The 57,671-nt window shown below is 43.1% G+C and carries 48 protein-coding genes (1 of these 48 running past the window's edge); 41 read left to right on the forward strand and 7 right to left on the reverse strand.

What is annotated here, in order from left to right; all coding sequences use genetic code 11:
- Positions 1-692 (reverse strand): glycosyl hydrolase family 8 (locus C161_RS14955; protein WP_036671525.1); only part of this gene is annotated, 692 nt, incomplete at its 3' end.
- Between the two features lie 288 nt (positions 693-980).
- Between C161_RS14955 and C161_RS14960 the strand changes: the two genes are divergently transcribed.
- The 14 genes from C161_RS14960 to C161_RS15030 all read left to right on the forward strand — a co-directional run bounded on the left by C161_RS14960 (position 981) and on the right by C161_RS15030 (position 17,165).
- Positions 981-2,315 carry an SGNH/GDSL hydrolase family protein gene (locus C161_RS14960; protein ID WP_051449759.1) on the forward strand — a complete coding sequence of 445 codons (1,335 nt, stop codon included), beginning with the start codon at positions 981-983 and terminating at the stop codon, positions 2,313-2,315.
- Positions 2,306-3,079 carry an alpha/beta hydrolase gene (locus C161_RS14965; RefSeq protein ID WP_036671123.1) on the forward strand — a complete coding sequence of 258 codons (774 nt, stop codon included), beginning with the start codon at positions 2,306-2,308 and terminating at the stop codon, positions 3,077-3,079. Before C161_RS14960 ends, C161_RS14965 begins: the two co-directional genes overlap by 10 nt.
- 71 nt (positions 3,080-3,150) lie before the next feature.
- The gene (locus C161_RS14970) at positions 3,151-3,786 is read left to right on the forward strand and encodes a glycoside hydrolase family 11 protein (RefSeq protein WP_036615877.1); all 636 of its coding nucleotides are present in this window, start codon (positions 3,151-3,153) and stop codon (positions 3,784-3,786) included.
- 133 nt (positions 3,787-3,919) lie between these two features.
- Positions 3,920-4,759, forward strand: coding sequence for a formylglycine-generating enzyme family protein (locus C161_RS14975; protein ID WP_036671125.1), 840 nt, complete (start codon positions 3,920-3,922; stop codon positions 4,757-4,759).
- A gap of 348 nt (positions 4,760-5,107) precedes the next feature.
- Positions 5,108-6,223 carry a response regulator transcription factor gene (locus tag C161_RS14980; RefSeq protein WP_036671127.1) on the forward strand — a complete coding sequence of 372 codons (1,116 nt, stop codon included), beginning with the start codon at positions 5,108-5,110 and terminating at the stop codon, positions 6,221-6,223.
- A 4-nt stretch (positions 6,224-6,227) separates the two neighbouring features.
- Positions 6,228-8,009, forward strand: coding sequence for a sensor histidine kinase (locus C161_RS14985; RefSeq protein ID WP_036671130.1), 1,782 nt, complete (start codon positions 6,228-6,230; stop codon positions 8,007-8,009).
- Between the two features lie 13 nt (positions 8,010-8,022).
- Complete coding sequence (locus C161_RS14990; RefSeq protein WP_047842970.1) at positions 8,023-9,564, forward strand: response regulator; 1,542 nt, start codon at positions 8,023-8,025, stop codon at positions 9,562-9,564.
- A 139-nt stretch (positions 9,565-9,703) separates the two neighbouring features.
- A complete protein-coding gene (locus C161_RS14995) occupies positions 9,704-11,359 on the forward strand; it encodes an extracellular solute-binding protein (protein WP_036671131.1) in 1,656 nt (551 codons plus the stop codon).
- A gap of 112 nt (positions 11,360-11,471) precedes the next feature.
- The gene (locus C161_RS15000) at positions 11,472-12,437 is read left to right on the forward strand and encodes an ABC transporter permease (RefSeq protein ID WP_017688458.1); all 966 of its coding nucleotides are present in this window, start codon (positions 11,472-11,474) and stop codon (positions 12,435-12,437) included.
- A gap of 12 nt (positions 12,438-12,449) precedes the next feature.
- The gene (locus C161_RS15005) at positions 12,450-13,352 is read left to right on the forward strand and encodes a carbohydrate ABC transporter permease (RefSeq protein WP_017688457.1); all 903 of its coding nucleotides are present in this window, start codon (positions 12,450-12,452) and stop codon (positions 13,350-13,352) included.
- A 283-nt stretch (positions 13,353-13,635) separates the two neighbouring features.
- Positions 13,636-14,010, forward strand: a complete 375-nt coding sequence (locus tag C161_RS15010; RefSeq protein WP_036615858.1) for a response regulator transcription factor — start codon at positions 13,636-13,638, stop codon at positions 14,008-14,010.
- Positions 14,000-14,635, forward strand: coding sequence for a hypothetical protein (locus tag C161_RS15015; RefSeq protein WP_017688455.1), 636 nt, complete (start codon positions 14,000-14,002; stop codon positions 14,633-14,635). The genes C161_RS15010 and C161_RS15015 overlap by 11 nt, the downstream gene beginning before the upstream one ends.
- Positions 14,628-15,590, forward strand: a complete 963-nt coding sequence (locus tag C161_RS15020) for a sensor domain-containing diguanylate cyclase (protein WP_036671133.1) — start codon at positions 14,628-14,630, stop codon at positions 15,588-15,590. The genes C161_RS15015 and C161_RS15020 overlap by 8 nt, the downstream gene beginning before the upstream one ends.
- Positions 15,591-16,367: 777 nt before the next feature.
- Positions 16,368-17,165: a hypothetical protein gene (locus C161_RS15030; RefSeq protein ID WP_036615847.1), complete on the forward strand. Its 798-nt coding sequence runs from the start codon at positions 16,368-16,370 to the stop codon at positions 17,163-17,165.
- A 73-nt stretch (positions 17,166-17,238) separates the two neighbouring features.
- On the opposite strand, the gene C161_RS15035 is transcribed toward C161_RS15030, so the two are convergent.
- Complete coding sequence (locus C161_RS15035) at positions 17,239-17,583, reverse strand: winged helix-turn-helix transcriptional regulator (protein ID WP_036671137.1); 345 nt, start codon at positions 17,581-17,583, stop codon at positions 17,239-17,241.
- A gap of 266 nt (positions 17,584-17,849) precedes the next feature.
- On the opposite strand from C161_RS15035, the gene C161_RS15040 reads away from it, so the two are divergent.
- The 5 genes from C161_RS15040 (at position 17,850) to C161_RS15060 (ending at position 24,339) form a co-directional block, all read left to right on the forward strand.
- Entirely contained in the window at positions 17,850-18,953 is a 1,104-nt protein-coding gene (locus C161_RS15040; RefSeq protein ID WP_036671139.1) for a Gfo/Idh/MocA family protein, read from the forward strand.
- Positions 18,954-19,069: 116 nt separating this feature from the next.
- Positions 19,070-20,416, forward strand: a complete 1,347-nt coding sequence (locus C161_RS15045) for an NtaA/DmoA family FMN-dependent monooxygenase (RefSeq protein ID WP_036671141.1) — start codon at positions 19,070-19,072, stop codon at positions 20,414-20,416.
- A 14-nt stretch (positions 20,417-20,430) separates the two neighbouring features.
- Entirely contained in the window at positions 20,431-21,171 is a 741-nt protein-coding gene (gene nfsA / locus C161_RS15050; protein ID WP_036671143.1) for an oxygen-insensitive NADPH nitroreductase, read from the forward strand.
- A 138-nt stretch (positions 21,172-21,309) separates the two neighbouring features.
- Positions 21,310-21,735, forward strand: a complete 426-nt coding sequence (locus C161_RS15055) for a MarR family winged helix-turn-helix transcriptional regulator (RefSeq protein WP_036671145.1) — start codon at positions 21,310-21,312, stop codon at positions 21,733-21,735.
- 285 nt (positions 21,736-22,020) lie between these two features.
- A complete protein-coding gene (locus tag C161_RS15060) occupies positions 22,021-24,339 on the forward strand; it encodes a glycoside hydrolase family 95 protein (RefSeq protein WP_036671146.1) in 2,319 nt (772 codons plus the stop codon).
- A 119-nt stretch (positions 24,340-24,458) separates the two neighbouring features.
- On the opposite strand, the gene C161_RS15065 is transcribed toward C161_RS15060, so the two are convergent.
- Positions 24,459-25,310, reverse strand: a complete 852-nt coding sequence (locus C161_RS15065) for an AraC family transcriptional regulator (protein ID WP_036671148.1) — start codon at positions 25,308-25,310, stop codon at positions 24,459-24,461.
- A gap of 159 nt (positions 25,311-25,469) precedes the next feature.
- Between C161_RS15065 and C161_RS15070 the strand changes: the two genes are divergently transcribed.
- From C161_RS15070 to C161_RS15110, 9 genes are all read left to right on the forward strand, one after another.
- The gene (locus C161_RS15070) at positions 25,470-27,452 is read left to right on the forward strand and encodes a hypothetical protein (RefSeq protein WP_036671150.1); all 1,983 of its coding nucleotides are present in this window, start codon (positions 25,470-25,472) and stop codon (positions 27,450-27,452) included.
- Between the two features lie 105 nt (positions 27,453-27,557).
- Positions 27,558-29,144, forward strand: a complete 1,587-nt coding sequence (locus C161_RS15075; protein WP_036671151.1) for a response regulator transcription factor — start codon at positions 27,558-27,560, stop codon at positions 29,142-29,144.
- Positions 29,126-30,862, forward strand: a complete 1,737-nt coding sequence (locus C161_RS15080; protein ID WP_036671153.1) for a sensor histidine kinase — start codon at positions 29,126-29,128, stop codon at positions 30,860-30,862. Before C161_RS15075 ends, C161_RS15080 begins: the two co-directional genes overlap by 19 nt.
- A gap of 121 nt (positions 30,863-30,983) precedes the next feature.
- On the forward strand, positions 30,984-32,645 hold the full coding sequence (locus C161_RS15085; RefSeq protein WP_036671154.1) for an ABC transporter substrate-binding protein: 1,662 nt from the start codon (positions 30,984-30,986) through the stop codon (positions 32,643-32,645).
- A 42-nt stretch (positions 32,646-32,687) separates the two neighbouring features.
- Complete coding sequence (locus tag C161_RS15090) at positions 32,688-34,364, forward strand: ABC transporter substrate-binding protein (protein WP_036671156.1); 1,677 nt, start codon at positions 32,688-32,690, stop codon at positions 34,362-34,364.
- 176 nt (positions 34,365-34,540) lie between these two features.
- Positions 34,541-35,482: an ABC transporter permease gene (locus C161_RS15095; protein ID WP_047844314.1), complete on the forward strand. Its 942-nt coding sequence runs from the start codon at positions 34,541-34,543 to the stop codon at positions 35,480-35,482.
- 15 nt (positions 35,483-35,497) lie between these two features.
- Complete coding sequence (locus tag C161_RS15100) at positions 35,498-36,418, forward strand: carbohydrate ABC transporter permease (protein ID WP_036615816.1); 921 nt, start codon at positions 35,498-35,500, stop codon at positions 36,416-36,418.
- 98 nt (positions 36,419-36,516) lie between these two features.
- Entirely contained in the window at positions 36,517-37,686 is a 1,170-nt protein-coding gene (locus C161_RS15105) for a glycoside hydrolase family 3 N-terminal domain-containing protein (RefSeq protein ID WP_036671160.1), read from the forward strand.
- Positions 37,683-38,300 (forward strand): hypothetical protein, encoded by a 618-nt coding sequence (locus C161_RS15110; protein ID WP_036671162.1) that lies wholly within the window; start codon positions 37,683-37,685, stop codon positions 38,298-38,300. The genes C161_RS15105 and C161_RS15110 overlap by 4 nt, the downstream gene beginning before the upstream one ends.
- A 91-nt stretch (positions 38,301-38,391) precedes the next feature.
- Here the strand turns inward: C161_RS15110 and C161_RS15115 are convergent, their stop codons facing one another.
- Both C161_RS15115 and C161_RS15120 read right to left on the reverse strand, forming a co-directional pair.
- Positions 38,392-39,036, reverse strand: a complete 645-nt coding sequence (locus C161_RS15115) for a TetR/AcrR family transcriptional regulator (protein ID WP_036615814.1) — start codon at positions 39,034-39,036, stop codon at positions 38,392-38,394.
- The gene (locus C161_RS15120) at positions 39,029-40,231 is read right to left on the reverse strand and encodes an MFS transporter (protein WP_036671164.1); all 1,203 of its coding nucleotides are present in this window, start codon (positions 40,229-40,231) and stop codon (positions 39,029-39,031) included. Before C161_RS15120 ends, C161_RS15115 begins: the two co-directional genes overlap by 8 nt.
- Before the next feature lie 150 nt (positions 40,232-40,381).
- On the opposite strand from C161_RS15120, the gene C161_RS15125 reads away from it, so the two are divergent.
- The 9 genes from C161_RS15125 to C161_RS15165 all read left to right on the forward strand — a co-directional run bounded on the left by C161_RS15125 (position 40,382) and on the right by C161_RS15165 (position 51,081).
- Entirely contained in the window at positions 40,382-40,804 is a 423-nt protein-coding gene (locus C161_RS15125) for a DUF3237 domain-containing protein (protein ID WP_036671166.1), read from the forward strand.
- 239 nt (positions 40,805-41,043) lie between these two features.
- Positions 41,044-42,624: a histidine-type phosphatase gene (locus C161_RS15130; protein ID WP_036671168.1), complete on the forward strand. Its 1,581-nt coding sequence runs from the start codon at positions 41,044-41,046 to the stop codon at positions 42,622-42,624.
- 184 nt (positions 42,625-42,808) lie between these two features.
- Complete coding sequence (locus C161_RS15135; protein ID WP_036615805.1) at positions 42,809-43,300, forward strand: RNA polymerase sigma factor; 492 nt, start codon at positions 42,809-42,811, stop codon at positions 43,298-43,300.
- Positions 43,300-44,274: a hypothetical protein gene (locus tag C161_RS15140; protein WP_036671171.1), complete on the forward strand. Its 975-nt coding sequence runs from the start codon at positions 43,300-43,302 to the stop codon at positions 44,272-44,274. The genes C161_RS15135 and C161_RS15140 overlap by 1 nt, the downstream gene beginning before the upstream one ends.
- A 198-nt stretch (positions 44,275-44,472) precedes the next feature.
- Entirely contained in the window at positions 44,473-45,228 is a 756-nt protein-coding gene (locus tag C161_RS15145; protein ID WP_036671173.1) for a carboxymuconolactone decarboxylase family protein, read from the forward strand.
- Between the two features lie 128 nt (positions 45,229-45,356).
- Positions 45,357-46,238, forward strand: a complete 882-nt coding sequence (locus tag C161_RS15150) for a LysR family transcriptional regulator (RefSeq protein ID WP_036671175.1) — start codon at positions 45,357-45,359, stop codon at positions 46,236-46,238.
- A 178-nt stretch (positions 46,239-46,416) separates the two neighbouring features.
- The gene (locus C161_RS15155; protein ID WP_036671177.1) at positions 46,417-48,306 is read left to right on the forward strand and encodes a beta-glucoside-specific PTS transporter subunit IIABC; all 1,890 of its coding nucleotides are present in this window, start codon (positions 46,417-46,419) and stop codon (positions 48,304-48,306) included.
- Between the two features lie 28 nt (positions 48,307-48,334).
- Positions 48,335-49,759: a 6-phospho-beta-glucosidase gene (locus C161_RS15160; RefSeq protein ID WP_036671179.1), complete on the forward strand. Its 1,425-nt coding sequence runs from the start codon at positions 48,335-48,337 to the stop codon at positions 49,757-49,759.
- A gap of 131 nt (positions 49,760-49,890) precedes the next feature.
- Positions 49,891-51,081, forward strand: a complete 1,191-nt coding sequence (locus C161_RS15165) for an MFS transporter (RefSeq protein WP_036671180.1) — start codon at positions 49,891-49,893, stop codon at positions 51,079-51,081.
- Positions 51,082-51,140: 59 nt separating this feature from the next.
- On the opposite strand, the gene C161_RS15170 is transcribed toward C161_RS15165, so the two are convergent.
- Together C161_RS15170 and C161_RS15175 are read right to left on the reverse strand one after the other, a co-directional pair.
- The gene (locus C161_RS15170; protein ID WP_036671181.1) at positions 51,141-51,707 is read right to left on the reverse strand and encodes a GNAT family N-acetyltransferase; all 567 of its coding nucleotides are present in this window, start codon (positions 51,705-51,707) and stop codon (positions 51,141-51,143) included.
- A gap of 30 nt (positions 51,708-51,737) precedes the next feature.
- Positions 51,738-52,613, reverse strand: a complete 876-nt coding sequence (locus C161_RS15175; RefSeq protein ID WP_036671528.1) for a LysR family transcriptional regulator — start codon at positions 52,611-52,613, stop codon at positions 51,738-51,740.
- A gap of 109 nt (positions 52,614-52,722) precedes the next feature.
- Between C161_RS15175 and C161_RS15180 the strand changes: the two genes are divergently transcribed.
- From C161_RS15180 to cydD, 4 genes are all read left to right on the forward strand, one after another.
- Entirely contained in the window at positions 52,723-54,117 is a 1,395-nt protein-coding gene (locus C161_RS15180; protein ID WP_036671183.1) for an MFS transporter, read from the forward strand.
- 399 nt (positions 54,118-54,516) lie between these two features.
- Complete coding sequence (locus C161_RS15185) at positions 54,517-55,881, forward strand: cytochrome ubiquinol oxidase subunit I (RefSeq protein ID WP_036615789.1); 1,365 nt, start codon at positions 54,517-54,519, stop codon at positions 55,879-55,881.
- Positions 55,881-56,894: a cytochrome d ubiquinol oxidase subunit II gene (locus C161_RS15190; RefSeq protein WP_174806461.1), complete on the forward strand. Its 1,014-nt coding sequence runs from the start codon at positions 55,881-55,883 to the stop codon at positions 56,892-56,894. The genes C161_RS15185 and C161_RS15190 overlap by 1 nt, the downstream gene beginning before the upstream one ends.
- Before the next feature lie 14 nt (positions 56,895-56,908).
- On the forward strand, positions 56,909-57,671 hold the 5' end (the start) of the coding sequence (cydD, locus tag C161_RS15195; RefSeq protein WP_036671185.1) for a thiol reductant ABC exporter subunit CydD. 1,061 nt of this gene lie beyond the right edge of the window; only the first 763 of its 1,824 coding nucleotides appear in the window; it begins with the start codon at positions 56,909-56,911; its stop codon lies off the right edge, out of view.

The raw sequence follows: 57,671 nt of genomic DNA on the forward strand, positions 1-57,671 counted from the left end.
GTATGAAGGTAAGCGCGACTAGCGGCCGCCGCTTCTTTCCAGAAGCGCTGATCTTCTTCATCCGCATATTTCGCGAATAGCTCATAAAAATGAGGCAGATGGTAGGATGGGTCGCTAAACGGTGTTTCTGGTATGAATTTGATCAGTTTTGTTTCCGGGTCCCACATGGGATCGCCTTCGCCGTCTTCGCCCTGATGTATACATGCACGAAGGATCTTGCGGGCTTGTGCCTTGTAATCATAAGGTTCAGCGCCATCGCCCCAGCGGTTGGAGGCAAAAAAAAGTGCCAGGGCAAAAAACTCCTCACCATCAGGAGCAGGACCTTGCGAGAGTCGGGTTCCGTCAGACTTGCAATGCCAGGCGAAATAATCTTTATAACGACCCGCTTTATGTTGCATAAACGAGTGTGAGAAATTCCAGAGTCGATCAAATTCCTCCTTTTTGTCCATCTGAACAGCCATCATCATGCCATAGGACATGCCCTCGGAGCGAACATCGAGATTACCAGTGTCCAGCAAATAACCCTTGTCCTCACCCATGGGGTAATATATTCTAGTATTGTCATCGCCATAAAACAGCTCGTTCCATGTTTCTTCCAATCTGTTCGTGATCTCATTCTCATCGTAGCCTAGCTTCAAGAACAGATTTGTATATGTACCCGTATCCCACGCGCCTTGACCCGTGATACTCATGAGAATCCTCCTTTATCAATGCGGTTTTTCAAAATTATATCATGGAAATAGTATACAAATTAAAGCGTTTACATGAAAAATTATAGGTGTTCTGATCTGCATGTCATTGTACTCAAATTAAAATGATATATTGGTTAAAATCCTATACTTTGTCAGGTTGTTGTAAAATTATGTAAGGGATACACTTTGGGAGAAGGATCACATCTGATCTAATAATACAAGCTGTGATTCTTTAAAAGTTGTTTGAGGATGGTCAGAATCTAAACCGGAAGGATGTGATGATGATTTATGCTCCAGGATTCAGGAGATGCAGGTGAAAACACGGAATTCACTGCACCGCGCGATCCAGTTGGAGTGACAGCGTCGGCAGTCAAGCCCGCAATTGATTTTGAGTCACATAGATATCGCGACATGATTGGCCGATCTCTTCTGAACAAAGGAAATAATGTCAGATTAAAACGAGCCATTGAGAAGGCAAAAAACGGCGAACCTGTCGTTATCGCTTATATTGGAGGCTCCATTACCCATGGTGCTGGTGCAGTACCTATTCATCTCCAAAGTTACGCTTATCGGTCGTATGAGTCGTTCAAGTTTATGTTTGCGCTTTCAAAAGATAGTCCGATTCATCTGATTAAAGCAGGTCTGGGTGGAACTCCTTCAGAACTGGGGATTGTACGTTATGATCGTGATGTGCTGAGGGGAGGTGCCGTTCAGCCGGATATTGTCATAATCGAATTCGCAGTCAATGACGCAGATGATGAAACCCAAGGTAAATGTTACGAGAGTCTGGTACTCAAAGCACTTACTGCCGATAACAAGCCAGCGGTCATCTTGTTATTCAGTGTATTCGAAAATGACTGGAATCTACAGGATCGTCTCGCTCCGGTAGGCTGGCATTATGATCTGCCAATGGTAAGTGTGAAAGATGCTGTCGTAGATCAGTTCAACAAGACAAAAGGTGAAGGCAACGTTATTTCCAAAAAGCAATTTTTCCATGATATATATCATCCAACTAACATAGGGCATCGAATTATGGCCGATTGTTTGGAATATTTGTTCGACGTGACGAATCGTTCTGAGTGGGATGAGAAAGATCATGATATTGAAAAAGCTCCGCTAATTGGAAATGAATTTGTTAATGTGAAGCTGTTGGATCGGAAAAACGGCAATCATATTGCCCGAATCGATGCAGGCTCTTTTTGTAAAACAGACACGGATCTGCAGATGGCTGAGATGGATGCTCATGACTATGGTACACCTCAGTTCCCCAACAACTGGATGCGTACAGGAGAGGGAAAAGAGGATCAGAGCAGCTTTCGGATAAGTTTGCAGTGCAAACGCCTCATTCTGATCTTCAAGGATTCTGGAAACGATGAATTCGGAACTGCACATATCAAGGTAGATGGGGTATTTGTCCAAAAAGTCGATCCGCGTCAAGTGAACTGGACCCATTGCCATGCCACACTTCTGCTTAACGAAGAGCATGTGGGGGAACACTCCATCGAGATCGAAATGGCGGAAGGACATGAACATAAATGCTTCACTATTCTGGGTTTTGGCTATGTGGATAAACCGAAGACTGATAGTCACTCATATGTTCGGAGGAAAAGAGAATGGAATTGATCTCACCAGCAGTAACGGGATATGACCAGTATCGGGAGAATATACCACGTGGAGTCATGGAGACGGTAGAGTATCCTTCCACCACGGTTGGCAATTCCCGTAAAGCGATGGTGTACACCCCACCAGAATTTTCTTCGACAATGATGTATCCTGTACTTTTTCTTTTGCATGGTATTGGCGGAGACGAAACCGAATGGCATACTCATGGTTCTCCGCAAATTATTCTCGATAATCTGTACAACGATAATTTGCTTGAGCCGATGGTTATTGTTTTCCCCAACGGTCGCGCAATGTCGAATGACCGAGCCGAAGGAGACCTGTTTGAACCTGAGAAAATCAAAGCATTTAAACGGTTTGAATCCGATCTGCTCAACGATTTGATACCTTACATGGAGTCGAACTACCCTTTGCATAAAAGCCGGGATAAAAGGGCGATTGCTGGTTTATCCATGGGTGGGGGTCAATCCTTAAATATCGGATTAAGTAATCTAGACCATTTTGCATGGGTCGGTGCTTTCTCCGCAGCCCCAAACACCAGAAGTCCGGAGCTACTTGTCCCTGATCTTTCGAAAGCGCCTTCATTACTCTCGCTGTTATGGATCTCTTGCGGTGAACAGGACAATCTTATAGAGATTAGTCTTGGGGTTCACCAATATCTGGCGCAACACGGAGTACCTCACATTTGGCATGAGGAAAGTGGAGGACATGATTGGCCCGTGTGGAAGAACGATCTGTATCTGTTTTCGCAACGTCTTTTCAAGTGAATTTGCTGAAGAACATTCATATCGGATTGTAGCATCAACCAAATCTATTAAAATATCAGGAGGTATAATCTATGTTTAAATTTAGCAAAAAATTGTTAACCGTTGTTCTTGCAGCTTCCATGAGTTTTGGTGTCTTCGCAGCCACATCGAGCGCAGCAACAGATTATTGGCAAAATTGGACAGATGGTGGAGGAACGGTCAACGCCGTGAATGGATCGGGCGGGAATTACAGCGTGAATTGGCAAAATACCGGGAACTTTGTTGTCGGGAAAGGGTGGACATACGGTACGCCTAATCGAGTGGTCAATTATAATGCCGGCGTATTCTCTCCTTCAGGTAACGGCTATCTCACCTTCTATGGTTGGACCAGAAACGCTCTAATTGAATATTACGTGGTGGATAGCTGGGGAACGTATCGTCCTACCGGAACGTATAAGGGCTCGATGACTAGTGATGGCGGCACATATGACATCTATACAACGATGAGATACAATGCACCTTCCATTGATGGTACTCAGACTTTCCCTCAGTATTGGAGTGTTAGACAGACCAAGAAACCAATCGGAGTCAATTCTACCATCACGTTCAGTAATCATGTGAATGCATGGGCGAGCAAAGGGATGTACTTAGGCAACAGCTGGTCCTATCAGGTGATGGCAACGGAAGGTTATCAAAGTAGCGGAAGCGCAAACGTGACGGTTTGGTAAAAATGATGTGATGCAGTTCAACTTCTGCACCTGCATTTGAAATTCAATTTTCCGGTAGCGTTGAGTAACGTTATTCTCCAGACTAACGGACCTCGACGTTGCCGGATTTAAGCTAGTAAAGGAGAATAATTGAATGAAGAAGCTGGTATGGTTAACTTTAATCGCTATAGTTGTTAGTCTAAGTGCTTGTTCAGCAAGTAATACGAAATTAAGCGATGACTTGGTATTCGTCGAAGGAGGAGCCTTCAAGAGCAGTAAGCCGAGTCAGATCGATAGGAATGAAACGCTGGATTCCTTCTATATTGGCAAATACGAAGTAACTCAAAAAGAATGGATGGAGGTTATGGGGGAAAACCCTTCTGGCTTCAAGGGAGATGACCTGCCTGTTGAAATGGTCAGCTGGTATGACGCAGTGGAATACTGTAATCAAAAAAGTATAAAAGAAAACCTGAAACCTTATTACAATATAGATAAAGACAACCAGGACACGAATAATCACAATGAAAATGACACTATAAAATGGAATGTAACGATCAACGAGGACGCCAACGGTTACCGTTTACCCACAGAGGCAGAATGGGAATACGCTGCAAGCGGAGGTCAAAAGAGCTTAAATTACACATACAGCGGAAGTAACAATCCTGATGAAGTTGCTTGGTACTGGGTAAATGCCGGCGAGAACATTCTGACGGGTGACTGGAGCTGGCCCGCTATTGAGAGCAATCGTAATCAAACCAAAAAAGTCGGAACTCAGAAGGCGAATGAGTTAGGAATCTATGATATGTCTGGGAATGTGAGAGAATGGTGCTGGGACTGGTACAGCGATTCGGAGAGTCCAAATCAAACTTGGCGAGTTGTGAAAGGCGGAGGCTGGATCGGCGGTGTCAATAACAATGAAATATCATTTCGAGGCAAATTTGATGCAAATGGTTTTGGTCCCGATCAAGGATTCCGTATTGTGCGTGGAGAATGAAAACTCTTTTTCCTGGCAATAGATTACTTCTGAGCTAAACCTATACTTTGTCGGGTGAAAACCTATAGTTTAACAGGTTGTTGTACCAAAATGTAAGCGTTACACTTGAATTGTTATCCCGGCGCTTCGCTAAAATCGGAGCGTTCTTATAGACGGTCCGATGGAACCATTTTCTATGTTAATGATTAATGACGATGAGATTGGTAGAAATTTTGTTCTCCAAGTTGTGCGAGCAGACAACAATCCTGCTGTTGTTCTGCTGTTTAGCGTTTTCAGAACAACTGGAATCTACCTATTGATATAGATAAATTACATGCAGCTGATCAAGGATAAAAGTGAGGTGAGCTAATGTACAAGGTCATTGTCGCGGATGATGAGCCATTTATGCTAGAAGGATGGAGAACGATGATTGACTGGCGAGCTTGTGGATATGAACTCTGCGGAACGGCAACGGATGGGGAGGAAGCACTTGCTCTATTCAACTCGGTTGAACCGGATCTTGTCGTCACTGATATTCAAATGCCTGTTATGGATGGTCTTGGTTTGATTCACACCTTGCGAGAAGATCTCGCCTATACCTCTAAAATTGTTATCGTTACAGGATACTCCGATTTTAATTACGCGAAGCAAGCCATACGGTATCAGGTCGATCAGTACGTGCTTAAACCTCTTGTTCCCGAGGAGATTCATCAAATCCTTATGGACATGATTGAACCTCTGGACAAACGCAGAAATGAGCAAAAACAGCAAAATGGAGTCACGGTTACAGATGAAGCCTATGAGAATCATCTTAATGAATATCGAATAAACGAAGAATATGATTTAGAGCAAATGATGAATATCTCCAAAGAGATCTTGGCGTTGATTGAAGCAGAAAACACGTATTCCATCGATATTGCAGTGAGTGCACTGTTAGAGAAAAGTGAGAAAGCAGAGGTTTCGTTGGAATGGATACATCATGTCATCCGATATATCCATGGGGAGTTGCTACGAAAATATGGAAAAAGAGAGGGTTGCAGAGAAATACTATGTGAAAAAGATTGGCATGAGGCTGCGAGTTGGTCTTCCGGCACATTGCAAGACCTGTGTGTTCGACTGTCCAAGCAACTTTCCCAGTCTGAATTGAAGCAAAAGACGGGTACGGTAGGGCTGGTTGCAGAAGCAGTGATTGAATTGAAGCAACACTATCGAAGTAAAATTAAATTACAAGATGTAGCTAATCGTATTCACGTGAATTCTGCCTACCTGGGTCAACAGTTCAAGCGGGAGATGGGGGTCAGTTTCAGTGACTATGTGCACCAGCTTCGTGTTGAGGAGGCCCGTAAACTCCTGCGACGTACCAATATGAAGATCACTGACATTGCATTCAGGCTAGGATATCATGATGCTGAATATTTCACCCAAAAATTCAGAGCGCATACAGGGGAGCTTCCGTCAGTCTATAAAAACAAAAACCAAGGGTGATTATATGCGTCATAAATTCTGGATGTTCAGTAAGGTTAATGATATTCCTCTCCGATCCAAATTTCTGCTTATTTATGTACTTAGTATTCTCCTTCCTGTAATAACGATTAATATCTTCTTTTATGAACGAACCTCTGCGGATATCAAGATTAGAGAACAGGAAAATCTACGTAAATCCATCGACAGGGCTGCGGGGGAACTGCTAGGCATGATTGATGAGAGCGTTGCCCTGAGCCGAATTATTGCAGCAGACGATTCGCTCTATGAGGCACTGGATCGGACCTATCACTCCCCCGTGGATTATTACAACGTCTACCATGCATTCCTGCGAGATAAATTAACACGGTACATGTCAGCAAATATTCTGGAGGTGCGTATCTATACGGATAACGATACCATTCAGACGGGCAGTCATTATATCGTGATGAAAGACAAGAATGTACTCCCTGGATTGAAACAGCTGAAATCCACCAGTGGAGGCATTCTTGTCGTTGATTATATTGAGCCATCCGGATTCAACGCGGGAAGAAGAATCAGTGTGATTGGCAAAATGGATACCTATACTTCCTATGCCAATTACAACAAGTATTCCAAGATTGATCTGGAACTTAGCCGGGTGTATAGCATTTTAAATCGTGAATCAGACAGTCTTCAGCTGCGTCTGGTGGACAGCAACAATCGAACTGTCGTTTCAAGTGGGGAATTCAGCGAAACCGACTTATCCCCCCTTGATAATGAATCAATGCTCAAGGAATCTGGAGATTCTGCTTACACGCTCGAAAAATCGTTGGGGAATCTAGCCTATCTAAAGGGTTGGAAATTGATTGGAGTTGCCGATACGCGTCACCTTGACCACCTGCTGCAAGAAGCCTTTAAGTCAATTCTGGGGTTGCTCGCATTAAGTATCGTGGTCCCCTCTGTATTGATCTACATTATTTTGCGTTCCTACCACTATCGGATTCGTAAGTTATCCAGACATATGGAGAAGGTTCGTAACGAACGATTCGATCTGATTGAAATTCACGAAGGCCGCGACGAAATTGGCGGGCTTATTCGTACATTTAACATCATGATTGGTAAAATTCATACGCTGATTAATGACGTATATAAACTGGAAATCCGCCAAAAAGATCTGGAGCTGGATCAAGTGAGGACTGAATTGTCCATGCTCCAGAGTCAGATGAATCCCCATTTTTTATTTAACACATTGAATGCCTTGCTAGTCGTTAGTACAAAGAATGGATATACGGAAGTAATTGAAATTATTAAAAGTCTGTCCAAGCTGATGAGACAGTTGCTCAGTCATTCTGACAATCTGATTCCTTTGCAAGAAGAGCTGCAATTTACGAATCTTTATCTCCAGATTGAGAAGTTTCGCTTTGGAGAGCTGTTTGATTACACCTTCGAGGTTGATCCTGATGCAGCTTCGTTGCTCATTCCCAGAATGAGTATTCAACCGCTCGTCGAAAATGCCTGCAAACACGGCTTGCAGGCGCGAAAAAATGGAAGAGAGATCAAGATAACGGCGAGACGAAACGCTTCTGAACTGGTTATTCAGGTGATCGATAATGGAATCGGTATGGATGCAGGGAGATTAACCGAGCTCCTGCGAGATATTCGTTCTGAAAGACCCAGGAACGGCGAGCATGTAGGACTCCGCAATGTCTACCGCAGGTTGGAACTCTTTTATGAAGGAAATGCGATATTTGATCTAAGCAGTGTACCTGGAAAGGAAACCATTGCAGGGTACCGTATACCGATCTCCAAGCTGGAACAGAGGAAATAGGAGGTAAACTCTCATGTATAAAGTATTGTTAGTCGATGATGAACCTTATGCAATTGAAGGGTTACAGCTTCTGATCAATTGGGAAAAGTATGGTTTCGAAATCAGAGGCGTGTGCGCCAACGGTGAGGAAGCCATTCGGATGATGGAACAAGATCGACCTGATCTCGTGGTGACAGACATTCGTATGCCTGTGATGAATGGGCTGGAACTTGTAGAAGAAGCACGACGATTGGAACATGAGTCTGTGCTGTTTGTCATCACGAGTGGATACAGTGACTTTAATTATGCCAGACAAGCTATTCGATTAGGTGTCTCCAACTATTTAACCAAACCGGTTGATAGTACAGAAGCAGAGGATATGTTGGTCCGTCTCCGTATGCAATTGCAGGAGCGTGAAAACCAGGAGCGTATAAGGAAACATGCAAACGAGCAAAGGATCAAAGCGTTTTTGTCTGCACTGATTAAGGATAAGCAAAATATATCGGAGGAGGAGATGTCAGAGATCCTTCCTCGTTTAAACAAGTCCCATTGGGCATACCTGCGGATAGCCTTTCAGGGAGATATTCAGGAAGTCTGTTCAGTAGCCGAACAAACGGCTGAAGAAACAACTTGCTGTTATGTGATAGACAGAACAAGAGACTCATTGGGACTTGTATGGGGGGAGGAAGCGAATGATAGAAATGAGACATTTGAAGCAATTAAAGCTTTTACACAGCGTTTGATGAACAATATGCAACATAACGGCTGCGAAGAAATTCATATCGCGGTTGGATTAACAGTCAACAAACTGGAGCATTTATCTGAATCCTTCCGCTCCGCTCAGGAAGTTGGGCGTTATTTATTTTTTAACCAAGAGCGTCTTTTGTTTGCCGAAGATATTCAGCTGGAGAATTGGCAGTTTGATCCGGAAACGCTGTCAGAGGTGGACCATATTTGCGATTTACTTGAAAACGGTTCTGTGGAGGAACTCTCGTCTGCGATTCGGAGTGCTTTTGAACTGTTTGTACAGATGAAGGCTGCGCCAGAGATTGTACATATTTTCTCTACCCATATTATATTCCGCGGATTGTCCCTGTGCAGAGAATTAGGAGGAGAACCTAATGCTCTAATGAACGAATTGGCGAGCGGAATTCTGGAGAAGGGCCATCGAAATATAGAAGAGGTTGCTAACAATCTGGAACATTTCTGTTTGCAATGCAAGTCAGCACTGGCGATTTTCCGGGAGAGGCAAATGGGTGGCATCCAGGCGACGGTTGCTGAATATGTGCAGATGCATTACAGGGAGACATTTACGATCCAGGAGCTCGCAGAACAATTCTACGTGAATCCTGTCCATTTAGGGCAATCCTTTTTGCGAAAGTATGGTAAGGGTGTAATCGAGGTAGTACATGATCTAAGAATGGAAGAAGCGAAGCGTCTGCTCCAGCAGACGAATCAAACATCAAGTGCGATTGCGGAGCAAGTTGGGTACCGCAGTTACCAGCATTTTCTCAGACACTTCGAAAAACGAACAGCCATGAAACCAGTAGAATACAGGCAAAAGTATGCGAATTGATCCATGAAAAAGAAGAACCCCTCCTGAATAAGACCTACAATTACAGGGGGGTAGACCTTAAATGTATATATTTTGTAACCGCATACATTTCTTCATACTAAAAACAGTAAGACATACCACTTCCAAGGAGGGCAAGTACATGGGGGGACTTAAGAAAAAGAAGCTTTGGGGTTCCGTATCACTCGTTCTGGCTTTGAGTTTGGCACTGGCAGGATGCAGCGGTGACAATGAGAAAGCGACTACAAAGGATGGGAAAGAGGTACTGAACATCTCGGCCTTTATCGGAACGCCAAATCAGGCGCCAGCTAAAGATAACCGAATCTACAAGAAGATTCAGGATGAACTCGGCGTTAATCTTGAGATGGAGTTTCTAGTAGGTGATCTTCAACAGAAGTTGGGCGTTATGATTGCCGGGGGCGATTTCCCGGATCTGATCACAGCAGACACCAAGTTGGTCTCAGCGGGTGCGGTTATTCCGCTTGAAGATCTCATTGAAGAGCATGCACCTAATCTGAAGAAACATTTCGGTAAAGACTGGAACCGGATGAAAGATTCCAGTGACGGACATATTTACTGGTTGCCTAACTATGGAGTGTATACAGGAGAGTTCATTAGTAACTATTATTCTGGTCCTGCATTCTGGATCCAAAAGTCCATACTGAAGGATGCCGGGTACCCAACTCCTAAAACGTTGGATGATTTCACAAAGTTGGTCCGTGATTATGCAGCCAAGAATCCAACTATTGATGGTCAACCAACGATTGGTTTCACTACATTGGCTTCAGACTGGCGGACGTTCCCTTTGCTTAACCCACCTGAACATCTTACGGGTCACCCCAACGACGGGGGCGTAGTCGTAGATGATAGTGGAGTCGCAACCGTGTTTGCCGATAAAGATATCTCCAAACGGTATTATAAGGAACTAAACAATCTGTACAACGAGGGATTGCTGGATAAAGAAGCCTTTGTTCAGAACTACGATCAATATCTGGCCAAAATTTCTTCGGGACGTGTGCTTAGTATGTTCGATCAGCACTGGAATTTCCAAGCCGGCGAAGACCCACTCGTAGCACAGGGGAAAATTGGCCAGACATACGTAGGCTTCCCGCTTGTCTATGATACAAGTATCACAGATCATTATCTGGATCGTCCGGTCATTAACTTGAACAATGGTTTTGGTATCAGTAAAGATGCCGAAGACCCTGTCGCACTCATCAAATTCCTCGATAAGCTTATGGACGAGAAGTACCAGAAGCTCTTGTCATGGGGTGAAGAGGGTGTAGACTATCAAGTGAATGAAGAGGGAAGATTCTATCGTACACCAGAGCAACGGACAGAGCAGGATGATCCAGCATGGAGATTGGTTAACAAAGCTGAAGGTTTCTACGCTGCTGCACCGAAGCTCGAAGGAACATTTGAAGATGGCAATGCAATTGGAGCGATCAACCAACCTGAGGAATTCTATGACAACCTCAAACCGGAAGATAAAGAACTTCTGGATGCATACGGCTTCAAAACGTGGAGTGACTTCTTCTCTCCTGCACCAGAAAATCCAGTGTACTATCCAGCATGGCAGGTCGATCTGAAAGAAGGCTCTGATGCTGCGGTAGCGAACAAACAAATGACAGACACTTCATTGAAATTCTTGCCTAAAGCAATCATGTCAAAACCGAATGAGTTCGATAACATTTGGACTGAATATGTAGACGCTTACAAGAAGATCGATGTCAAATCCTATGAAGATCGAATTAATGATCAACTGAAATGGAGAATCGAGAACTGGTCTGTTAAATAAAAAAATGCGGCAATGATTCTCTCGGAAGGTATCAACCAAAGGATTACTCAGGCGAGTGCCTTCCGGGGACATCATGCTTAAAGTCGCTGCAAGCCAATAGGAGGAGTGAAAGATGGCGAACACGCCTGGAGCCATACCAGAGCAAACCACCCGTACAGTCGTTCCCAAGGCACCACTGTTAAAACGATTGCGCGGACAAAGACAACTCATGTTCATGTCATTGCCCATCGTTGCGTACATTCTCGTATTCTCGTATTATCCCATTTGGGGCTGGGTTATGGCCTTTCAGAATTACAGTCCTGCGAAGAGTTTCACCCAGCAGGAATGGGTCGGGCTCAAACACTTTAAGTTTTTGTTAACAGACGATGCATTTCTTAACGTGCTTCGTAATACCATTGCGATGAGCGTCATCAATATGGTGCTCGGATTTGCGACAGCAATTATATTTGCCATTTTACTTAATGAGATCAAACATAAGTTATACAAACGAACCATTCAAACAATATCGTATTTACCTCACTTTCTCTCATGGATTATTGTGACAGGTATCGTAGCAAGTTCACTATCTGTAGATGGTGGTATTGTGAATGTGGTACTCATGAAGCTGCATATCATTCAAGAACCTATCATGTGGCTTAGCGTTCCGGAATACTTCTGGGGCATTGTAGGCGCATCCCATGTATGGAAAGAAGTTGGCTGGAATGCCATTATTTATTTGGCGGCCATCACGTCTATCGATCCTTCCCTCTATGAAGCGGCAGAGATTGATGGTGCGAACCGATATAAGAAAATGCTGTATGTGACCTTACCCGGAATCAAATCCATTGTTATCATTTTGCTGATTATGAATATGGGCTGGATTTTGGAAGCTGGATTCGAGGTTCAGTATCTGTTAGGTAATGGTGTGGTTGTCGACTGGTCACAGACGATAGATATATTTGTCCTGAAGTACGGACTACAGATCGGGAATTATTCTTTGGCTACTGCGGCAGGTATCTTCAAAACAGTAGTTAGTATCACGCTGATCTTTGCGGCGAATTCAATTTCCAAACGGCTCGGGGAAGACCGATTAATATAAGGGGGACTAGAGATGGGAATCAATAAATCTCGGCTTGAACCGATTGTCTTCCATACGTTAAATGGTATACTGATGATCGCAATCGCGATTGTTACCCTGTATCCGTTTGTGAATACACTCGCCGTATCATTCAATGCCGGTAATGACACCATCCGGGGTGGGATTTATCTGTGGCCTCGGGTATGGACAGATCAAAACTACAGAGCAGTATTTGCAGGAGGGACCATCTTCAGCGCCTTTGGTATATCTGTGGCGAGAACGGTTTTGGGGACAGTTTTAAGTCTATTCTTAACCTCCATGCTGGCTTACACACTAAGCCGAAAAGATTATATATTACGAAAGCCCATTACCATTACAGTTGTTCTTACGATGTATTTTAGTGCAGGTCTTATTCCAACTTACTTCCTAATGAAAGATTTGCATTTGTTAAACAACTTCCTGGTGTACATTATTCCTGGGCTGATCAGTGCCTTTAATATGATTGTTATTCGAACCTATATCCAGACACTACCAGAGGGATTAATCGAATCCGCCAAAATCGATGGTGCTGGAGATTTCAGAACATTCATTTCCATTATTCTACCGCTGTGCCAACCGGTTCTTGCTACTGTTGCACTGTTCATTGCAGTCGGTCAATGGAATTCTTGGTTTGATACGTTTCTGTATGCATCTTCCAAACAAAACCTGAGCACGCTGCAATATGAGTTGATGAAACTATTATCATCTTCTATGAATTCCAACAGTAGTGCAGCCGTTGCCAATGGTGCAGATCTTGGTGCTGCGCGTAACATGGTCACACCTGTATCTATTCGGGCAGCGATTACGATTGTTGCGGCATTACCCATCTTAGTCGTATATCCATTTTTGCAGAAGTATTTCGTTCATGGCTTGCAGCTTGGAGGGGTAAAAGAGTAAACTTAATGCAGTTCCAGATAACCGATCAAAAACGGTCACTAGGTGACCGTTTTTTTATGTTTTTTAAAACGTCAGACCTTAGTATGTCAATTGCACACGAATCGAACTTATTCAATAATGTTGTTGACAATTAAATTAAAGTTACTATAATTTATATTTACTTGATTCACCAGTCAGTCTCTTTTCAGGGTGCCACTGCGCGCGAAAGCCCTATATCAAGAACTGTCCACAGCGCCTGACTATCCCGAGCTCTTACCATTTTATCAAGGAGACTGAAGAGAAAATGAAAGTATTAATCGTGGAAGACTCCATTTTCGTACAGAAATTGCTTACAAAGCTGATTGTTGATCATATTCCAGAATGCGAGATTCAGATTGCCAATAATGGAGAGCAAGGATACAACCTATTCAAGGAATTTCAACCTGATTTTATAACCACCGACCTGCTGATGCCTGGTTTGAACGGACAAGAAATGCTTCGTATGATTCGAGAAACGGATAGCAATGTCAAAATTATTATCTTATCTGCAGATATTCAGAAGACAACTAGGGATGAAGTTGAAATGTTAGGCATTTCTGGTTTTTTGAATAAACCGTTAACCGCAGAGAAGGCAACTACCATGATTCAACTGATTCAGGCGGCCTATCATGCTGAATGATTTACAGAAGGATTTGCTTACTGAACTAGTGAACGTTTACGTGGGACAAGCGGCTAACATGTTGTCAGAGATTGTGGACAAGCGTATCGTTTTGAATATTCCGGAAGTGGAACTAATCTCCATATCCGATGTTGATCCTGGAGATCGAAGATACAACATTTTTTTTAGTGAAGGTCACCTGTTTAGGTCATCCTTACAGTTTGGATACGAATTTCAGGGAAAAGCATTTCTGATGTTTCCTGTTGAGCAGGCTAAAGTATTGGCAAACATCTGTCTTGGAGAACTGGGTGAGAGCGTTATACCGAACGATCCGAACCTGATGGACACGGATTTGGACGTTTTAAAGGAAGTTAGCAATGTCCTGCTTAACGCCATTATTGGAGAATTCGGTAATTTTCTGGAGATCAAACTGGAATACGTCCTGCCTGATATTGAACTGATCTATGTCACCAATTCCGATCAACAAATATTGCTTCAGAATGAAGTCTATGTCCTGGTTTTACATACCTCGTTTTTACTTGCCGATACGGATGTGACAGGGATCATTGTCATAGCATTAAGTATGAACTCCATATCGAGCCTGCTGGCCAAAATGGACGCTTTGTTGGAGGCGGACAATGGATAATCTTATTTCACAAGCTTTGAACAAAGCCCATATGGGAATAATGATCGTGGACAGGCATTTAAAAATTGTTGTGTGGAATGCCTGGTTGGAGCGCTTTACTGGCAAGAATGTAGAAGAGGTAGTAGGCTTGAATCTGCTTGAGGTCTGCCCACGGTTTAAGTCGAACATGTATTTAAATATTTTGCAAAATGCGCTGTATCATGGACAGAGCAGATTTTGCTCAAGCGCGTTACATAAGGCATTCATTCTTCCTAATGAAGGAGAAGATGAACAATTATTCAGACAAAATATGCATGTTGAACCGCTCTATCATGAAGATCGGAGTTATGCCCTTATTCAGATTACTGACATGACTAACACCAATACCAGGGTATATAAACTTAAAAATCTGATCAAAGAACTGGAGACGGAGTACGCCAAAATCAAAATCTCCGAGAAAATCAGCAAGCATTTGTCTTTGCATGATCCACTTACCGGTCTGCCTAATCGTCTTGCTTATAATGACCGTCTTGCCTGGGCCATCAGTAATGCCAAAAGAAACCATAACAAACTAGCCGTCATGTTTGTGGATGCTGATGGGTTTAAACAAGTGAATGATACATATGGACACCATGTTGGCGATCAAGTGTTGCTGGAAATGGCAAAGCGATTAAGTGAAACAATTCCAAGTGCGGACACTGTAGCTCGGCTTGGCGGGGACGAATTCATCATTTTAAGCCATCTGAAAGATGATCACGATGCTGAAGTCATCGCCAAAAGATTGGAAGCTGCATTCAGTACTCATTTCAAAATTGCCGGAAACTATATCAACCTTTCGATGAGTATTGGTATCAGCCTATTTCCCAAGCATGGACAGGAGCCTTCCGAACTTCTGAGACATGCGGATGGAGCCATGTACAAGATTAAAAAGAATGGCAAGAATGGTTACGGAATTTATGAGCCTGAAAATGCTTAAGAAATCTAAGAGTGTCATTTAATAAAGTTGCTATAATAGCAACTTTATTTGTCTATACAATTAACATAAGAAAAAATATGTTTTTTCTATGAATAATATTTTTTTACATATGAAGATGAGAGAGTAGTTATTGAGTAATGTAGTAATCATTCAGCCAGTAATACTTATAAAGGAGTGTGCATATTGAATGTAATAGATGGGTCGATAATCGTACTTTTGCTGTTCAGTTTCTATATTCTATTACTGTACGGAATGCCGATTATCTTAATTATAGTGGGGTATCTCATATTTAAAGGATACAAGAAGCGCAGGGGTGTGAAGACGAACGATAAGTCGGTGGCTCCTGATGGTCAGCAAGCTAATATTAAACCATAGATTAATGTTGATACCACGATATTGAGCGGGACCAGAGTAAGGCCCGATGGAGAGCCGCTATATTAGCGGCTTTTTTGGATTTTATTAAATAAGAAGAAGTCTGAAAGAGGCGATAGTCAACACAACAATAGGGATCACAAAACCTAATGTCACATTCAACAAGATAGAATTAATCACTCCCTTGTGGATGGTTTCACTATTGTTGACTGAAATACATCTTATAAATATGTCTTTGATGTTAAGGCAAGAAAACTAGCGAATCTATTTCAAAAAAACTGGAACAGTGCTATGATATAAAAGGAAAATAAATCTAATTATTACAATAAATTTAATATATTTACAGAGAGGGATTAAAGATTGAAACTATAATCCAAATATTTTTTATTATGAGGAGGATAAACTATGAATAAGAGAAAAACGAAGAAAGTTAGTACGGTAATGATTTGTATTCTATCGTTATTTTTGGCATCTTCAACAGTCCTGGCTAATACTGCATCTTCACCGTATAGTACACCCAAAATTAAGGGACACACGTACACTTTCACATCTGAAGTATGGACTCGAAATTTCACTACAGGTACGACTGCTGAAGCCGTTGCATCAGTGAAGGCTTCAGCAAGTGTTCCAAATGGATATATGGGAGCTATGGCTAGATTGTACACATCTGGCGGAAGCTTAACAGCTTCAAGTTCCATGACATATAATACGTCGAAAACCTCTAGTTTTTTTGTCTACTCTCCAAGAATAACGACTAAAACGACGTATTATGCTCAGAACGTTGGTGAATTCTATAATGGGAATGGATACACTCGTTATACTGGATACAAATCGCCAAACTTAAAGTTATCGAACGTAAATTCATCAAATGTTTTATTTGAAAACAACACTGAAACATCGGAAACGATTCACGAATTATTGCTTCAAACTAAATATGATGTCAATTCACAGGGCGATACCTATGGCTCAGCATTATCTGAACCAATCATTGGGGTTGAACCCGATTTGATTGCTGCAATTGGCACCAATGGAATCGAGGGTTATCTAAAAGCTGAAGATCTTACACCTAAAATCACTACCATCGAAGAAGCCTTAGCACAAACACAAGTGAATGGTACTGTTCGAACGATTCATTTGTATGATGTAGAAGGAGACAATATCATTGGAGAATTTGATGTAGTTACTGATTATAAAGTAGAATAGAAATTTTTCAGAGTAAAAGAGCCGCTAAATTTGCGGCTTTTTTGGGTTAAGCTATCCATTTCAAATAAGTTGCCTAGCCGTATTCTTTGCCGAAGTCCTCCATCTTTTCAAGGATCGGTAGTAACTTCATTCCCTTGTCTGTTAACGAATACTCAACTCGCGGAGGAACTTCCGGATATACATCACGTTGAATAACACCATCATTCTCCAACTCTTTAAGCTGCTTTGTGAGGGAGCCTTGAGACAAATCTCCAAGGAATTTTTTGATATCCGTATATCGCCGTGTTTCGTCTTTCAGGTACCATAAGATAAAATATTTCCAACGCCCAGAAAGGACATTCTGAGTAAAAGCAATGGCGTACAGGTCACTTTTTCCATCTATAAACTCTTGTTCAAAACCTTCGTTGCAAACTCTCATTCATATCACTCCTGATCCAAAGGTACATAAAGATGTACTATGTTCATTTAAATTGCCCTCTTTGCTAATAAAACAAATACACCTATGATTGTGTCAACACCAAAACAATTTTAGTTTACCTAAAGTATGAAAGAATAATTAATGTTATCTCGATTGAATAGTTAGCAAGCTAAATAAATATATCATAGAAATGAGTGACTGATAAGGGCTGGAGACAAACTGATATTCGATCATACTGTAAATTTTAACAAGGGAGATGTTTAACAATGAGTAAAAAAATTCGTACAGGTATCATAGGGGCATCCATTAATAACGGGTGGGCGAGTGGAACACATATTCCAGCTATTCAGCATTTGGATGAGTTCGAGCTTACAGCGGTTGGGACAAGTAATATGGTGAGTGCAAAGAAAAGCGCAGAAGCTTTCTATGCAGATCACGGCTTTGATAATATGGAGGAGTTGGCTCAGCATCCTGATGTGGATATGGTCGTTGTCAGTATTAATGTCAAGGAACATTATAACGCCGTTAAAGCCGTCGTGCCTGCTGGCAAACCAATTTATTGTGAATGGCCACTGGGGTCGAATACAGAGGAAGCGCTTGAAATGCAGGAATGGATAACGTCCGCACAACTGCCAAATGCGATTGGATTACAGGCTAGACAAGCCCCGGCCGTTCAATATGTTAAAGATTTATTGGCAGAAGGTTATGTCGGTAAAGTGTTGTCTGCCAACCTGAAGATCTCTATAGATGGCATGGGTGGCGTTGGTGACAAGTCGACTGCGTACTTGTATGACCGGAAAGTTGGAGGGAACTTGCTGACCATTGTAGGGGGCCATAATCTGGATGCTTTCACTTACATGCTTGGGGACTTTACAGAATTGTCTGCCACCACAGCTCAACAGTTTTCAGAAGTTGAATTGGTAGATATTCAGAAAGTCATCAAGAAAACAACGGATGATCAGATCATGATTACAGGGAAATTGGCTAATGGGGCAGCAGCCAGTGTTCATATTCAAGGTGGAGTCAAACATCAGACAGGACTCACACTTGAAATTTTCGGAGACAACGGCACGATTGTGCTGAGCGCCCCGGCATCCATTCAATTCGGATCACACCAATTACGCGGTGCAGGATCTACGGACAACGAGCTTCGTGAACTAACCATTCCCGATGCCTATTACTCGGCTCCACATTCTTTATATAACGACTCAGGAATTGTTCTGAACATGGCTCAGGCTTATCGTAAGTTTGCCAAAGATATTCAAGAAGGTACTACCTTAGCACCTAATTTCGCGGATGCGGTGAAACTTCATCAGTTACTGGATGCCGTCGAGAAATCAGCCCAGATCGGTGAACGTCAATATCTATAACCCTCACTCAACGGAACAAAATCTGATCCATCCATATACTTAGCATGCTAAATATATTCGCACTATTGAAAGTGCACACATATCTGTGCCTGTCCAGAACGAAGGAGAAAATCGTTATGAAAAAAAGAAGTGAAATGCAACTGGCATTACAGATGGTTTCGGGTTATGGAGCCGAATTTAGCGCATGGAGAATGCCTGGCACGGATCCTGCAGCTTACACCAATATGGATAGTTATGTAGAACGGGCTAAATTAGCTGAACAAGGAAAATTTCAAATGATTTTCATCGCTGACACTCCAGGATTATCCAATAATTTAGGCCCACAGACACCTATGTTTCCTATGGACCCCATGTTGGCACTGATGGCAGTAGCAAGAGAGACACAACACATCGGGCTTGTGGCTACCCTCTCTACAACATTTAATTATCCCTACAACATTGCACGTCAGTTCAAAGCACTGGATGTTATCAGTCATGGACGTGTGGGATGGAATGCAGTTACCACATCCGATCCCCTAGCGGCTGCTAATTTCGGTGCCAGGGTTGGAAATCGCCAAGAGCGCTATGACAAGGCGCATGAAAGCATACAAATTGTTCAGGCCTTGTGGGGGAGTTGGGAACCAGACGCTTGGACGTTAGATGTAGAAGGAGGGGAATTTGCTGATATGGACAAAATCCAGCCTATTAACCTTCAGGGTCAATATTATGCATCTCGTGGTCCTTTGCCCATTCCGCCCTCTGAGCAAGGGCAGCCAGTGATTTTCCAGGCAGGGGGAGGAGGTGAAGGATTAGAATTAGCTGGGAAATATGCTTCGGGAGTGTACGCCAATCCTTATGATATTACGTCTGCCCGTGAACACAGACAAGCCATAAGGCAAAGTGCTGCCCGTTTCGGTCGAAACCCCGATGATATCAAAATGTTTGCTGGTTTTATGTTTTCTCTGGCTTCAACGGAGGAAGAAGCTCTGGATCGTCGGAAACAGCTTATGAGTTTTAATCCCCAGGAAATCCCTAGCAGGGTAAGTTACCTCGGCTCCATGGTTGGTTTACCCTTATCGGTAAACTCCGTAGATATAGATCAACCTTTAGCGGCAGACTTGTTGAAAAATGCATATGCCAACCCCATGGACCCACGTTCTCCGAGAGCCTTAAAGTTATTAAAAAAAGGACTCTCTGTAAGGGATGTTCTCGCTCACGGGGTCATCAACTATCATCCGGTTGTTGCAGGCACCCCGACACAGGTTGCTGACTTCTTGGAAGAATGGTTTTTGGCTGAAGCATGTGACGGATTCTCAGTCGTGCCCGATGTATCTTTTGATGGCGTTGCAGATTTTGTGAATCAGGTAGTACCTATCTTGCAGGAACGCGGTTTGTTCCATAAGGAATATGAAGGAAAAACACTACGCGAGAATATGGGCGTTCCTTACGAATACGGATTGCAGGAACATGGAATCAACGAATAAAGGAGAGGTTTTTAATGAATAACACAATTGAATTGCTTCATAACCATACATCGTTTCGTTCTTACACATCTCAACCCCTAACTGAGGAACAAATAGATGCAATATTTCAGGCAGCAAATCAAACTTCATCGTTCAGTCTTCTGCAGGCGGTATCCATTATACGCATCACAGATCCAGTACTTCGAAAAAAACTCAGACATCTGTGTGTCGATCAACCCTATATTGAAGAAGCGGCCGAATTCTGGATCTTCTGTGCAGATTTCAACCGAAATCATGAAATCGCTCCGGATGTGGATATTGAATATATTGAATTTCTGTTGATTGGTTCATTCGATGCTGGCCTGATGGCACAAAATGCGTTAACCGCGGCTGAATCGCTGGGACTTGGCGGAGTGTTCATTGGTGCGGTCAGAGCTAATATTAGCGAACTATCTGACGCATTGAATTTACCTAAATATGTTATCCCTCTGGTGGGGTTATGTATCGGTAATCCAGCTGGAGATAAGCCGGAACTGAAACCTCGACTCCCTCAATCCATGGTATTGCTTGATAATCAATACCAACCAATGGATCAAGAGAAATTAGCAATCTATGATGAGACCATGCTGAAGTACTATGAAAATCGTCCGACGAGAGCCCCTTTCACCGTAAAAAAAGTAAAAGGATGGAGTGACCATATTCAGGATCACCTCGAGAGAAGTATCCAACCGCAAATGATGGCCTATTTGAACAAGCAAGGTTTTGCCAAAAAATAAGGACTAAACCAATCTTTCGGGTGAAACTTGGATAGGAAAAGGCCCTTAAAGACGACACTAAGGTGAATTGACACCTGTATATCTCCATGATACATTTAGTCTGCTAAATATATTTCGGATGTTAGGGAGGGATCGTTCATGACAGATACAGTAGATTGTGAAATTCGACAGTCTTTAGATCGAATTTCCTCCCAAATGCGACGAAATTATAGTGAATCTCTTCGGGAACTTAATCTCTATGTAGGACAAGATAATTTGTTGTATCGGCTGTGGTTGGGTGATGGGGTAACCCAGATGCAACTAAGTGAACATATGAAATGCGAACCACCAACGGTTACAAACATGGTCAAATCACTGGAACAGAACGGATTTATATATCGCAAACGTGATGTACAGGATGCAAGGATCATGCGTATCTTTCTAACCGATAAGGGCAAAGAATTAGAAAAACCGGTTGAGCATAAATGGAGAGAGCAACAAGAGAAACTACTTCAATCCATTTCTTCGGAAGATCGGCTGATATTGAGACAATTCATGCAACAAATGGAGCGAAATATTTTATAACTTATGCCAAGATTAACGTAATCTAAATAAATGAACGAAACAGAGCCGCTATTATAGCGGCTTTTTTTATTGCCAATAGCTATATTTTCTTGCCCGGAACAAGAATTTGTACTGTCAGTTTCGGAATTCACGATTACATCTTTAATGCTGGGATAAGATTGTGATAATTCAAGTTAATTTTGTTCATTTAGATGCTTAAGAGATTACAGTACACTGAAAGAACATACAAACGGAACACACTAAACATGAAAATATGAGGAATTATAATTCGTTGGAGGTTTTAACGTGAAGACCAAAAATATCTGGTTTAATCAACCTGCTGGAACATGGGAAGAGGCATTACCTATCGGAAATGGAACTCTTGGAGGCATGATTTTTGGAAAAACACAGATCGAGAGAATTCAGCTTAATGAAGATAGTCTGTGGTATGGTGGTCCGATGCAGCGGAATAATCCTCAAGCACTTGAATCTTTATCTCAGATCAGAAGCCTGATTTTTGACGGTAAGATTAGGGAAGCAGAAGAACTCGCAGCAGATACTCTGGTAGGTGTTCCTGACGGGCAAAGGCATTATGAGCCATTAGGGGACTTCTATATCGCTATGGATCACAGTGAACATGAACCAAATGGATATCAAAGACATCTCGATCTGGAACAAGGCAAGGTAAACGTGAATTATACCGCAGATCAATCCATTTACAGCCGAGAATATTTTGCTAGCTACCCGGATCAAGTGCTCGTTGTTCATCTCAAATCTAGCGTGCCTGGAAAGTTATCTTTCTCCACTGTTTTTGGCAGGGGAACCGTTCTGGAATCAACATCCTATTCAGATATTCTTAAGCATCCTGTTGGTTTCCAATCCTATCTGGACCGGATTGAGAGGCGTGGAACGAATAACTTGATCATCCGGGGAAGAAGTGGGGGAGAAGAAGGAATCCGATTTTGTTGTGCGATTCGCCTTATATCTGAAGGGGGGCAGGTTCATTATTCAAGCGGTCAGCTTTCTCTGAAGAATGGTAATTCAGCGACTATTCTAATCACGGCTTGCACGGATTTCCGAGTACACAAGGAACAACTCGAAGTGGAGTGCCTCCGCAGGATTGATGCTGCTTCCGCAAAACCATATAGCGAACTGCTCGCTGATCATGTCTCGGACTATCAATCCTTATTCGGAAAGATGGATATACATCTCGAAGATGAAAATAAAGATGTGATATGTTCCGAACTTCCAATCGATCAGCGCCTTAAGCGGCTTAGAGCTGGTCAGCATGATCCGGAACTACTGAGTCTATACTTTCAATTTGGTCGCTATCTGCTTATCTCAAGCAGTCGTCCAGGTTCTTTACCGGCAAACCTTCAAGGGATATGGAATAAAGACATGCTTCCTGTATGGGATAGCAAATATACGATTAATATTAATACACAGATGAACTACTGGCCTGCAGAAAGCTGCAATCTGTCTGAATGTCACGTTCCATTGTTTGATTTTATAGATCGACTGCAAGTCCGGGGAAAGGAAACCGCTAGAACCATGTATGGATGCAAAGGGTTCGTTGCTCATCACAATTCGGATATCTGGGCAGACGCTGCTCCGCAGGATGTATGCATGACATCGACGTTTTGGACTATGGGAGGAGCATGGCTTTCATTACATCTATGGGACCACTACGAATACAATAAGGATGTTCAATTTCTCAAAAAAGTTTACGCCACGATGAAAGATGCGGCTATGTTTATTCTGGATTATCTAATAGAGGATCCTACCGGCAATTGGGTGATATGTCCTTCGTCCTCACCGGAAAATCGCTATATATTAGATAATGGAGAGTCGGGGGCTTTATGTTTTGGTGCTTCAATGGACAATCAGATTATTAGAGAAATCTTCACGCGTTGCATTGAAAGTACCCGAATATTGCAAGAGGATCAGGAATTTGGAGAATTACTCCGTGGTGCTTTAACCAAAATACCGGAGACCTCCATTGGCAAACATGGCCAGATCCAAGAGTGGAGTAACGATTATGATGAATTGGAACCTGGTCACAGACATATTTCCCATTTATTCGCTTTGCATCCTGGAACGCAAATTACGTTGCAATCAACACCTGACCTGGCCAAGGCAGCTCGTGTAACACTCGACAGAAGACTGGAACACGGTGGTGGACACACAGGATGGAGCCGGGCGTGGATTCTCAACATGTGGGCACGATTAGAGGAGTCGGAACTTGCACACGATAACATCGTGGAACTTCTACGTTCCTCCACGTTACCCAATATGTTTTGTGACCATCCTCCATTTCAAATTGATGGGAACTTTGGAGGTACTGCAGGGATAGCAGAGATGCTTCTTCAGAGTCATAACGAAGTAATCAGATTGTTACCTGCTTTGCCATCAGCTTGGCCAAAAGGATATATTCGTGGTATTCGGGCTCGTGGCGGATTTGAAATAGATCTGGAATGGAATAATGGTCGTCTATTCAATACCAGAATTCGCTCTATTGCAGAATCAAGAGTAACCGTATCCTATCTGGACCAAAAGATAGAATTAACCTTTCCTGGCCCCAATTCAATAATTGAACTAAGAGGATACGACTGGAATAACAAATAAGAACTTACTGATTACCTGAGCGAATGCCGGCTGACAAAACTGCCGGTCTTCGCTCTTTTTTTTGGCTGAGATAATATAAGATATAGGCAAGAGTTGGCGTGTTTTGCTTAATGCAATGTTTAAAGAAGACTTCCATATTTAACAAATTTACCAGGTGAAGTGCCTACCTGCTTGGTGAAGCTGCGAATAAAATTGGCATAATCTCCAAAACCGGATTGATAACAGGCCTCTGTAATACTTAAACCTTCGATTAAATAAGATTTCGACAGCTCTATACGGCGACTAAGAATGTATGCTCGAATCGTGAGTCCGGTATGCTTTTTAAATTGTCGACTAATATAGCTGCTATTCGTGAACATAGCCTCTGACAATTGTTCGAGCGTCAGTTGCCTCGTCAGATTACATTCAATGTAATCCATCGTGTTTCGAACTAGTTCAGGCATAATATCCGTTGCAACAAAATCCGTATTTTGAAAAGTTAGATTCGTTAGAAGGAGTAACTGAGTAATCAAAATATTCCTCAGAATATCCGCTCCATAGTCACTTGATGAGAGACACTGTTCAAGCTCGCCAGCTAATTGTAGCACTCGTTGAAGTTCGTCCTCTTCAAGATGTACGATATTACCCTTACCCTTGGGACGGTAGTCGAAACATGCGGATAAGTTGGTGCTTGAAGTAGACAAGCGGTTCAGATATGACTTTTTCAGATTAATGGTAATTCTCTCATATTCGTTTTTGTCCAAGGCAAAGGAACGGTGCATCTCCTCCGGGTTAAGAACGAGCAGATCTCCACGTTGCAAATGGTAACAACGGTTCTCAATATAGAAGTTTACATTGCCACGAAGAAATAAGTAGAGTTCGTATGCATTATGTCGATGATAAAACGTTCCCATATTATACGTGGTGGTGCGATGAAGGTACAACAGCTCATTCTGGATTGGATCAAACAGGTATTCTGAAGTCTCATTCATATCAGATATATGACCTCCTTGTCGTTTCGCGCAATAAATATAGCCGTTTGTGCAATGAAATTGCAGACGTGAACCTATAAAATGTAACCATCCTAGCATGATGGATACATAATTGCAAGCGTTTCCACTCAGGTGTGTACAACGCGATTGGAGGAAAAGATGGATCTGATTTTCACGGCACGAAGTAAAGTGCAGGACACCGTAGAATACACGGCACTGGACAAGCATGCTCTCAAAGCTAGCGTAAAAGTAATAAGCGGAAACGGCAGTGCAGAAGCTCCATGGCAAGCCGACATTCAGATTTACAACGAGGGACAGAATGCCTGGGCAGGGGTTATTCATGTGGAAATGCCGTTGGACAAACAGAATCCGAGGTTTTTTTTACCTGCATTTATGTATGGCCGCAACCGGGGCGAAGCACCTCAGAATGTTCCAAATGAGTTCCCCAGGCTAAGGGAGGGCAGTCCTTCTCGTCCTTCATCACCCTGGTGGATGGTCCGAAGTGATCGTCTGTCTCATCCGGCTGCACTTATCTATGATGAAGGTCGGATTGTTGGTCTAAGCGCAAGTCCCTACTGGATCAATACAGGAAACCAGAAGCAGCAATGGTATCCAGGAATGGAAGGAAACTTTGTGCAATATGGGGGATTCACATGTTCTATTAAAAAGGGTACGGTCGGATATACGTTGGGATATGAGAATGCTCCGTTGTTATTTATCAAATCCAGACTTGTCCATGAGCGAGCTGCCCTTGGAGAAAACTGTTTTGAACTTGCGGCAGGTGAATCGATTGGGCTCACACTTGAACTATATAACTACGAGTCTGAATCAGAACTGGGCATCAATCCAGCACTGGAAACAATCTATAAGAGGTATCACGAAAAACCAAGAGAAGGAAGTGACACTCAGACAACGGTAACGGATTTGTCCAATGCCATCTATGAGTATGCCTGGCTTCCGGAGGATCGTCATTACTCTACATTTGTATATGAAGATGCTGCTGAAACCGGTGGCTACCGATACAACAAAATTATCTCAATCAGTTGGACAAATGGTATGACCATCGCTGCACCAATGCTTATGGCCGCACTGCGCCTGAATAATGAGCCCATGCGACAGCAGGCGTTATCCTGCATTACCAATATTATCGAGAATGCCATGAATCCCGAATCCGGACTTCCGTATGACGCTTATCAGGATGGGATATGGAGTGTTAAAGGCTGGTGGTTTGACGGCATGCGTACCCCAGGACATTCCTCATACCTTGTAGCTCAAGCGATGTTCTACATTCTGAAAAGCTACGATTATGAGAAGCGCATTCGAAATGTGAGACACGATGATTGGCTTGCTTACGTCAAACCAATACTTGAGCGTCTGGAGTGCACGAAAAATACGGATGGAGAATATCCCACCATTTTGTCAGAGCGGACCGGAGCAGGTCTTGAATATGATGCCTTTAGTGGGGGCTGGTGTCTTGCTGCCAAGGCATATTACTGTTGGTTAACCCATGATGAATCTTCTCTGGAAGAGCTTAGACGCAGTGAAGCCCACTATTACAACACCTATGTCCAACACATGGAATGTTACGGCGCTCCGCTGGATGCGGACAAGGCAGTTGATTCGGAAGGTATTTTGGCTTACATCAAAGCTGTTCGGTTTCTGCACGCGTTGACCGGTGACGAGCTGTATCTAGATCACATGAGAGATGCGATCAGTTATGAATTCAGCTTCAAATTTTGTTACAACTCACCTATTAAGATTCCGCCGCTCAGTACATTAGGCTGGTCCAGTTCCGGGGGAAGTGTTACTTCAGTAGCTAATCCACATATTCACCCCATGTCCAGCAATCTGGTGGATGAGCTGTTGTATTATGTTGGACAACGGGAAGACATTTATATTCGCCAACGTATGATGGATACCATCGGGTGGGGGTGTCAGACCTATAATCGCTATGATCAAGAATTCGGCTATGGCAAAAAAGGATGGATGTCTGAACGCTTCTGTCATTCGGAAGGATTGGTCACTGAAAAATATGCGGATGGTACGCCAGCCAGCACCTGGTTTTGCCTGATGCCATGGGCCAGTGGATCGATCATTGAAGGCCTCGTTGGCGACTATTGGGATTATGCACGACATGAATGAATGTATTATGCAATAACTACAACAGTCACCATATTAGATTCATTCCGCCGATAGGGAGAGACGCTACCGGCGGTTTATTTTCGTTGGAGGAAAGGGGACACACGGATGTTAAAAGTATTACTGGTAGATGACGAGATGTATGTACGAAAAGGGCTGTATGAACTCATTAATTGGATGGATCTTAACATGGAGATTATCGGAGAGGCAGAGAACGGTGCAGAGGCATTAAATCTGATTGAAAGCCTGCAACCAGACGTGATTATAACAGATATCCGCATGCCAATCCTGGATGGACTGGAACTGATACGTGCCGTAGAGAAAATGCCACATCTGGAACCTGTGTTCATTATCATCAGTGGTTATCATGACTTCAAATATGCACAGCAGGCAATCAGGTACGGTGTTCATGACTATATCCTGAAGCCTATTGATGATGAAGAACTGACGGCGACGTTGCAGAAGTCAGCTAATCTGATTTGCAATAAAAGAAAACATATTCTTTTGGCTGAGGGACAGGCCAGTAACATCATGCTGGAGGATGTGATCAAAGGCCATGTACAGAAGGAGGATGAACATCGATATGCCGAGATGCTTGGGATCAATCGTAACTCCAGTCTGCTCATGACTTTGATTGAACTTCAGACCGGATTAGATGCAATTAAAATTACCATTGAACAGCTACGTGAAGCAGTACATTCTCTGGAGAGTAATTTATGCAAAATGTTCATCAGTGAGCAACAACGCGGCACGTTTGCTTTATTACTGTTGTGGCCTGATCATCATCAAGGGGGTCCGGCGTTGCAGGATAAACTGCATAATATTCATATAACACTGAGCAAAAGGTTTAACCTGGATATCGGTCTTTACGCAGGAACACTTGTCAAAGAAATTGGTGATGTCCCACAATCCCTTATGGCGGCTGAAGAAGCAGCCAAGCATAAATATGCTGAAACTGGTGGTGTCGTACGTTATACGGAGATCAAGGACAAACGGCTGTTTGTTTTTAATGTATACCAAGACGAGGTGGATCAATTAATTCTGAGCCTGGAAGAGGGGAATAGGTCAGCTTATCACGAGATTGTAGAAGAGAAATTCAAATTGTTTCATATGAATCGATTTTCTTCTCAGGCTGTATCAGGTTCTCTTTTGCGTTATATAACGGGTATTCTCGCTGTGGTCCACGAAATGGGTGGTAATGATGAAGGGTTGCAACAACTGAAGGAGCTGGCACAACAAAGTCATGAAGGTTGGAATTTACGACTATTGAAAGATGCTTTTCTCATCGCGTTGGAGGAAGCCGAGGATTATGTCTCTCATCTGCGGATGGAGCGATCCAAAGGTGATATCAGCAAGATCAAACGATATATTGATGCAAATTATACCGAGAACATCAATCTCAAAAGCATTGCTGCGCTCTTCTACATGAACCCCGTTTATCTTGGGCGATTATTCCGCAAAAGTTACAATCAATACTTTAATGACTATCTGCTCAACCTGCGGATTCATGAAGCGAAGAAGTTATTGCGCCAGACGGATCTGAGAATGTACGAGGTTGCTGCACGTGTAGGATTTCAGAATGCGGATTATTTTGTAACTCAGTTTGAGAAATTGGTTAAGTTATCACCTACAGAGTATCGCAATCTCCTTATGGGAAATGAGCAGCGAGGTGCACAATGCCAAGATGGAATCTGAATTACATGAAGCTTCGAGATAAGCTACTGCTTATGTATGTCTTATCTGTGTTTATTCCCATCGTTGTTACCAATGTGGTGTTCTACAATGTCACATCTGCCAATATTCGCAGTCAGAAAACTCGTGATGCCGGCATGGCACTGAACAATCTGAAGAATGACCTGCGGGTAACCATTGATCAGGGCGTCGGCCTCTCTTATTCGTTATATACTGACCCTGTATTCAACGACACCATCTCCCGTTCATTTCAAAGTCATTTTGAGTACATTGACGCTTATAATTCCTATCTAAAAGGGCAATTCTCCGGGCAAATGAATCAGGGGATTCGCTGGTATCAAGTGTATACCGATAATTCTACCATTTTATCTTCCGGTTATATTGATCGTTTAACTGACGATGTCCGCAACTCGGACTGGTACGTTCAATTTCAGGCATACTCCGCCCCTTATCCGGCATTGATCTCATCGGATCAGATGTTAAGTCTGGTTCAAAGGCTCGACAATCTGGACACTGGGGGGAGAGAGCAGTTACTTAAAATTGACCTGAATATGGATATGATCAAGCAGTATTTCCACAACAGCGGATTTGATGGAAAAGTGTATCTTCTTGATCCGGGAGGACACATCCAATTTTCAAATGATCCTACAGCAGAAGCTCAGATAGGGAAACGTTACAGCGAGATCCAGTTTCCAAACAAAATGATTCCCTTTGAGATTACGTATACAGGTATTAACTATCTGGAAGGGTGGTCCCTGCATGGAGTGATGGATGAAGAAATTGTGTTGAAGGAGGTGCGGAAGTCCCGTTCCTTCGTCGTATGGCTGGCTTGCATTAATTTTGTCCTGCCTTCTATTATCATCGCGGCTATGTCCAGATCCATCCATGTCAGGCTGGTGCGTATTCTAAAACATATGAAAAAAGTAAAAACACAGAATTTCCAGACGATTCCGCCTGAAGATGCAAGAGATGAAATAGGTCAACTCACGATGGAATTTAATCGAATGACCGAGACGATCCATAACCTGATTCATGAGGTATATCTCGCCGACATCCAAAAGAAAGACCTGGAGTTGAAGCAGCAGGAAGCACAACTTCATGCGCTCCATAGTCAGATCAACCCACATTTTTTGTTTAATACCCTGGAGTCGGTACGTATGCGGAGCCTCATCAAAGGCGAGAAAGAGACTGCCAAAATCGTGCATAACATGGCCAAGATGTTTCGCAAGTCGATTAGTTGGAATCAGAATGATGTGACAGTGAAGGAAGAATTGGAACTCATCGAGAGTTTTTTGCAAATTCAGAAATACCGCTTTGGAGAAAAACTCCAATATACCATTGAGGCAGATCCTGCGGTACTGATGTACCGAATCCCCAAGATGGTTATCCTTCCCTTTGTTGAGAATGCAAGTATTCATGGAATTGAGTCATCTCCGGGAGTAGGCATCATTCAACTCTTCGTTTCAATGGAAAATGACCAGCTCCATATCAGACTAACGGATAACGGTATAGGGATGTCACAAGCAAAATTAGAAGAGTTGTTAAGTTACCTGGATCAAAACACCGATATGGGAGAGCATGTTGGCATGAAAAATGCGTATAGTCGCTTAAAACTTTGTTATAAAAATCACTTTACATTCGATATCCAGACATGGGAAGGAGAAGGTACGCGTATCCAAATTAAGCTTCCACTTGATCCATCAGCCATGCCAGGCGACTAAATACGAGGGATATACTTTTCTAAGTAGGAGGTACACTTTCATGGGTAACCTTGAAAGCGCTATCTTGATATATTGAGAAGGCTTAAAGACACAAACAATACTTTAAGGGGGCATTTGCTACATGTTTAGAAAAAAAAACATGATAACAGGTCTGGCCATTTTACTGGCTGTAACCCTGGCAGGTTGTAATAAAGCCAGCCCGGAAGCCTCTTATCCTGACAGTAATGACAACACCCCGGTCACCTTTAAATATTTCACGTTTGGCGGTGGCAAGAAGGACATTCTGGCAAGCAACACGACCATTGGCAAGAAGCTACAGGAACAAACAGGCGTTGACTGGAAGATGGAATATCTGGTCGGTGACGGTGCAACCAAGGCAGGTGTAATGATTGCGAGTGGGGATTACCCCGACATCATCGACTCCAGTGGTGAAATGGCCAAATTGATGGATGCAGGTTCTTTTATCCCGCTGGATGAACTGATCGATCAATACGGGCCTAACATCAAGCGGGTATACGGGTCTTATATGGACAAATTCAGACAGGAGGATGGAAAGATATACTTCTTGCCATACACTGCCAACATCGGTTATGTGTCAGAGCCTAATTTTCAGACCGGCTTTTATATTCAGCGTGCTGTGTTAAAAGAGTTTAACTATCCCAAGATCAAAACGCTGGACGAATATTTTGACTTGATTGAGCAATACAAGCAAAAGCATCCGCAGATCGATGGAAAAGAAACTATCGGCTTCGCCACACTTGCTGGTGAATCGGGCAGCTTTTTCACACTGCTAAATCCGGCTATGCATCTGGCAGGTTATCCAAACGATGGCAGTGTGATGGTGGATATGCAGAGTCATGAAGCCAAACTGGTAGCCGGATCTGATTATCAGAAACAATGGATTCAGAAGCTGAACGAGGTTAACGCACAGGGGATGTTTGATCCAGAATCCTTCACAATGAACCAGGATCAGTATCTCGCCAAGTTGACGTCCGGTCGGGTGCTGGGATATTTCAGTTACTCCTGGCAAGTTGGAGATGCAACGAACAACCTCAAGAAGGCTGGTATTGACGATAAACGATACGTATCTCTCCCGATCGTATTTGATGACAGTGTCAAAGACCAGTATGTGGACCCGCCAGGTTTTGTGAACAACTACGGTGTCGGAATTACCGTAAATGCTAAAGATCCCGTGCGAATTATTAAATATTTTGATAATTTGCTCAAGGAAGAAAACCAGATTCTGGTTCAATGGGGTGTTGAGAACGAGACGTATAGTGTGAATGATGAGGGTCGCTTTTTCTTTGAAAATGATGACCAACGCAAGGCACATGAAGATCCAGAATTAAGTCGTAAATACGGCTTTGACTATTTTAATTACAGCTGGCCTCGTTACGGGAATAACTCCGTGCTGGAGGATGGTAACGCCTATGGACCGGGCAACCAACCAGAAGTGGCTACCTTTAGTTACACGGACGGTGACAAGCTGTTGTTAGAGAAATATGGTGTGGAGACATTCACAGAACTATTCAGCACACCGGATGAGCGTCCTTGGTCTCCTGCTTGGTCTATTGCACTGGAGCAGGGCTCTCCTGAACAGATTTTTATCACCAAGGCAGAAGACCTCCAGAAGAAATATTTACCCAAAATGATTATGGATTCGCCTTCCACTTTCGAGAACACATGGAATGAATATATGAGTCAATTGAATCAACTCGACAAGAAAACATACGAAGCTACGATAACACAGGCAGTTAAGGATCGTGTAGCTGGCAAATGGTGAGTGTAATCCACGAGAGAAAACACGGAACGGGGGAATATTCACATGTTAAAACCAAAATTTAGAACAGCGGGTTTAGCTGTATTACTAACAGCTTTGCTGGCTGGGTGCAGTCAAAACAGTTCGTCATCAGCGCCTTCAGCCACAGGTGATGATGAGAACAGTCCAGTCACGTTCTCGTATTACATGTTCTCTCCAGGCAAGAAGGATGTTCTGGCAAGCGAAACAACAATCGGTAAAGCGTTGCAAGAGCAGACGGGTGTGGACTGGAAGATGGAATATCTGGTAGGTGATAGTGCTACAAAAGCCGGTGTCATGATTGCCAGTGGAGACTATCCTGATGTCATTAGCTCCAGTGGTGAGATGTCCAAGTTACTGGATGCAGGTGCCTATATTCCGCTGGATGATCTGATTGAGGAATACGGTCCTAATATCAAAAGGGTGTATGGACCATATTTCGATAAAATGAAAAATGCCGAAGACGGTAAAATCTATGCCCTGCCTTATACGGCTAATCAGGGTGAGTATTCAGGTAGTCCAAATGTGGGCGGAGGAGCTTTCTGGATTCAACGATCTGTACTCAAAGAGTTTGATTATCCCAAGATCACTACACTGGATGAATATTTTGATCTAATTCAGGATTATAAGGAAAAACATCCAACTGTCGACGGTGCAGAGACGATCGGATTTGTGTCACTTGCGGGTGTGGCTAATAACTTCTTCACACTGCAAAATCCAGCGATGCATCTTGCCGGTTATCCGAACGATGGCAGTGTCATGGTCGACATGACTACCCATGAGGCAAAAGTTGTCGCCGGAACAGATGCCCAGAAAAAATGGATTCAGAAGTTGAATGAAATCAATGCTCAAGGCATGCTTGATCCGGAATCCTTTACGATGAACAAAGACCAGTACTTGGCCAAGCTGACTTCGGGTCGTGTGTTAGGATACTTCAATTATGGCTGGCAGATTGGGGATGCATCGAAAAACTTGCTCTCTGCAGGCATTGATGAGAAGCGCTACGCTCCACTTCCGATTGTGTTTGATGAAGGAATCAAGGATCAGTATGTGGATCCTCCCGGCTTTGTCAACAACTATGCAACAGGTATCTCGGTGAATGCCAAAGACCCTGTTCGTATCATCAAATATTTTGATAATTTGCTGAAGGAAGAGAATCAGGTTCTGGTGCAATGGGGAATCAAGGATGAGACGTACAGTGTGGATGAAAAGGGCCGATTCTATTATGCAAATGAAGATCAACGCAAGGCTCATGATGATCTGGAGCTCAGCCGTAAATTCGGGTTCACCTACTTTGGGACAGACTGGCCGAAATATGGCGGTGAATCTACACTAACCGATGGTAACGCTTATAGCCCTGGCAACCAGCCGGAAGTGGCCGCTGCATCTTACACCGAGGGAGATAAGAAATTCCTTGAAGCCTACGGTATCCAAACCTTTAGTGAATTGTTTAACAAACCGGAAGAGCGGCCTTGGTTCCCGGCATGGTCCATCGCATTGGAGCAAGGATCACCTGAACAGATCTTCACGACCAAATCGGATGATCTGCAACGTAAATACTTACCGGAAATGATCTTGGGAGCACCATCGAATTTTGATAAGCTGTGGGATGCCTACATGGCTGAATTGAACAAATTGGATAAAGCTGGTTATGAAGCGACCATTACCAAAGTTGTGAAGGATCGTGTAGCAGGAAAATGGTAATACGAACACTTTAAGTGCGTGTTCAAAAGCGGACTTTTGAACAACCTCTTTAAAACAAACTGTTACATGCGCAGGAGAAGACGAAAGAGCATAAACTCCGGCTTCTCCTCGCATGAATAACAGCACAGGAAAGGAGCAGGTTCACCGTGGAGAAACCTAATGTCTCCCTTAACTCGATGCCTCCGGCCTCGAGTCCGAAGGGAACCAGAGCACACTCGTTCTTTAAGCGACTTGTGCAGCAACGAACGCTTGCCTGGATGTGTATTCCTTTTGTCATCTGGGCTTTTATCTTCAAGTACCTGCCGTTATGGGGATGGACCATGGCTTTTCAGAATTTCAAACCGGCAAGGTCCTTCTCGGATCAGCAATGGGTAGGTTGGCAACATTTTAGTACGTTATTTGAAGACAATACCTTCTACCGGGTGCTGCGAAATACACTCGTTATGAGTTCCATTAAACTGGTGTTGGGATTTGTGACAGCAATTACGCTGGCTCTCTTGTTGAATGAGCTGAAAAATGTCATATTTAAACGTTTTGTGCAAACCGTCAGTTATCTGCCTCACTTTATCTCGTGGGTTGTTGCTTCCAGCATTGTATTAACAGTCCTGTCACCAGACGGAATTATCAATCTGCTGCTGATGAAGCTTCACCTGATTGACAGTCCGGTACTATGGATGGGGAAAGGAGAATACTTCTGGGGTATTCTGGGGGCAACTGAGGTCTGGAAAGATGTCGGTTGGAACACCATTATCTATCTGGCAGCAATTACGGCAATTGATCCGGCGCAATATGAGGCTGCCGAGATTGATGGAGCCAGTCGCTTCAAACGGATGTTATATATCACCCTGCCTGGCTTGAAACCGGTTATTGTGATCTTGTTGATCATGAACATGGGAAGTATTCTTGAATCCGGATTCGAACCGCAATATCTGCTGGGTAACGGGATGAATATGGACTATTCGGAGAATCTGGACATCTTTGTACTCAAATATGGATTAGGGATGGGGAACTTTTCCTTAGGTACAGCAGCTGGCATATTCAAAACGGTGGTCAGCTTCATCTTCCTTTTCTCAGCGAACTATATAGCGAAAAAAATGGGAGAGAGCAGACTATTCTAAAAGGAGGCCTATGCCATGCGTAAAGGAAACACATCCCGCTTGCGGAATAGCAGCACCGGGGATCGAGCGTTTGACACTTTTAACATCATCTTCATGGTATGTCTGATGATTGTGACGATCTATCCCTTTGTTAATATGATTGCCGTATCTTTCAATAATGCAAATGATGCCATTCGGGGTGGAATATATCTATGGCCTCGTGTATGGACACTGGACAACTACAAATACATTTTTGGCGAATCCGATATTTATCACGCAACTCTGATCTCGGCGCTGCGTACGATCATTGGAACCGTGGTGTCCGTCTTCTGTACAGCCATGCTCGCGTATACGGTTAGTCGTCAGGAATTTGTGCTTCGCAAGTTTGTTACGATGTTTTTTGTATTCACCATGTACTTCAGCGGGGGGTTGATCCCCGGTTATCTGCTGATTCGAGACCTTGGATTGATCGGTTCCTTCTGGGTATATATCATTCCGGGTGTAATCGGTGTCTTCAATATGATCGTCATCCGTTCATTTATTGAGGGTCTTCCTGAAGGCATTCTGGAGTCAGCCCGTATTGACGGGGCAGGGGAGTTCACGACATTTATCCGCGTTGTCCTGCCGCTAACGATTCCCGCAATGGCAACCGTATCACTCTTTGTAGCTGTGGGACAATGGAATTCCTGGTTCGATGTATTCCTGTACAACTCTTCCAATAAAGAATTAAGCACATTGCAATATGAGTTGATGAAGATTCTACAAACTTCAACGACCTCAGCGACTTCATCAGCAAGTGATGCTTATCAGTCTGCCGAAAGCAATGCAACGGCGGTCACACCAACCTCGATTCGAGCGACCATGACCATTATTGCAAGTGTTCCTATTCTGATGGTGTATCCGTTCTTACAGAAATACTTTGTCCAGGGTATGACGATTGGCGGTGTAAAGGGTTAGTCATGACCTGAATATAATTTCATTGAACTTATGAAAACGCAACAAACTATACCGTAGTAACGTCTATTCATCCATAGAATACAACAGGAGTGAAACAAATGCATGTAAAATGGATGACGATTATTGGTGCCGTTGTTGGCTCTATGCTTATAGGGGTGGGAACGGCAGCTGCGGAAGAAACGTTTGTTGATCTAAAGTATTCAAAGTGGGCAGAGGATGGCATCACGTATATGGCGAAACGGGGAACAGTAGCCGGATACGGCAATGGGATCTTCAAGCCAGAGGCACTTGTGACAAGGGCACAAGCTGTCACTTTTATGGTGCGCGAGCTCTATTCAGATCAGCTTCAAAGAGCAGTGGAAGGCACAACTTATTCCGATGTTCCAACTACACATCCTTTCCATCGAGAAATCATGATAGCTGCTAAAAATGGACTTGCAAGTGGTTTTCCTAACGGAACTTTCCGTCCGGACGCACCACTTAGCCGCGCAGAGACTGCGGCCTTCCTTACACGGGCATATTCACTCGCGGAAGGTAAGAAGCCCGCAGCATGGACAGATACGGACAGGCATTGGGCAGCAGCACCCATTCTTATTATGAGTTCAAACGGCTTGGTCGGCGGTTATTCAGATGCCACCTTCCGTCCGAATCAAGCTGTCACGCGTGCTGAATATGCCGTATTTATGGCGAGAGTCATTCGCTTCGAACGTGAAGCGGCCATTCGGACACAAGATTGGGACAAACTGATATCCTATATGACGGTAAGCGAGCAAGTTGGTCAGATGCTTATGCCCGACATTAGGCAATGGAATGGTAAAGCGACAACGACCGTTAATGAGGGGCTGAAACGCACGATCCATGATCAGGACTTGGGCGGACTTATTCTTTTTGACAAAAATATTGTAGACGTGACGCAGCTTACAACGTTCACACATGATATACAAAGAGAAGCAGGTGACATTCCTCTATTTCTTAGCATCGACCAAGAAGGAGGCGTTATTAAACGAATACCAGGAGGTACGAACCTTCCCGGTCAGATGGCGCTTGGCGCAACTGGAGATGCAACACTAGCCGAAGCAGCTGGTCAGCTGACAGGAGAGGAGCTGAAGGCACTGGGATTGCAGATTAATTTTGCGCCAGTGCTGGACATCAACAGCAATCCAGATAACCCCATCATTGGTATACGGTCGTTTGGCTCGGAGGCGGATTTGGTGACACGGCTTGGTCTGGCAACAATAAAAGGGCTACAGCCATACATGCATCTGTGAAACGAATCTTGGAGATGAAAGCGAAATATGGTTTATTTGAACGCAGTCAAACTCTTGCGCAAAAGCTAACTCAGCTTAACGGTATCATCGGATCGAAGGCGCACCGAGCAGTGGAGCAGACAATCGCAGAGCGAGCGGTCACTGTACTCAGCAGTCGCGAAGGTGTGCTTCCTGATCCAATGAAGCAAGGCGACCGGGTTGTTATTGTCGCAGCCGAGCAGGAACAGGCGAAACAGCTTGAAAAGCAACTGTTGCAAGCCGCTAACAACCTGTCGTTAAAGACTGAAATATCACTTGTTGGTCAAGGCAACATGAATGAAACACTTCAGGCGATTAGCAAAGCCAATTATGTGATTCTTGCTTCTTACCAATTCCGCAATGTGGCCAGCCAGTTCGGGTGGAGTGATTATCAAACCTTGATTAATGCGATGAACGAGAGTAATCAGCGATACACGGTGTTCTCACTCGGTAACCCATACGAGATGATCTATTTGCAAAACGTGCGCTCAGGAATTGCTGTGTATGGAAAGCAGGAGCCAAATACGTCTGCCGGGATCAAAGTATTGCTTGGTCAACTAAAAGCTGGAGGACAGTTGCCCGTGTTAACGGATTAACGCTTAATTAATGAAGAAAAAAACGGATTCCAGCATACGGAATCCGTTTTTTATTTCAAACTTTTGTTTTATCGATCCATGTACCATGCCATCACTCGGGTATTTCTTCGCTACAAACAAAATGAAGCAGCATCTTCACAAATTGCTCCGTCATCCGCATATCCAATGAATTATCATGAGCACCACGAATAGTTACCATGCGCTGGAGCATGCCCATCATCGTTGTGAAGATAAACTGAGCCAGATCCAGCGGAGGGGACGGATTCTTAATACTGCCGTCAACAACACCTTGGGATAAAGCGTCCATCAGGAAATGATTTTCTTTCCCGTTCTGGTTGAACTTATCATACTCTTCTCTTAATTCAGGGCTAAAATCATACATCTCATAGTTGATATCAAACAATTGAATAAACCGGATGTAGTCTGGATGATTCTCGGCATAAACAACCCATGCATTCAACATAACCGTGAGTTGTTCCCGCCCGTTTAAGTCCTTCGTTGAAGCACGGCTAACCTCATCCGTTAAATGTTCGATCAGTTGCATCTGAATGGCTAGAAGAAGTTCATCCATTGACTGGAAATGTTTATAAAAGGTCACTCTACTAAGTTCAGCTTTCGTACATACATCCTTAATCTTCACCTGGAGCAATCCATATTTCAAAAAAAGCTCCTTACCTGCTGCAATCAAATCATCACGATGTTTATTTCCCAATTGTTGATGCCAGTTTTCATTCACTTGTATACAATTGTCCTTTCTTCGAACGAAATGCGTTTAAGGTCAGTCCGAGAGAAGCGAGTAGCATAATTGCACCAAAAATATACGGGAAGTTTATGTTTTTGTCAAACAATAGTCCTGCGATCAGCGGCCCAATCACCGTGCCGAGACTGGAAAATGTAGTATTCAGACCCGATGCATAACCTTGCCGATCTCCTGCATTTTTGGATATTAACGTGCTGACCGAAGGTCGTAAAAACGAATTAAAGGCAAAGAATAACGCAGAAGCGAACAACAGAAACACAAGGTTGACCTTAATTAACATTAACAATAAAGCTATGGGTGTGATTATTAAGGAGAGACGGATCAACTTAACTTCACCTATTCTCTGTACGAACCAATCCAAAAGCCAGATCTGCACAACGATACCGATAATCGCGCCCAAAGTAATAATGATGGAGATTGTTGCAGCGTCGAACCCGTATTTTTGCTCTGCGAAAAGCGCGAATACTGTCTCATAACTCATGAGACCAAAGGTCATGACAAGCAACACAATCAAGTATTTGAAATAGGGGACTTTAAAAGAACTCCAGATTTTCTTGCCCAAGTGATCTCCTTTTTGAAGACGGATGGAGACCGTTCTTTTCTCGGGGGGAAGTGTCTCAGGCAATAGCAGCGTCATCAGGGCCGCAATCAGTCCCAGACCCGCTGCGAAGAAATAGGGCATGCGAATGCCCATCTCGGCGATGAGACCGCCCAGACCAGGTCCGAGAACCATTCCCAAGTTCATAGCTGCGCCGAAATAGCCCATGCCTTTTGCACGTGTCTCTGGCGTTGTAATATCGGCGACATATGCGAGGTTGGCAGGAACCATTAAACCGAGACTGATTCCACCGATAAACCGTGCGACATAGAGGAACGGCAATGACGTCGACAGCGCAAATATGATATCTGAAATGACAGACAGAAACATACCTGCGATGATCAACTTTTTGCGTCCAAATCGATCAGACAGTTGTCCCCCGAGAGGGGAAAAGAAGAATTGAGCGGCACCGAAGGCTGCAACTAAAAATCCTGCTACTGTGCCTCCCGCATGAAAAAGCTTCAAATACTCCGGCAATATGGGGATAAGCATCCCTTGCCCCAATAAAGCGATAAACAGATTTAACATCAGAATGAACAGTGGAAAGCGAACTGATTTTGGTAATGTACTCATGTACGTCATTAACTCCTTCGTTTACAATATGTTAACCTTTACATTGTGTAAACCATTTTAAATGATTTGAAGGAAATATGTAAATCTTTTTTTTAGTGAAGCAGTCTAATGAGTAGAGTTATAATTGTCCATATATGGAGGTGAGAATACGTGAAATTAGAGGAATTGTTTACGGTACATGTGAACATTGAGAAATCATTTGATTTGCAAAATAGCGAAGATGATTCGGTTGTTATGATTACTTTTACAGGCAGCGTAACCGGAAAGTACTTTGAGGGAATTGTGCTGGGTGGAGGAGTGGATACGCAGATCATCGGGAAGAATGGTGGTCCGCATACTCTATCGGCAAGATACATGCTCCAAGGAACCGACAACTCAGGGCATTCATGCAAAATTTATATCGAAAATAACGGAAATATTGATAAAACGCTGAAAACTGCTTTATTTCGTACTTCCCCCAAAATGATTACAGACAGCAAAGCCTTATCCTTCTTGAACTGTGAGACACTTATTGGAGAAGGTCATCCGACGGAGTCAGGGATAGATATAAAAATATATAGAAAACCGCTGTGATGCGGGGCAAATAGCAATTATCTTTTTATTGTATGGCAGAGAAGATAGCTTTTTATAATGAAAAGTCAGAGTCGCTAAGGAGCGGCTCTTTTTGTCGTATGAGACTTTACGTCAATATTTATATGTACTCTTTTACAATTAATTAACATAGGATGGATACGGCGCAGACACTTCACACCTATAGTATGATGAGCGAAAATAAACCAATATCAGGCGGAATAAGGAGAAAACTATTCATTATGATGATCAAAAAAATCGGGATTTCAGTAGCATCACTCGCCATCTTAACGTCTGTAAGTGTATTTTACGCATATGGTGCAGGCTCCAAACGCATGATCGAAGTGTCCGAACAATCGGCTAATGTGGTTGTGAACGGTCAAAGGGTGGAAGGCGAATCATTTCTCTACAATGGGGTTACTTATGTACCTGCAAGAGCGATTGGTGAAGCCTTAGGGCAAGAGGTAGACTGGGATAACAACACCCAATCGGTGTTTGTTGGACAGAAAATGAGCGATCAGCAGGGGTACCGCGGTACCAAAACGCCATATCCTTTTAAGGAAACAAGTTATACAAAAGCTCCTAGTGGATATGAACCCATATTTATTAACTACATAGGGAGACATGGTTCCAGACATCTATCCAGTTCCAAGTACGACAAGACGTTATTTGAACTGCTCGACATCGCTGAAAAGGACGGGCAGATCACTAATCTGGGCAAAGAGCTGAAGAAGGAAATTGGCAATCTGATGAAGGTTGAAAAAGATCATTATGGATTGTTATCCACTACGGGTGGAGAAGAACTGAAAGGAATAGGGGCCAGAGTTGGGCAGAATTTCAAAGAACTTTTTACATCGGATAAAAAAGTGATTGCACAAGCAACCTTCAAAGATCGAACGCCGCAGAGCAGAGATCAGTTTATTGACGGGTTAAAGGAAAGCTTGGGAGATAACAAGGTAGACATTCTGGCTTCAGCTTTTGAAGAAGGGAAAGACCCCTATCTACGGCCCTACGACCTAGCGACAAAGTATAATGAGTACGTAGAAGATGGAGACTGGGTTAAGTTATACGAGGATTATGTCACACAGAGCACTGGAACGCTTTATGCAAAAGAGGTTCTTCTGCAATTTTTCTCTGATGACTTCTATCAACGGCTGAACGCTGGAGAGTTTGAACTGAAAGATGAGAAGGGAAAAGTGAAGCTCAGCAACCCAACCGAGGCTGCTTCTAATTTATACGAACTCTACATCATATCTTCGAATATTAAAGGAGAAGGTGACTTCGAATTCGGGCGGTATTTCACGGCTAATCAGTTAAGATGGTACGAGAGCATTGACAATATCAATGACTTTTATGAAAAAGGTCCATCTTTAACGTCAACGGATCTGCCGAAAAATATCATTTCACCTCTGGTCAAAGAGTTGATCGTGTCTACCGAACAGTCCATTCAGCAAAAAGACACGGCTGGTATATTTCGTTTTGCTCACGCAGAAACAATTATTCCACTATCTTCATTCCTGGATATCGCCGGAGCTAATGTGAGTATCGACAAACCGCAGGACGTAACCCAAAACTGGAATGGCTCGGTTATCTCACCAATGGGAGCAAATATCCAATGGATTCTGTATTCCAATGGTAAGGATGTTCTCGTGAAAATGCTTAGAAATGAAGAAGAGATCGCCTTCCCGATCGAAACAAAGACCTATCCGTACTATAAGTGGGAAGATGTGAAGACATATTACCAAAACAAACTGCAGAAGGTAGGGGTAAGCTTGGACAGCAGTTTGGAAGACAATATCGAGCTTTTACAGAAGAAATTCTAGTTGGTGAACGATATGCATTTTATATGAAAATAAAGACGAAGATGAAGAAAGCAACTCCTTTTCATGGAGCTGCTTTCTTTTTTTGCATTTTGAATGAAATGGACCAATAAAAAAATCCTAAAACAAAATGTGACCAAATGCCGTCCGTAAGAGTGTTAGAGGTATAAAGGAGGGCATACCAACCATGCAGCGATCAGTGCCCCAGCTGGGCGATCATGTGATGAAAGTCTATGAGACATACGCGGATACGCTGTTCCGGATTGCCATGGTGCACCTCGGCAGACGAGAAGACGCGGAGGAAGCCACTCAGGATACCTTCATCAAACTAATAGAAAAAGCCCCTACGTTCAACGATGCGGAGCATCAAAAAGCATGGTTGATTCGGGTCATAACCAATCATTGCAAATCTTTATTAGGCAGAGGCTGGCGCAAACGGGAGGTCAAGCTGGAGGGAGTCGATCCTCTTACAACAGACAACCCTGAAGATCACGCGCTGATCGAACTTGTGCTGTCACTGCCCGTCAAGTATAGATCGGTGGTTCATCTGTATTATTACGAAGATTATCCGATCCGAGAAATCAGCGAGATCCTGGAGATTAGCGAATCAGCAGTGAAAATGAGATTAAAACGAGGAAGACAGCTGTTAAAACTGGAGCTGGAAGGAGAGGAACTGTAATGAACGAAGAACAATTCAAACAAAACTACAAGAAAGCGGTGGATCATATGAAAACAAACGAGCAAATGAAAAAACGGGTAGAGCAATCCTTAAACACGCAACATCAGGGACCAAAACGTCAACGTAAACCACTATACATTGCAGCAAGTGTTGTTATCGCTGCCAGCATTGGATTGGCTGCGCCAAGTGTATGGCAACAATTCAATGGACCAGCCGCACCAACACCACAGGTGGCAGCGGTGACTCCAGGCGCATCGTTTGATCCGATCGTGATTCCGAAGATGGAGTTGCCGAGTTCACAGGGCAAAGGCGCGATGGCTGATATGATGCAACTGGTTGTATATGGAGGAAGCGTATATACACAGTCCCCAACATTGCTTGAAGGCGCAAATGCACTCAACCTGCGGGGGGATAAACTGGGTACCACCACTGGCGGCATTGATGAGCTGAGCGGCCAAGATAAATATACGGAGCTTGCTTCCAACATTGGCGAAGCTGACATCTATGCTGTTAATGGCTACGACAAGGATTTCCGCATCATGTCTTACACCGAGATCGATGGTCAGGTGTATGCTCAGTTATTCGACAAGAACAACGGGATCACTATTGGTACTGGTGCCGACCTGATCGGCAAGCTTCATCTCGAAGGCAACATCGCCTCGGCGCAATGGGAGACGTTTAATAGCTGGAACAATGGATTGCAGCAGCTTCAACCGTTAGCAGCGGATGAAGCACTGGACAGCTTTATCTCATCGCTAAATGCTGCCAAACCGATCGCAACGAGCCCGGAGCTGGAAGAGAACCTCTACGGCAAGGAAGATCGCAAGATCATCTATCTCACGCTGGAAGACAAAACGCAGGTCCCACTGGTTCTGTTTGGTGAAGAAGGTCTGGTTCGTTATGGTAATGTTCCGGCATTCCTGGAGGTGGAGAAAGGCGCGTTCCAATCATTCTGGAACAGCTTGGGCGAGTAAGGTGAAGACAGTAATATGGCTACACCAAGAAGAGCGAACAGGGCACGCAAGTGCTTTGTTCGCTTTTTTCATCAACAAACAATCACTTGATAGGATTAGGCAATAAAATGATATGAATAGGATATGGATTCTTTCCCCTTTCAATGTAAAATGGGTACACCTAGTTTTAACTAAAAAGAAACAGGAGGTTAGATGAATATGAATCGAATCGAAAAGAGCCAGGAAACATATAAAAGGCTATTCGGCGAGGGAGTTCCAGCGGCATATGCTGCACATCCTGAATTTCAGGACATATTGAGTCGCTTCATATTTGGTGAAATTTTCGATCAAGGTGCCCTTGACGATAAGCAACGTGAGCTTATTACTTTGGTCGTACTGGCTACTAATCAAACGTTGCCACAACTCAAAGCACATACTCGTGCAGCGCTAAATGTTGGGTTGACTCCAACGGAGATCCAAGAAGCAATCTATCAATGCGCACCTTATTTGGGATTCCCCAAAACCTTAAATGCCATGTCGGAAATGAATGAAGTGTTCAAAGAGCGAAATGTTGCACTGCCTCTTGAAAGTCAGAAACGGGTTGAAGATGATAATCGCTTTGACAAAGGACTTGGTATTCAAAAAGAGATTTTTGGCGATATTATTGAGAAAAACCGGGAAAATGCCCCGTCAAATCAGAAGCATATACAGGACTATCTTTCAGCATTTTGTTTTGGAGACTTCTATACCCGCGGAGGTCTGGATCTGAAAACACGAGAGCTACTTACTCTTTGTATACTAAGTGCACTCGGAGGTGCGGATAGTCAAGTCAAAGCACACGTTCAGGGTAACATCAATGTTGGCAATAATAAAGAAACCATGATCACCGCTCTAACTCACTGCCTTCCCTACATGGGATTTCCTCGAACACTAAATGCTTTAGCCTGCGTTAATGAAATCATTCCAGAGAAATAATCTTCTTTATTTGAAACAACAGACAGTTGATTATCCCAATCAACTGTCTTCTTCTGGTTAACAGGAAGGTATAGTAAAGAAATGAATGATTCAGTAGACACTTAAATGAACGTAAATCAGGAGGAATTATGGAGTTAAGAGTACTTCGATATTTTTTGACAGTAGCTCGAGTAGAAAATATCACACATGCTGCAACGATCTTACATGTGACACAGCCAACGTTAAGCAGGCAGTTGGCTGATCTGGAAAAAAATTTAGAAACTCAATTGTTTATACGCGGTAAAAGTAAAATAACACTGACAGAAGCAGGCATGCTTTTACGTCAAAGAGCAGAAGAAATTCTCACTCTTGCGGATAAAACAGAGAAAGAGTTTAAAGATCAGAACAATCTGGTCGGAGGAACCATATCGATCGGGAGTGTTGAATCATTAACGTCCAATGTTATTTTACAATTATTAAAAGACTTCAATATGGAGTATCCGCAGGTTAAATATCACATCTATAGTGGAACGGGGGATGACATAAAGGAGCGAATCGATAAAGGACTGCTCGATGTGGGCATTTTGTTAGAGCCCATTCACATTGAGAAATACGATTTCATCAGACTGCCCCAGAAGGAGCGCTGGGGAGTCCTTATGAAGACCTCATCACCTCTTGCACAAAAAAAATATGTCACTTCAACCGATTTAGCCGGAGTGCCTCTGCTCATATCCAGCCGATCTGTCGTACAGAATGAGATTGCAAGCTGGTTTGCCGATGAGTATGCACATTTAAACTTTGTTGCGACCTATAATTTAATATCTAACATACTTAACCTCGTAGAGGAGGGGTTAGGGACGGCCATCTGTATTGAGGGTGCGCTTGCAATGAAGCAGTCTGACACATTATGCTTTAGACCTTTTCAACCGGAACTTCAGTTTCCAACAGTGATTGTCTGGAAAAAACATAAGGTATTCAGTCAAACGGAGGTACGTTTTTTGGAACATATCAGGCATGCCTTTCAGGCATAATAAAGTATGAATTATAGGTATTGGCTATAGCTGTTTATCAGATGATATTTTAAAGGTGTAATGAATGCAGCCTTTATGTATTTCAGATAAATAGCTTTTTTTATTGCAAAGAGAAGTTATTTAGAGCGCTTTTGGTCTCATTCATTTAGATGGCAACAACAAGAGGGGGCATTATTGGATGAGCAAAAAATACGAGAAGTTGGCTCAAGATATTGTAGAGAAAGTGGGCGGTAGTGAGAATGTATCCACTCTGACTCACTGTATGACTAGGCTTAGATTTGCACTGAATGATACTACTAAAGCAGATCAAAAAGCGCTTAAATCGTTTGACGGTGTTATTGATGCGGTTGAGAGCGGCGGACAATTTCAAGTCGTCATCGGCACACATGTTGAAGACGTTTACAAAGAAGTGATCAAGCATCTTCAACCTAACGCGAGTTCATCGGGTGAACCAACTCAAGCTAGGAAAGTTAGTATTTTGGGGAAATTAATCGATTTCGTCTCGGGGACATTTAGTCCGATTGTTCCTGCTATAGCTGGGGCTGGTATGATCAAGGCATTACTCGCTCTACTTATTTTGTTCAACTGGATTTCAAAAGATTCACAAACCTACTATGTCGTAAGTCTTATGTCAGATGCTATTTTCTACTTTTTACCATTCTTGTTAGCGTTCTCAGCTGCAAACAAACTAAAATGTAGTCCCGTCTTAGCACTCGTTTTAGCCGGTGTTTTACTCCATCCCAACTTGACACAATTGCGTTTGGATGGGACTGACGTAAGTATTTTTGGAATCCCGCTAACTCTTGTATCTTATAGTTCTTCTGTAGTTCCAATTCTCTTAATCGTTTGGTCACAATCATATATTGAATCGTTGTTTAAAAGGATCATTCCGAATGCAGTGAAAGTTATTTTTGTTCCCATGTGCACTATTTTAGTAACGGGAATTTTGGCCTTAACCGTATTGGGACCACTGGGGTCATTTTTCGGAACGTATTTAGCGATGGGCTTTGACTTCTTCGCCGCACATGGTAGCTGGCTGGTTATTTTCCTGGTTGCAACCTTCTGGCCAATACTGGTTATGTTTGGGCTGCACCATAATATTGTTCCTCTATCCATTGCTCAAATCACCACATCAGGTTATGAGAATATCCTCGGTCCTGGAGCGATGATCAATTGTATAGGTCAAGGTGTTGCGGCATTAGTTGTAGGGATGAGAACCAAGGATAAAGCATTAAAACAAATTTCTGCTTCCAGTGGGATCACCGCGTTGATGGGAATCACGGAACCAGCTCTTTACGGCGTAAATTTACCGAAGAGATACCCACTTGTCGCGGGTATGATTGGAGCTGCTAGTGGGGGACTCTTTGCAGGGCTAATGGATGTTTCTCGTTACGCAACAGGCGCTTCAGGAATCCCGGCGATTCCTCTGTACATTGGTGAAAATATCTGGAATCTATATAACATTTTGATCGCACTTGTTATAACAACTGTCGTAACTGCTGTACTTACCTATTTGCTCAGTTTGAAATATGAAAAAGATGCACCTTCACAGAACACTGTTTCAAATGCGAACGAAGGGAGTGGGGTTGCGGATGAAGTCATTACAATTAAAGATTCTGTTATTGCAACGCCACTTAAAGGTCAGCTTATTCAACTTCAGGATGTACAAGATGCAGCGTTTGCCTCAGAGGCAATGGGTAAAGGAATTGCTATTGAACCTAGCGAGGGGAAAGTCATTGCTCCATTTGATGGCATGATTGTATCTCTATTTCCTAAGAAACATGCTATTGGACTATTATCCGATGAAGGAGTCGAAATTCTTATTCATGTCGGCTTAAATACGGTAAAGCTGAACGGAAAATATTTTGAAGCGTTCGTTGAAGAAGGTCAGAGAATTACAAAAGGGCAGACCTTGCTGACTTTTGATCTGGACAAAATCAGACAAGAAGGATATGTCACTCAAACGCCCGTTATTGTAACCAATTCGTATAGTTACTCGGATGTGATCGCAGAGACTAGTCCCCAAAATATTGATTTTAACAATACATTGTTGGTTGTCAAAGCTTAACAAAACTACAGGTTAGGAGTGTGTTTTAATGACTTTAAGAAAAGACTTTTTGTGGGGTGGGGCAGTTGCTGCTAACCAATGTGAAGGTGGATATGCAGAAGGCAACAAGGGACTATCCACAGTTGATGTAATCCCGGCAGGGAAAGATCGTGTTCCTGTCATGCGAGGACAGTTAAAAATGTTGGAGTGTGATCAAGAACATTTTTATCCGAGTCATGAGGCTATTGATTTTTATCATCGGTATAAAGAAGACATTGCTTTATTTGCAGAGATGGGCTTTACGTGTTTCCGTTTATCTTTGGCATGGACTCGGATCTACCCTAATGGAGATGACGAGTTACCCAACGAAGAGGGCTTGAAATTCTATGAAAATGTATTTGATGAATGCTTGAAGTATGGCATTGAGCCGTTAGTCACTATTACCCATTTTGATGTCCCTATTCATTTAGTGAAGACCATTGGATCGTGGAGAAGTCGAAAAATGGTGGATTATTATGAGAGACTGTGTGAAACGATCTTCACCCGTTATAAAGATAAAGTGAAGTATTGGCTTACCTTTAATGAAATTAACATGCTGTTGCATCTACCTTTTGGCAGCTCAGGCCTAGTGTTTGAAGAAGGTGAGAATGAGGATGCTGTGAAGTATCAGGCGGCTCATCATCAATTGATCGCAAGTGCAAAAGCAACTGAAATTGCGCGTAGAATTAACCCGGAAATTAAGATTGGCTGTATGTTAGCAGGTGCCAACACTTACCCGTATACATGTGCACCAGATGATGTCTGGAAAGCCATGACAAGAGATCGCGAGCACTACTTCTTCGTCGATGTACAATCCCGAGGAGAATACCCAAACTATGCCAAGAAAATGTTAGAACGAATGAATATTCATTTAGCCATGGAAGACGGGGACGAGGAATGTTTGAAAAATAATACGGTTGATTTCGTTTCGTTCAGTTATTATGGTTCGCGGTTAACCAGTGCAGACCCGGAAGTAAATACTCAAACGGCAGCTAACCTGTTTCCAACACTGCGCAATCCTCATTTGAAAACGAGTGAATGGGGATGGCAAATCGATCCTGAAGGTCTAAGAATTACAATGAATTCCTTGTATGACCGATATCAAAAGCCACTATTCATCGTTGAAAATGGCTTAGGAGCGATAGATACTCCTGATGAGACGGGATATATTGCGGATGATTATAGAATCGAGTATTTGCGTCAACACATCCAAGCTTTCATAACAGCAGTGGAAGAAGATGGCGTAGAGTTGTTGGGTTACACGTCCTGGGGTTGCATTGATCTAGTAAGCTCAAGTTCTGGAGAGATGAGTAAACGATACGGTTTCATACATGTCGACAAAGATGACGCTGGAAATGGTACGTTGAAACGCAGCAAGAAAAAATCCTTTGAATGGTTCAAAAAAGTTATTCAAAGTAACGGTAAAGAACTCTAATCGACTGAGCAGTAACGTATGAAGTCATCGACTTATGCGTTACTGCTTTATCCATTTATCGCAGCATCAAGGCTAACTATCGGCCATATGGAGCAAATACAAACATTAGGAGTTGGTTTTTTATAATATACATGGAGAAGCTTAAAACATATTCGTTATTGTCCGTTGCGTTATTAATTTCTTCAGGTCCAGTGATTGCCGCTAACATTCCTGCGATAGCCAATGATTTTCCAGAGATATCGGTAACACATGTAGGATTATTAACGACCATACCTTCATTATTTGTCATTCTTGGTGTGTTAATTGCTAATCGACTTGAACTTCTTATTGGGAAGAAAGCAACTATACTGACTGGATTAGGACTTGTTCTCATTGCGGGAGTATTCCCTGCATTGTATCATGACCTTTTTTCGTTGCTGTTCATTTCTCGCTGTTTGTTTGGGTTAGGTGTAGGTTTATTTAACCGGCTCATCATTCAGATGATCAGTGATATGTATCATAAAAATCCAGGTAAACAAGCAACCGTAATTGGCTTAGAAAGTGCCTTTGAGGGATTAGGAGGCATTTGTCTGACACTACTCGTTGGTCAACTATTGAAAATGGGCTGGCACACATCATTTTATGTCTACGCCCTGGCACTTCCTATTTTCATTGCATTCCTGATTTTCGTTCCTTCTGATAAAAAAGAGCTTAACAGAAGAGAAGAGGTCACCACGAATCCAAGCCACACAAATAATAAAAAAGCCCTTCAAGTCATGATTGGCTATGGTCTCTTATTATTTGTGATTGTAGCTATCTTCATCAATTATAATTTACAGATTACTCCTTTGATTTTGGAAAAAAATATCGGAACTGCGACAAACGGAAGCAACATGATTGCATTTATAGGTTTGGGAGCTTTTGTTGCCGGCTTTTCTTTTGGGAAAGTATACAAAACACTCGGTAACTATATCGTTCCATTATCGATTCTGTTACTTGGAAGCTCGATGTTCGTTACGACGATCTCGCAAAGTATTATTCTTACTACCGTTTGCTCAATGATCATCGGGTTTTCATTCCGCTGTATAATGCCCTATTTATTGCATACTTTTGCACAACAAATCGCCAAAATGGCAAAGCTGGGTACGACCATTGTTCTGATCGCGTATAACTTGGGAGCCACACTTTCACCCTATGAAGGAAGGTTAATTACGCAATTATTACGACTAGATACAGTGCAATCATTAGTCTCAAGTAATGCAATAATCCTATTATGGATTTCAACAGTTAGTTTGGGAATAGTAACCCTTCATCGCAAAAAGAAGAATATTCAACAAACATAGAAAACAGGGAACTTCATGATATGGAGTTCCCTTGTTTTAGATTGAGTTGTATGAACTTTTTAAATAGAATTCTTGTAATACACCAAGTGATCGGTCCACTCATTATTTTCGTGTATAAACCCTTTACGTAGACATTCAAATTCCATACCAACACTCTCTGCCAGTTTCATGGAAGGGGTGTTATCCACATTAATATGAGCTTCTATGCGGTGAAATTTCAGATGTTCGAATGCAATATGAAGTGCTTCATTCACTGCTTCTTTCCCATAACCTTTTCGCCAATACTGATTATGGATCGTGTATCCGAAACTTCCCCATTGAAAATGATCCCTTGCCAAGGTAGCAATATCAATCATACCCAGATGTGTACCATCTTGCTTTCTAAATACTCCAAAAACATAAACCGCATCTGTACGCGCTAACTCCTGGTGTCGATCTACCAGATCATGAAACCAATCCAGTGTACATTCACTCATATCCATTTTCCCTTTATCATGGCGCTGTTGGGAAGGCAAGCGGTTTTCAAACTCATTCAACCAATTTTCATAGTCGTCTTTCTGTAATGGTCGGATGACTAGCCGTTCTGTCTCTGAAATATGATCAAATTTTTCTGGTTTTAATATCAAAATGACATCTCCTTTATATTGAATTTATGCTCATGACATAGCACTGAAGTAGTCCATAACCACGCTGCGAAACTCTAAAGCGGCTTTGGAAATATACCTGTTTTTGTGCGAAAGTAGAGCGATTTCCCGAACGAGTTGGTGTTCCTCTACCTGAAGATATCTAATGCGCTCATGCGGGTTTCTGGCTGTGCTAGGTATAAACGCGAGACCGATCTCCGCCTCCACAAGGGCGGTTAATCTTGCAGGCTCATCCCCTTCATATACATACTTCGGTAGGAAACCAGCGGATTGACATACGGAATCCACCATATCACGAACCCCATAACCTTGCTTCACCCCAACAAACCACTCGTCCTTAAGCTCAGTTAATTGAATGCTGCTTCGGTCTGCATATCGATGACCCATAGGAACAGCGACTACAATCGGATCGTCATATAGTATCTGACATTCGATATCGTCACCCTCAATCGGAGGGGAGGATAGACAAAAGTCCACCTCGCCCCGATGTAGAAGTCTGGACATGTTTTCTAACGAAACCATTTGCACATGGAATTGAATATCCGGCTTGTTTTTCCGGAATTCCCGCAGTATGCCGGGCAATGTGCTCGCCGTAGTCACTGCCAATTGCAGTGTACCCTGATCCGGGTTGGAGAGGTCAGCGATTTCCCGCTTTCCTTGTTCCAATTCAAATAAGGCTTTTTCAGTTCGCTGAAGAAATGTTCTTCCAAAGTCGTTTAGTCGCAGCTTTCTCCCGATTCGATCAAATAAAGGGACTCCCAGGTCGTCCTCTAATCGTTGTATCGTTTTGCTCAGGGAGGATTGCGTGACATGCAGCTTTCCCGCAGCTTCCGTAACATGTTCGCATCGGGCCACCGTCAGGAAATATTTTAGTTGAAGAAGCTCCATTTGCACCATCCCTTCATTCCTTATAGTTCATCAAATCATAACATATAATGCGTTGGAATAAATGAATACGTTCAAGTAAGATAACAGCAGAAGAGAGAGAGGTGCACCAATGAACGTTCGAAATAAAGGATTGATGTTAGCTGTTGGACTCGGAATTATGTTGAATCCGTTGAATTCCTCCATGATTTCGGTGGCAATCTCCAGGCTACAACAAGTGTATCAACTTAATTTTACAGCCGTTTCGTGGATTATTTTATCATTTTACATTGCCAGTGCTGTCGCTCAACCCGTCATGGGCAAGTGCAGTGATTTGTTTGGCCGCAGGAAGATCTTCCTCATGGGTCTTGTTATTGTTTTTGTATCGTCCATGCTAGCTCCGTGGTCTCCCAGTTTTTCGTGGCTCATCGTATTCCGGATTGTTCAATCAATTGGCACAAGCATGATGGTGGCCGTTGGAATGGCGATTGTCAGAATGAACGTGACTGAAAAACAAGCCTCCGCCTTGTCCACCTTGGCTATATTCCTTTCTGGAGCGGCTGCAATTGGACCTTTTATTGGTGGAGTATTGATTCATTGGTGGGACTGGCACAGCATATTCTTCGTTAATATTCCGTTTGTCTTGGCGAGTTTTTGGTTCGCCTGGAAAACAATCCCGAAGGACGAGCAATCCCTGTCTATCTCTGGTCACATGTCCATTCGGCAATGGCTTACGTTAATTGACGCACCAGGTATCCTGATGTTTACGGTAGCTTTGGTGACTCTGCTCATCGGTTTACTTTCAGTAAATTCCACAGGAGATATTTCTACATGGCATCTGCTGACAGGGGGGATCGGGTTAATCGCACTCGTCATGTTTATCCGACATGAATTAAAAGCAGCCACGCCTTTTATCCCTTTGCGAACGTTTGCCTCATATCCCGAGATGACTTGGGTGAATGTGCAATACATGCTGGTGAACATCCTGTTTTACGCACTTTTTTTTGGAGTTCCTACGTATTTGAAGCAGGTACGACATCTCAACGAAGTTCATACAGGAATGAGTATGCTAGCTTTGGGGTTATGTTCAGTCATTATTGCTCCGATCGCAGGGCGCTGGATTGACGGATCAGGATCACGGCCAGCTCTGATCGTATCCGCTTCTTTAATGACATTTGGCTCTATATTAATCGTTGTTATGAATGAAACTTCTCCAATCTTCATAATCATTGTTGCTTTAGCTTTATTTGGAATAAGTAATGGCCTAAACGCGGTCGGCATGCAAGCAGCACTGTTTAAAAGCACACCCAAAGAAATGATCGGTGTTGCATCGGGTATTTTTAATACATCACGCTACCTGGGGACCATTTTATCGTCGTTATTGATTGGGATTGTCATGGGAGATACATTTAATGTGACAGGATTTCAGATGCTTGGAATCATCCTTACGGTATTAGCTGCATCACTGATCATCATGAGCGTACGTAACGAGGCAGGTGTGGCGAGTCCGGAGCAAGTAAGCAAGTAAAATAGAGAATCTGCCGTGCAATAACACGTTTACACCCAATGAATCAATAGCTCCATTGGGTGTATTTTTTGTTTTTCACCAAGTTGTCAGAAAGAGTTGATCCTTTCTTGAACGTTTAGGGTAGAAGCCGTGTCTTTGATTGAATTAGGTAAAAATAAAGATATAATAATTTTGATTAATAGGTTTCGTTAGTACTTTAAGTGCATCAATATCAGATTTTAATAGGCATCCAATGATTGTTATTATCGGGGGCCTACAGGAGTAAACGCATTATAGGTGTGGCAAGATATCGTCATACCTAACTTTGTGAAATTTTTCGCAACTCTGCATTGAGCTTAGCCAAAGCTGATATTGAATGTTTCTAAATTGAACAGAGTTTGAAAGGAGGCAACACAAAGAATGGCTATTGATACGGTATTATGGAGCAGGCTAGTGACTGGTTTGACGCTCGGGTTCCACGTGATTTTTGCAACGCTTGGTGTCGGTGTACCTTTGATGATTGCTATTGCAGAGTTCATCGGCATTCGGAAGAAGGATCACCATTACATACTTATGGCAAAGAGGTGGTCCAGAGGGTTCGTCATATCTGTGGCTGTTGGTGTTGTGACAGGTACAGCGATATCACTACAGTTGGCCCTGGTATGGCCGAATTTTATGAAACTTGCCGGGAATGTCATTGCACTGCCACTATTTATGGAAGTATTTGCATTCTTTTTTGAAGCAATATTCCTGGGCATTTATCTGTACACGTGGGATCGGTTCAAAAATCCGTATATCCACTGGTTGCTGACTATTCCGATTGTCGCCGGGGCAGGCATGTCTGCTGTTTTTATTACAACAGTGAACGGATTCATGAACCAGCCTGAAGGTTTTGTCATGGAAGCAGGTCAATTCATGGCAGTGAACCCCGTGCAAGCGATGCTGAATACAGCGACGTTCTCCAAAGTGTTCCATGTATTAAGCTCGGCTTATCTGACAGGAGCTGCTCTGTTAGCAGGAATAGCAGCCTTTGCGATGCTGAGAAAAGGAGTGTCGGCCTACCACAAAAAAGGCTTGAATCTCATGATGGCCGTTGTGCTGGTATTCAGTTTATTAAATTCCTTAGCTGGAGATGTGTCTGCCAAATTTTTGGCTGAGCATCAGCCGGAGAAGCTCGCAGCTGCCGAGTGGCATTTCGAGACGGAAAGCGGCGCGGATTTGATTTTTTTGGGATGGCTGAATGCAGAACATGAAATTATAGGCGCTCTTCATTTGCCGAAACTGCTCAGTTTCCTTGCCTTTGGAGACTTTAACGCCGAGGTAACCGGGCTGAACGAATTTCCACCAGATGAACACCCGCCCTTACTTGTTCATTATTTGTTTGATCTAATGGCTGGTATTGGATTCGCTCTGCTTGCTATATCAAGTCTGTACTTCCTGTTTGTATTCTGGAAGAAACGTAATCAGTTTAACAAGTGGATGCTTCGTATGGTTGCACTGAGTGCACCGCTTGCTTTTCTGGCCGTTGAGATGGGTTGGTTCTATGCAGAGATCGGGCGGCAGCCATGGATCATCCGAGGTTATATGCGGGTAGAAGAGGCCGCTACTTCTTCACCGAGTGTGAGAATTTTATTTTTCGTCTTCTTGCTTCTCTACATCCTGCTAGGCGTTATGTGTGTCGTCGTACTGAGACGGTTGTTCAATAACAATCCTGCTGAACTCGAGATGGAGAAATGGTTGAAGGAGAAGCATGATCAATCAGCCAAGAAAGGGGATCAGGCCTGATGAGTTATGAATTAATTGGTATTTCGGTACTCTGGCTGTTCTTGTACGGCTATCTTATTGTAGCTTCCATTGATTTTGGAGCAGGTTTCTTTGCCTTTTATGCACGCCTGACAAAGCAGGATCATCTGATTAATCGTCTGATCTCCCGTTATCTATCACCTGTCTGGGAGATCACCAATGTATTTTTTGTCTTTTTCTATATTGGTATCGTCGGATTTTTCCCGGACACGGCCTATTATTATGGCTCCGCGCTGCTTGTTCCAGGAAGTATTGCCGTCATTCTACTTGCCATTCGTGGGTCGTTCTATGCTTTCGAAAATTATGGTTCCAAAAAAAGTATCGTGTATTTGTTCTTATACGGAGCTACGGGTCTACTTATTCCAGCGTCATTGTCAGTGGCACTGACCCTGTCTGAAGGTGGCTTTATTTTGAAGCAGGGAGATACCGTTTCCCTGGATTACTGGGCACTATTTACGAATCCATTATCGTGGAGCATCGTTGGACTGGCCATCGTGTCGGTATTGTTCATTAGCGGGTCATTTCTCACATTTTACGCTTCTCGGGCAGAGGATCATTCGGCATTGAAGCTCATGCGGAACTATGCTTTGTTCTGGAGCACACCGACCATTATTCTCGCGCTGACTGCATTTATATATTTGGGTCAACACAATGAGCGTCATTTTCAAAATATGATGGATTTATGGTGGCTGCTGGCGCTTTCCGTTGCGTTTTTCATGATTGCCATGTGGCTGTTATATAACGGACGCCGTTATGGTTTAGCTTTTATATGCATCATGCTGCAATTTCTCACAGCCTTTTTTGCTTACGGGATTGGGCAATATCCTTACATTCTTGATCCATTCATCACCATTCAGAGTAGCGCGACACCACCAGCGATGGGTTTTGCACTCGTCGTTGTGTTTATCGGTGGTCTGTGCTTGTTAATTCCTTCTCTAATCCTGGTCTTCAAACTGTTCCTGTTTGATGCGGATTATGTGAAAGGGAAAAAATAAAGGAGGAGCGTTCAATGAAAAGGAGAGGCAAATCCAATCTGATCTCGCAGCAAATGTCTTTACAACGAAAAAACAGACTTCTCCTTGCGATCATTTCGCTGGCCCTTGGTGTAGCTATTATAAGCCAGGCCACCTTGGTGGCTGAAGCAGTCCAGCGAATCTTTGTAGAGAAAGCTTCCTTTTCATCAGTGATCCTGTTGCTTGTCCTATTATTGGCTGTTATGGCCGTACGCTCACTGTTGTCGTATGGTAATGGGAAAGTGGGCTTGCATATGGCAGCACGCGCCAAGACGAATATGCGAGCATCTGTGTTGCAGAACCTGACCCGCGCTTCCATGCCTTCAACCCTTCGTGGACAGACGGGAGGAAAGGTCAGCGTTGCTTTGGATGCTGTGGATGAAGCCGACAGTTATTTCAGTCAGTACATGCCGCGTATGATGGAAGCTGCGATGATCCCGATTCTGATTCTGGTTGTTACGTTTACGCAGCACTCTAACACAGGCTGGATTATGCTGTTTACGGCACCGTTTATCCCGCTGTTCATGATCTTGGTTGGGCTCAAGACAAAGAACAAATCAGAAGAAAAATACGCGCAACTGGCTGAGTTTTCCGGTACATTTCTGGATTCGCTTCAAGGGCTGGTTACGTTGAAAATATTCGGACGGGCTAAACGTCAACAGCAGGAGATTGAACGCAGCAGTCTGGGGTATCGTGATGCCACCATGGGCATTTTGAAGATTGCATTTACAAATACGTTTATGCTGGAATCGATCGTGA

Source organism: Paenibacillus sp. FSL R5-192 (assembly GCF_000517845.1).
GTDB classification, from domain to species: Bacteria; Bacillota; Bacilli; order Paenibacillales; family Paenibacillaceae; genus Paenibacillus; species Paenibacillus amylolyticus.

Coding starts and splice junctions, on each gene's coding strand:
- C161_RS14960 (WP_051449759.1), top strand. CDS start 981: ATGCTCCAGGATTCAGGAGATGCAGGTGAAAACACGGAATTCACTGCA.
- C161_RS14965 (WP_036671123.1), top strand. CDS start 2,306: ATGGAATTGATCTCACCAGCAGTAACGGGATATGACCAGTATCGGGAG.
- C161_RS14970 (WP_036615877.1), top strand. CDS start 3,151: ATGTTTAAATTTAGCAAAAAATTGTTAACCGTTGTTCTTGCAGCTTCC.
- C161_RS14975 (WP_036671125.1), top strand. CDS start 3,920: ATGAAGAAGCTGGTATGGTTAACTTTAATCGCTATAGTTGTTAGTCTA.
- C161_RS14980 (WP_036671127.1), top strand. CDS start 5,108: ATGTACAAGGTCATTGTCGCGGATGATGAGCCATTTATGCTAGAAGGA.
- C161_RS14985 (WP_036671130.1), top strand. CDS start 6,228: ATGCGTCATAAATTCTGGATGTTCAGTAAGGTTAATGATATTCCTCTC.
- C161_RS14990 (WP_047842970.1), top strand. CDS start 8,023: ATGTATAAAGTATTGTTAGTCGATGATGAACCTTATGCAATTGAAGGG.
- C161_RS14995 (WP_036671131.1), top strand. CDS start 9,704: ATGGGGGGACTTAAGAAAAAGAAGCTTTGGGGTTCCGTATCACTCGTT.
- C161_RS15000 (WP_017688458.1), top strand. CDS start 11,472: ATGGCGAACACGCCTGGAGCCATACCAGAGCAAACCACCCGTACAGTC.
- C161_RS15005 (WP_017688457.1), top strand. CDS start 12,450: ATGGGAATCAATAAATCTCGGCTTGAACCGATTGTCTTCCATACGTTA.
- C161_RS15010 (WP_036615858.1), top strand. CDS start 13,636: ATGAAAGTATTAATCGTGGAAGACTCCATTTTCGTACAGAAATTGCTT.
- C161_RS15015 (WP_017688455.1), top strand. CDS start 14,000: ATGCTGAATGATTTACAGAAGGATTTGCTTACTGAACTAGTGAACGTT.
- C161_RS15020 (WP_036671133.1), top strand. CDS start 14,628: ATGGATAATCTTATTTCACAAGCTTTGAACAAAGCCCATATGGGAATA.
- C161_RS15030 (WP_036615847.1), top strand. CDS start 16,368: ATGAATAAGAGAAAAACGAAGAAAGTTAGTACGGTAATGATTTGTATT.
- C161_RS15035 (WP_036671137.1), bottom strand. CDS start 17,583: ATGAGAGTTTGCAACGAAGGTTTTGAACAAGAGTTTATAGATGGAAAA.
- C161_RS15040 (WP_036671139.1), top strand. CDS start 17,850: ATGAGTAAAAAAATTCGTACAGGTATCATAGGGGCATCCATTAATAAC.
- C161_RS15045 (WP_036671141.1), top strand. CDS start 19,070: ATGAAAAAAAGAAGTGAAATGCAACTGGCATTACAGATGGTTTCGGGT.
- nfsA (WP_036671143.1), top strand. CDS start 20,431: ATGAATAACACAATTGAATTGCTTCATAACCATACATCGTTTCGTTCT.
- C161_RS15055 (WP_036671145.1), top strand. CDS start 21,310: ATGACAGATACAGTAGATTGTGAAATTCGACAGTCTTTAGATCGAATT.
- C161_RS15065 (WP_036671148.1), bottom strand. CDS start 25,310: ATGAATGAGACTTCAGAATACCTGTTTGATCCAATCCAGAATGAGCTG.
- C161_RS15070 (WP_036671150.1), top strand. CDS start 25,470: ATGGATCTGATTTTCACGGCACGAAGTAAAGTGCAGGACACCGTAGAA.
- C161_RS15075 (WP_036671151.1), top strand. CDS start 27,558: ATGTTAAAAGTATTACTGGTAGATGACGAGATGTATGTACGAAAAGGG.
- C161_RS15080 (WP_036671153.1), top strand. CDS start 29,126: ATGCCAAGATGGAATCTGAATTACATGAAGCTTCGAGATAAGCTACTG.
- C161_RS15085 (WP_036671154.1), top strand. CDS start 30,984: ATGTTTAGAAAAAAAAACATGATAACAGGTCTGGCCATTTTACTGGCT.
- C161_RS15090 (WP_036671156.1), top strand. CDS start 32,688: ATGTTAAAACCAAAATTTAGAACAGCGGGTTTAGCTGTATTACTAACA.
- C161_RS15095 (WP_047844314.1), top strand. CDS start 34,541: ATGCCTCCGGCCTCGAGTCCGAAGGGAACCAGAGCACACTCGTTCTTT.
- C161_RS15100 (WP_036615816.1), top strand. CDS start 35,498: ATGCGTAAAGGAAACACATCCCGCTTGCGGAATAGCAGCACCGGGGAT.
- C161_RS15105 (WP_036671160.1), top strand. CDS start 36,517: ATGCATGTAAAATGGATGACGATTATTGGTGCCGTTGTTGGCTCTATG.
- C161_RS15120 (WP_036671164.1), bottom strand. CDS start 40,231: ATGAGTACATTACCAAAATCAGTTCGCTTTCCACTGTTCATTCTGATG.
- C161_RS15130 (WP_036671168.1), top strand. CDS start 41,044: ATGATGATCAAAAAAATCGGGATTTCAGTAGCATCACTCGCCATCTTA.
- C161_RS15135 (WP_036615805.1), top strand. CDS start 42,809: ATGCAGCGATCAGTGCCCCAGCTGGGCGATCATGTGATGAAAGTCTAT.
- C161_RS15140 (WP_036671171.1), top strand. CDS start 43,300: ATGAACGAAGAACAATTCAAACAAAACTACAAGAAAGCGGTGGATCAT.
- C161_RS15145 (WP_036671173.1), top strand. CDS start 44,473: ATGAATCGAATCGAAAAGAGCCAGGAAACATATAAAAGGCTATTCGGC.
- C161_RS15150 (WP_036671175.1), top strand. CDS start 45,357: ATGGAGTTAAGAGTACTTCGATATTTTTTGACAGTAGCTCGAGTAGAA.
- C161_RS15155 (WP_036671177.1), top strand. CDS start 46,417: ATGAGCAAAAAATACGAGAAGTTGGCTCAAGATATTGTAGAGAAAGTG.
- C161_RS15160 (WP_036671179.1), top strand. CDS start 48,335: ATGACTTTAAGAAAAGACTTTTTGTGGGGTGGGGCAGTTGCTGCTAAC.
- C161_RS15165 (WP_036671180.1), top strand. CDS start 49,891: ATGGAGAAGCTTAAAACATATTCGTTATTGTCCGTTGCGTTATTAATT.
- C161_RS15175 (WP_036671528.1), bottom strand. CDS start 52,613: ATGGAGCTTCTTCAACTAAAATATTTCCTGACGGTGGCCCGATGCGAA.
- C161_RS15180 (WP_036671183.1), top strand. CDS start 52,723: ATGAACGTTCGAAATAAAGGATTGATGTTAGCTGTTGGACTCGGAATT.
- C161_RS15185 (WP_036615789.1), top strand. CDS start 54,517: ATGGCTATTGATACGGTATTATGGAGCAGGCTAGTGACTGGTTTGACG.
- C161_RS15190 (WP_174806461.1), top strand. CDS start 55,881: ATGAGTTATGAATTAATTGGTATTTCGGTACTCTGGCTGTTCTTGTAC.